The 54326-nt window shown below is 66.6% G+C and carries 66 protein-coding genes and 1 pseudogene (1 of these 67 running past the window's edge); 22 read left to right on the top strand and 45 right to left on the bottom strand.

All coding sequences use genetic code 11. The features are described from left to right. On the bottom strand, positions 1-190 hold the 5' end (the start) of the coding sequence (locus ACH49N_RS17300) for an o-succinylbenzoate synthase (protein WP_358273476.1). 812 nt of this gene lie to the left of the window's left edge; 190 of the gene's 1002 nt are visible here — the first part of the coding sequence; the start codon lies at positions 188-190; the stop codon falls past the left edge of the window. A 4-nt stretch (positions 191-194) separates the two neighbouring features. Further along, the gene (locus ACH49N_RS17295; RefSeq protein WP_109327924.1) at positions 195-848 is read right to left on the bottom strand and encodes a PaaI family thioesterase; all 654 of its coding nucleotides are present in this window, start codon (positions 846-848) and stop codon (positions 195-197) included. 72 nt (positions 849-920) lie between these two features. On the opposite strand from ACH49N_RS17295, the gene ACH49N_RS17290 reads away from it, so the two are divergent. The 9 genes from ACH49N_RS17290 (at position 921) to ACH49N_RS17250 (ending at position 6806) form a co-directional block, all read left to right on the top strand. Continuing rightward, positions 921-1814: a 1,4-dihydroxy-2-naphthoyl-CoA synthase gene (locus ACH49N_RS17290; RefSeq protein WP_159920353.1), complete on the top strand. Its 894-nt coding sequence runs from the start codon at positions 921-923 to the stop codon at positions 1812-1814. 75 nt (positions 1815-1889) lie between these two features. Continuing rightward, a complete protein-coding gene (locus ACH49N_RS17285) occupies positions 1890-2339 on the top strand; it encodes a hypothetical protein (RefSeq protein WP_358273478.1) in 450 nt (149 codons plus the stop codon). Positions 2340-2342: 3 nt separating this feature from the next. Then, complete coding sequence (locus ACH49N_RS17280) at positions 2343-2738, top strand: VOC family protein (RefSeq protein WP_159920349.1); 396 nt, start codon at positions 2343-2345, stop codon at positions 2736-2738. Positions 2739-2817: 79 nt separating this feature from the next. Continuing rightward, positions 2818-4032 carry an inorganic phosphate transporter gene (locus ACH49N_RS17275; RefSeq protein ID WP_358273479.1) on the top strand — a complete coding sequence of 405 codons (1215 nt, stop codon included), beginning with the start codon at positions 2818-2820 and terminating at the stop codon, positions 4030-4032. Positions 4033-4044: 12 nt separating this feature from the next. Next, a complete protein-coding gene (locus tag ACH49N_RS17270; protein WP_250772667.1) occupies positions 4045-4314 on the top strand; it encodes a hypothetical protein in 270 nt (89 codons plus the stop codon). A gap of 47 nt (positions 4315-4361) precedes the next feature. Next, positions 4362-4739 carry a DUF3349 domain-containing protein gene (locus ACH49N_RS17265; protein ID WP_358273480.1) on the top strand — a complete coding sequence of 126 codons (378 nt, stop codon included), beginning with the start codon at positions 4362-4364 and terminating at the stop codon, positions 4737-4739. A gap of 3 nt (positions 4740-4742) precedes the next feature. After that, a complete protein-coding gene (locus tag ACH49N_RS17260; RefSeq protein ID WP_208962346.1) occupies positions 4743-5042 on the top strand; it encodes a DUF3349 domain-containing protein in 300 nt (99 codons plus the stop codon). Then, positions 5015-6184, top strand: a complete 1170-nt coding sequence (gene menE / locus ACH49N_RS17255; protein WP_397504734.1) for an o-succinylbenzoate--CoA ligase — start codon at positions 5015-5017, stop codon at positions 6182-6184. Before ACH49N_RS17260 ends, menE begins: the two co-directional genes overlap by 28 nt. A gap of 169 nt (positions 6185-6353) precedes the next feature. Then, the gene (locus ACH49N_RS17250; RefSeq protein ID WP_358273484.1) at positions 6354-6806 is read left to right on the top strand and encodes a hypothetical protein; all 453 of its coding nucleotides are present in this window, start codon (positions 6354-6356) and stop codon (positions 6804-6806) included. 175 nt (positions 6807-6981) lie between these two features. On the opposite strand, the gene ACH49N_RS17245 is transcribed toward ACH49N_RS17250, so the two are convergent. From ACH49N_RS17245 to ACH49N_RS17230, 4 genes are all read right to left on the bottom strand, one after another. Further along, entirely contained in the window at positions 6982-7131 is a 150-nt protein-coding gene (locus tag ACH49N_RS17245) for a hypothetical protein (RefSeq protein ID WP_397504733.1), read from the bottom strand. 144 nt (positions 7132-7275) lie between these two features. After that, positions 7276-7443, bottom strand: coding sequence for a Sec-independent protein translocase subunit TatA (tatA, locus tag ACH49N_RS17240; RefSeq protein WP_109327910.1), 168 nt, complete (start codon positions 7441-7443; stop codon positions 7276-7278). Continuing rightward, the gene (locus tag ACH49N_RS17235) at positions 7443-8117 is read right to left on the bottom strand and encodes a Rid family hydrolase (protein WP_358273487.1); all 675 of its coding nucleotides are present in this window, start codon (positions 8115-8117) and stop codon (positions 7443-7445) included. The genes tatA and ACH49N_RS17235 overlap by 1 nt, the downstream gene beginning before the upstream one ends. Positions 8118-8143: 26 nt before the next feature. Beyond that, on the bottom strand, positions 8144-9724 hold the full coding sequence (locus ACH49N_RS17230) for an FAD-dependent oxidoreductase (RefSeq protein ID WP_358273489.1): 1581 nt from the start codon (positions 9722-9724) through the stop codon (positions 8144-8146). 226 nt (positions 9725-9950) lie between these two features. Here ACH49N_RS17230 and ACH49N_RS17225 point away from each other — a divergent pair, with 226 nt between their 5' ends. The 3 genes from ACH49N_RS17225 (at position 9951) to ACH49N_RS17215 (ending at position 13172) form a co-directional block, all read left to right on the top strand. Next, entirely contained in the window at positions 9951-11468 is a 1518-nt protein-coding gene (locus tag ACH49N_RS17225; protein WP_358273491.1) for an APC family permease, read from the top strand. Further along, entirely contained in the window at positions 11468-12208 is a 741-nt protein-coding gene (locus tag ACH49N_RS17220; protein WP_358273492.1) for an IclR family transcriptional regulator C-terminal domain-containing protein, read from the top strand. The genes ACH49N_RS17225 and ACH49N_RS17220 overlap by 1 nt, the downstream gene beginning before the upstream one ends. Positions 12209-12302: 94 nt before the next feature. Next, positions 12303-13172: a 1,4-dihydroxy-2-naphthoate polyprenyltransferase gene (locus ACH49N_RS17215; RefSeq protein WP_358273493.1), complete on the top strand. Its 870-nt coding sequence runs from the start codon at positions 12303-12305 to the stop codon at positions 13170-13172. Between the two features lie 6 nt (positions 13173-13178). On the opposite strand, the gene ACH49N_RS17210 is transcribed toward ACH49N_RS17215, so the two are convergent. From ACH49N_RS17210 to ACH49N_RS17195, 4 genes are all read right to left on the bottom strand, one after another. Continuing rightward, entirely contained in the window at positions 13179-13559 is a 381-nt protein-coding gene (locus ACH49N_RS17210) for a phage holin family protein (RefSeq protein ID WP_109334935.1), read from the bottom strand. Between the two features lie 62 nt (positions 13560-13621). Next, positions 13622-14185, bottom strand: coding sequence for a Clp protease N-terminal domain-containing protein (locus ACH49N_RS17205; protein ID WP_159920329.1), 564 nt, complete (start codon positions 14183-14185; stop codon positions 13622-13624). A gap of 6 nt (positions 14186-14191) precedes the next feature. Then, on the bottom strand, positions 14192-14407 hold the full coding sequence (locus ACH49N_RS17200; protein WP_109327895.1) for a helix-turn-helix domain-containing protein: 216 nt from the start codon (positions 14405-14407) through the stop codon (positions 14192-14194). Positions 14408-14469: 62 nt separating this feature from the next. After that, positions 14470-15222 carry a 1-acyl-sn-glycerol-3-phosphate acyltransferase gene (locus ACH49N_RS17195; protein ID WP_358273495.1) on the bottom strand — a complete coding sequence of 251 codons (753 nt, stop codon included), beginning with the start codon at positions 15220-15222 and terminating at the stop codon, positions 14470-14472. A gap of 129 nt (positions 15223-15351) precedes the next feature. On the opposite strand from ACH49N_RS17195, the gene ACH49N_RS17190 reads away from it, so the two are divergent. Further along, positions 15352-15897, top strand: a complete 546-nt coding sequence (locus ACH49N_RS17190; protein ID WP_159920325.1) for a GNAT family N-acetyltransferase — start codon at positions 15352-15354, stop codon at positions 15895-15897. A gap of 31 nt (positions 15898-15928) precedes the next feature. Here ACH49N_RS17190 and ACH49N_RS17185 read toward each other — a convergent pair whose 3' ends face one another. Together ACH49N_RS17185 and ACH49N_RS17180 are read right to left on the bottom strand one after the other, a co-directional pair. Next, positions 15929-17038, bottom strand: coding sequence for a PLP-dependent cysteine synthase family protein (locus ACH49N_RS17185; protein ID WP_358273497.1), 1110 nt, complete (start codon positions 17036-17038; stop codon positions 15929-15931). Next, positions 17035-17418, bottom strand: coding sequence for a DUF4229 domain-containing protein (locus ACH49N_RS17180; protein ID WP_358273498.1), 384 nt, complete (start codon positions 17416-17418; stop codon positions 17035-17037). The genes ACH49N_RS17185 and ACH49N_RS17180 overlap by 4 nt, the downstream gene beginning before the upstream one ends. A 187-nt stretch (positions 17419-17605) precedes the next feature. Between ACH49N_RS17180 and ACH49N_RS17175 the strand changes: the two genes are divergently transcribed. Both ACH49N_RS17175 and ACH49N_RS17170 read left to right on the top strand, forming a co-directional pair. Beyond that, positions 17606-17833, top strand: a complete 228-nt coding sequence (locus ACH49N_RS17175) for a BldC family transcriptional regulator (protein WP_358273499.1) — start codon at positions 17606-17608, stop codon at positions 17831-17833. A 170-nt stretch (positions 17834-18003) separates the two neighbouring features. After that, positions 18004-18207, top strand: coding sequence for a hypothetical protein (locus ACH49N_RS17170; protein ID WP_358273501.1), 204 nt, complete (start codon positions 18004-18006; stop codon positions 18205-18207). 25 nt (positions 18208-18232) lie between these two features. Here the strand turns inward: ACH49N_RS17170 and ACH49N_RS17165 are convergent, their stop codons facing one another. The 9 genes from ACH49N_RS17165 to hppD form a co-directional block, all read right to left on the bottom strand. Then, complete coding sequence (locus tag ACH49N_RS17165) at positions 18233-19576, bottom strand: AAA family ATPase (protein WP_159920317.1); 1344 nt, start codon at positions 19574-19576, stop codon at positions 18233-18235. Positions 19577-19672: 96 nt separating this feature from the next. Next, positions 19673-20644, bottom strand: a complete 972-nt coding sequence (gene ccsB, locus ACH49N_RS17160; protein ID WP_358273503.1) for a c-type cytochrome biogenesis protein CcsB — start codon at positions 20642-20644, stop codon at positions 19673-19675. After that, on the bottom strand, positions 20641-22305 hold the full coding sequence (locus ACH49N_RS17155) for a cytochrome c biogenesis protein ResB (protein WP_358273505.1): 1665 nt from the start codon (positions 22303-22305) through the stop codon (positions 20641-20643). Before ACH49N_RS17155 ends, ccsB begins: the two co-directional genes overlap by 4 nt. Beyond that, positions 22302-23132, bottom strand: coding sequence for a cytochrome c biogenesis CcdA family protein (locus tag ACH49N_RS17150; protein WP_159920311.1), 831 nt, complete (start codon positions 23130-23132; stop codon positions 22302-22304). Before ACH49N_RS17150 ends, ACH49N_RS17155 begins: the two co-directional genes overlap by 4 nt. Continuing rightward, positions 23129-23728: a TlpA disulfide reductase family protein gene (locus ACH49N_RS17145; RefSeq protein WP_159920309.1), complete on the bottom strand. Its 600-nt coding sequence runs from the start codon at positions 23726-23728 to the stop codon at positions 23129-23131. The genes ACH49N_RS17150 and ACH49N_RS17145 overlap by 4 nt, the downstream gene beginning before the upstream one ends. Next, the gene (locus ACH49N_RS17140; protein ID WP_109327872.1) at positions 23725-24384 is read right to left on the bottom strand and encodes a histidine phosphatase family protein; all 660 of its coding nucleotides are present in this window, start codon (positions 24382-24384) and stop codon (positions 23725-23727) included. Before ACH49N_RS17140 ends, ACH49N_RS17145 begins: the two co-directional genes overlap by 4 nt. Positions 24385-24457: 73 nt before the next feature. Next, on the bottom strand, positions 24458-25783 hold the full coding sequence (hemL, locus tag ACH49N_RS17135; RefSeq protein ID WP_159920307.1) for a glutamate-1-semialdehyde 2,1-aminomutase: 1326 nt from the start codon (positions 25781-25783) through the stop codon (positions 24458-24460). A gap of 75 nt (positions 25784-25858) precedes the next feature. Then, positions 25859-26344 carry a VOC family protein gene (locus ACH49N_RS17130; RefSeq protein WP_250772706.1) on the bottom strand — a complete coding sequence of 162 codons (486 nt, stop codon included), beginning with the start codon at positions 26342-26344 and terminating at the stop codon, positions 25859-25861. 80 nt (positions 26345-26424) lie between these two features. Further along, the gene (hppD, locus tag ACH49N_RS17125) at positions 26425-27633 is read right to left on the bottom strand and encodes a 4-hydroxyphenylpyruvate dioxygenase (RefSeq protein ID WP_358273507.1); all 1209 of its coding nucleotides are present in this window, start codon (positions 27631-27633) and stop codon (positions 26425-26427) included. A gap of 118 nt (positions 27634-27751) precedes the next feature. Here hppD and ACH49N_RS17120 point away from each other — a divergent pair. After that, positions 27752-28283 (top strand): annotated as a pseudogene (locus ACH49N_RS17120) (Lrp/AsnC family transcriptional regulator). Here ACH49N_RS17120 and ACH49N_RS17115 read toward each other — a convergent pair. Next, positions 28243-28512, bottom strand: a complete 270-nt coding sequence (locus ACH49N_RS17115; RefSeq protein WP_397504739.1) for a hypothetical protein — start codon at positions 28510-28512, stop codon at positions 28243-28245. The pseudogene ACH49N_RS17120 and the gene ACH49N_RS17115 sit on opposite strands and share 41 nt — an antisense overlap. Between ACH49N_RS17115 and ACH49N_RS17110 the strand changes: the two genes are divergently transcribed. The 3 genes from ACH49N_RS17110 (at position 28454) to ACH49N_RS17100 (ending at position 31708) form a co-directional block, all read left to right on the top strand. Next, entirely contained in the window at positions 28454-28942 is a 489-nt protein-coding gene (locus ACH49N_RS17110) for an alpha/beta fold hydrolase (protein WP_358273509.1), read from the top strand. The two genes, ACH49N_RS17115 and ACH49N_RS17110, sit on opposite strands and share 59 nt — an antisense overlap. Before the next feature lie 251 nt (positions 28943-29193). Next, positions 29194-29697, top strand: a complete 504-nt coding sequence (locus ACH49N_RS17105) for a DUF427 domain-containing protein (protein ID WP_358273510.1) — start codon at positions 29194-29196, stop codon at positions 29695-29697. Between the two features lie 64 nt (positions 29698-29761). Then, the gene (locus ACH49N_RS17100; RefSeq protein ID WP_358273512.1) at positions 29762-31708 is read left to right on the top strand and encodes an acyl-CoA dehydrogenase; all 1947 of its coding nucleotides are present in this window, start codon (positions 29762-29764) and stop codon (positions 31706-31708) included. Here the strand turns inward: ACH49N_RS17100 and ACH49N_RS17095 are convergent. The 9 genes from ACH49N_RS17095 to ACH49N_RS17055 form a co-directional block, all read right to left on the bottom strand. After that, positions 31640-31975 (bottom strand): hypothetical protein, encoded by a 336-nt coding sequence (locus ACH49N_RS17095; RefSeq protein WP_358273513.1) that lies wholly within the window; start codon positions 31973-31975, stop codon positions 31640-31642. The two genes, ACH49N_RS17100 and ACH49N_RS17095, sit on opposite strands and share 69 nt — an antisense overlap. Continuing rightward, positions 31972-32451 carry a hypothetical protein gene (locus tag ACH49N_RS17090; protein ID WP_358273515.1) on the bottom strand — a complete coding sequence of 160 codons (480 nt, stop codon included), beginning with the start codon at positions 32449-32451 and terminating at the stop codon, positions 31972-31974. The genes ACH49N_RS17095 and ACH49N_RS17090 overlap by 4 nt, the downstream gene beginning before the upstream one ends. Positions 32452-32710: 259 nt before the next feature. Then, complete coding sequence (locus ACH49N_RS17085; RefSeq protein WP_358273517.1) at positions 32711-33334, bottom strand: hypothetical protein; 624 nt, start codon at positions 33332-33334, stop codon at positions 32711-32713. 37 nt (positions 33335-33371) lie between these two features. Then, entirely contained in the window at positions 33372-34349 is a 978-nt protein-coding gene (gene hemB, locus ACH49N_RS17080) for a porphobilinogen synthase (RefSeq protein ID WP_358273519.1), read from the bottom strand. Positions 34350-34427: 78 nt separating this feature from the next. Next, positions 34428-35993, bottom strand: coding sequence for a bifunctional uroporphyrinogen-III C-methyltransferase/uroporphyrinogen-III synthase (locus ACH49N_RS17075; RefSeq protein ID WP_109327853.1), 1566 nt, complete (start codon positions 35991-35993; stop codon positions 34428-34430). Positions 35994-36068: 75 nt separating this feature from the next. Further along, positions 36069-37034, bottom strand: a complete 966-nt coding sequence (gene hemC / locus ACH49N_RS17070; protein WP_109327851.1) for a hydroxymethylbilane synthase — start codon at positions 37032-37034, stop codon at positions 36069-36071. After that, complete coding sequence (locus ACH49N_RS17065) at positions 37031-38452, bottom strand: glutamyl-tRNA reductase (protein ID WP_213573108.1); 1422 nt, start codon at positions 38450-38452, stop codon at positions 37031-37033. Before ACH49N_RS17065 ends, hemC begins: the two co-directional genes overlap by 4 nt. Continuing rightward, positions 38449-39318: a redox-sensing transcriptional repressor Rex gene (locus tag ACH49N_RS17060; protein ID WP_358273595.1), complete on the bottom strand. Its 870-nt coding sequence runs from the start codon at positions 39316-39318 to the stop codon at positions 38449-38451. Before ACH49N_RS17060 ends, ACH49N_RS17065 begins: the two co-directional genes overlap by 4 nt. A gap of 140 nt (positions 39319-39458) precedes the next feature. Then, positions 39459-39719, bottom strand: a complete 261-nt coding sequence (locus tag ACH49N_RS17055; RefSeq protein ID WP_159920287.1) for a glutaredoxin family protein — start codon at positions 39717-39719, stop codon at positions 39459-39461. Between the two features lie 179 nt (positions 39720-39898). Between ACH49N_RS17055 and ACH49N_RS17050 the strand changes: the two genes are divergently transcribed. After that, positions 39899-40876, top strand: a complete 978-nt coding sequence (locus ACH49N_RS17050) for an HAD family phosphatase (RefSeq protein WP_159920285.1) — start codon at positions 39899-39901, stop codon at positions 40874-40876. 45 nt (positions 40877-40921) lie between these two features. Here the strand turns inward: ACH49N_RS17050 and ACH49N_RS17045 are convergent, their stop codons facing one another. The 10 genes from ACH49N_RS17045 to ACH49N_RS17000 form a co-directional block, all read right to left on the bottom strand. Further along, on the bottom strand, positions 40922-41947 hold the full coding sequence (locus ACH49N_RS17045; RefSeq protein ID WP_159920283.1) for a lysophospholipid acyltransferase family protein: 1026 nt from the start codon (positions 41945-41947) through the stop codon (positions 40922-40924). Next, positions 41944-43020, bottom strand: coding sequence for an NAD-dependent epimerase/dehydratase family protein (locus ACH49N_RS17040; protein WP_201453527.1), 1077 nt, complete (start codon positions 43018-43020; stop codon positions 41944-41946). Before ACH49N_RS17040 ends, ACH49N_RS17045 begins: the two co-directional genes overlap by 4 nt. Positions 43021-43182: 162 nt before the next feature. Further along, positions 43183-43284: a 30S ribosomal protein bS22 gene (locus tag ACH49N_RS17035; RefSeq protein ID WP_003402602.1), complete on the bottom strand. Its 102-nt coding sequence runs from the start codon at positions 43282-43284 to the stop codon at positions 43183-43185. Positions 43285-43478: 194 nt separating this feature from the next. Beyond that, positions 43479-43715: a helix-turn-helix domain-containing protein gene (locus ACH49N_RS17030; protein ID WP_109327837.1), complete on the bottom strand. Its 237-nt coding sequence runs from the start codon at positions 43713-43715 to the stop codon at positions 43479-43481. Positions 43716-43839: 124 nt separating this feature from the next. After that, positions 43840-44655 carry a pyrroline-5-carboxylate reductase gene (proC, locus tag ACH49N_RS17025; protein ID WP_159920281.1) on the bottom strand — a complete coding sequence of 272 codons (816 nt, stop codon included), beginning with the start codon at positions 44653-44655 and terminating at the stop codon, positions 43840-43842. A 36-nt stretch (positions 44656-44691) separates the two neighbouring features. Beyond that, positions 44692-45534, bottom strand: coding sequence for a thioesterase family protein (locus tag ACH49N_RS17020; protein ID WP_358273581.1), 843 nt, complete (start codon positions 45532-45534; stop codon positions 44692-44694). Then, complete coding sequence (locus tag ACH49N_RS17015) at positions 45531-46163, bottom strand: MerR family transcriptional regulator (protein ID WP_159920277.1); 633 nt, start codon at positions 46161-46163, stop codon at positions 45531-45533. The genes ACH49N_RS17020 and ACH49N_RS17015 overlap by 4 nt, the downstream gene beginning before the upstream one ends. A 113-nt stretch (positions 46164-46276) precedes the next feature. After that, on the bottom strand, positions 46277-47218 hold the full coding sequence (locus ACH49N_RS17010; protein WP_159920275.1) for a sugar phosphate isomerase/epimerase: 942 nt from the start codon (positions 47216-47218) through the stop codon (positions 46277-46279). A gap of 7 nt (positions 47219-47225) precedes the next feature. Continuing rightward, positions 47226-48578, bottom strand: coding sequence for a hypothetical protein (locus ACH49N_RS17005; protein WP_358273582.1), 1353 nt, complete (start codon positions 48576-48578; stop codon positions 47226-47228). Then, positions 48575-49528, bottom strand: a complete 954-nt coding sequence (locus ACH49N_RS17000; protein ID WP_159920271.1) for a Ppx/GppA phosphatase family protein — start codon at positions 49526-49528, stop codon at positions 48575-48577. Before ACH49N_RS17000 ends, ACH49N_RS17005 begins: the two co-directional genes overlap by 4 nt. A 66-nt stretch (positions 49529-49594) precedes the next feature. On the opposite strand from ACH49N_RS17000, the gene ACH49N_RS16995 reads away from it, so the two are divergent. Then, positions 49595-50380, top strand: a complete 786-nt coding sequence (locus ACH49N_RS16995; RefSeq protein ID WP_109327823.1) for a hypothetical protein — start codon at positions 49595-49597, stop codon at positions 50378-50380. 97 nt (positions 50381-50477) lie between these two features. Next, positions 50478-50822 (top strand): hypothetical protein, encoded by a 345-nt coding sequence (locus ACH49N_RS16990; protein WP_109327821.1) that lies wholly within the window; start codon positions 50478-50480, stop codon positions 50820-50822. Positions 50823-50829: 7 nt separating this feature from the next. On the opposite strand, the gene ACH49N_RS16985 is transcribed toward ACH49N_RS16990, so the two are convergent. The 4 genes from ACH49N_RS16985 to ACH49N_RS16970 all read right to left on the bottom strand — a co-directional run. Continuing rightward, a complete protein-coding gene (locus tag ACH49N_RS16985) occupies positions 50830-51519 on the bottom strand; it encodes a response regulator transcription factor (protein WP_358273583.1) in 690 nt (229 codons plus the stop codon). Then, complete coding sequence (locus ACH49N_RS16980; protein WP_213573119.1) at positions 51516-52724, bottom strand: cell wall metabolism sensor histidine kinase WalK; 1209 nt, start codon at positions 52722-52724, stop codon at positions 51516-51518. The genes ACH49N_RS16985 and ACH49N_RS16980 overlap by 4 nt, the downstream gene beginning before the upstream one ends. 151 nt (positions 52725-52875) lie before the next feature. Beyond that, positions 52876-53631 carry a phosphoglyceromutase gene (locus ACH49N_RS16975; RefSeq protein WP_213573120.1) on the bottom strand — a complete coding sequence of 252 codons (756 nt, stop codon included), beginning with the start codon at positions 53629-53631 and terminating at the stop codon, positions 52876-52878. A gap of 71 nt (positions 53632-53702) precedes the next feature. Next, on the bottom strand, positions 53703-54326 hold a 624-nt coding region (locus ACH49N_RS16970; protein WP_358273585.1), incomplete at its 5' end, for an AMP-binding protein.

Below are 54326 nucleotides of genomic sequence, written 5' to 3'. Positions count from 1 at the left end.
TCGCCGACTGCAGCCAGTGCGAGGCTTCGTCGTCCGCGTATTCGGGGAAGGGCGCGAACTCCCCCCACCCCGCGGGACCACGCACGAGCATGGCTTCTCGGGTGGTGATGCCGCGGAAGCGCACCCGCATGGGCAGACTCACCGCGACCGCGTCGGCCAGGACCTCGTCGAGGGTCGGCAGAGAGGACACGAGGTCAGGGCTGTCCGGGCAGAAGCTCGAGCATGAGGGCCTCACAGTCGGCGAGCAACGTGTCGCCCTTCTTCAGCTGCGCGGTGATGAACGTCTTGCGCCCCTCGACCCGGTCGACGCTGCCCTCGACGGTGAGCGGTGTGTTGAGCGGTGTGATCGCCCGATAGTTCACATGGAGGTATGCCGTGCGACTGATGGGCCGTCCGTACGCGTGGACGATCATTCCCATCAGGTCGTCGAACAGCAGCGGCAGCGTGCCGCCGTGCGCGGCGCCGTTGCCACCGAGGTGGTAGCGACGGAACTCGCCCGCGCTGCGCACCCCGTCAGGTCCGAACTTCTCGATGTGCCACGGCGGCATCAGCAGGCTCCCCCGGCCCGGCAGCTCGATCGTCCGTCCGGCGGGCGACCGTCCCTCGGGAACCACGTACGGTGTGAGCACTGCGGCCAGCTTCTCCACCTGGTCAGCCGCCTGCGCGACAACGTCGTCGGGGGCGTCCACCGACACCGCCAGATCCTGCAGGGTGCGCATTCCTTCCACGAACCGCGCCCAATCCGGGCCGGGGGTCACCGCCTCGTACTTGGGGAACCCGCCGTGGTGCTCGTAGTCGTCGTCGCGCTTCCCGTCGACACCGGTGACGTCCGCAGCCTGTTCGCTCATACCTGCACGGTAAACCCGGGCCGAACTCCCGCGCGCGGACACCCAACGGCGGCACCCGATAATCTCGGAGCCGTGACCTTCAACCCGCAGCACTGGCGACCCGTACCCGGCTTCGAGAACCTCACGGACATCACCTATCACCGGCATGTCAGCGAGGGCATCGTCCGGGTGGCGTTCGACCGTCCCGAGGTGCGCAATGCCTTCCGTCCGCACACCGTCGACGAGCTCTACCAGGCACTCGACCATGCCCGGATGACCTCCGACGTGGGCGCCGTCCTCCTCACCGGCAACGGGCCGAGCCCGAAGGATCAGGGCTGGGCGTTCTGCTCGGGCGGAGATCAGCGCATCCGCGGCCGCAGCGGATACCAGTACGCGGAAGGGGAAACCGCGGACACCGTCGATCGGGCCCGCGCCGGGCGCCTGCACATCCTCGAGGTTCAGCGATTGATCCGGTTCATGCCGAAGGTCGTCATCTGTCTCGTCAACGGCTGGGCCGCAGGCGGCGGCCACAGCCTGCACGTGGTGTGCGATTTGACACTCGCCAGCCGCGAGCACGCCCGCTTCAAGCAGACCGACGCCGACGTCGGCAGCTTCGACGGCGGCTACGGCAGCGCCTACCTCGCCAAGATGGTCGGGCAGAAGTTCGCCCGCGAGATCTTCTTCCTCGGCGAGACGTACACCGCCGAGGAGATGCACCGGATGGGCGCCGTCAACAAGGTCGTCGACCATGCCGAACTCGAGGACGTCGGAATCGAGTGGGGCGCCAGGATCAACGGAAAGTCCCCGCAGGCGCAGCGCATGCTGAAGTACGCGTTCAACCTGCAGGACGACGGACTCGTCGGACAGCAGTTGTTCGCGGGAGAGGCAACCCGCATGGCGTACATGACGGATGAGGCCGTCGAAGGTCGCGACTCCTTCCTCGAAAAGCGCGAACCCGACTGGAAGCCGTATCCCTGGTACTTCTGAGCCGCTCCCCTTCCCGGGCATCGTGGAATTGGCCACGTGCCAGCGCGGATTCACCGATTCCGGCACACTGACCACATGAGCACCGACCGCGAGCTCCCGGCCCCGGAACACCGCCGTCCGCCCGGAACCGGTGACGACACCGTCGCCGCGCTCGGGAAGTTGTCCGAATCCCTCGAAACCGTCGAGCGGGCCCGCGGACTGCTGTACTCGTTCCACCAGCTGATCGGGCACGCCGACCTTCAGCTCGGTGACGCCGTCGACGCGTTGCGGTCGGCCGGTCACGGCCCGACAGCGGACCGCCTGGAGACCGAACTGGTCGGCCTCAACGTGCTCGACGGACGGTGGACCTTCCAGGTCGTGGAAGAGTTCGACGACGGGTACTGGTCCACCTTCCGTGAACTCGAGCGCGCCGCCCGTGACGAACTGCTGGACGGTCGTCGCCACCTGTTCGAGGCGGAGATGAAGGAAGCGCGACGCACACACGGCCGGGCAGGTCACGAAGCCCGCCCGAGCAAAGGAGAGTGACGGGTGGAAATCCTCAGCAGCAGGACGATCCTGCGGCCACGGGACTACGCGACGACGCTGAGTTTTTACCGCGACATCCTCGGACTCGCCACCGCCCGCGAATATCCCGGAGGCACGGTGTTCTTCGCGGGGCAGGGACTCATCGAGGTGGCCGCCCACGGCGCCGCGGACACTCCGTCGACGTTCGACGGTGCCCTGTGGCTGCAGGTCCGTGACCTCACCGCAGCGCAGACCGAACTGGTACTCGCCGGGGTCAAGATCAACCGCGAAGCCCGGCAGGAACCGTGGGGACTGCACGAAATGTGGATCGCGGACCCCGACGGAATACCGATCGTGCTGGTGCAGATTCCGGAGGATCACCCCCTCCGGCGCGACACCAGGCCGGTGAACGACGGGTGACACGGGGCCAAACTCCAGGCCGCCTCGAGGTGTCCGACCTCAGCTGTACTTTTCGAACTTCGATCCGCACAATCTGGGTGTGACCGCAGAGCTCGTAGTTCTTCTGGTGGTGGTCGTCACCGCCCTCGCTTTCGACTTCACCAACGGCTTCCACGACACCGGAAACGCAATGGCCACCTCGATCGCAACGGGAGCTCTGCGACCCAAGACCGCGGTCGTGCTCTCCGCGTCGCTGAATCTGGTCGGCGCATTCCTGTCGGTCGAGGTCGCCGCGACCGTGGCCAAAGGTGTCGTGAACCTGGGAACGGTGGGCGGTGAAGATCTCCTGCTCATCGTGTTCGCGGGACTTGTCGGCGGCATCATCTGGAACCTCGCGACTTGGCTGCTCGGTCTGCCGTCGAGCTCCTCGCACGCGCTGTTCGGTGGCTTGATCGGTGCGGCCATCGCGTCCATCGGCATGAGTGGTGTCGAGTGGGGCGGGGTCCTCGGCAAGGTCGTCATTCCCGCTCTTCTCGCCCCTGTCGTCGCAGCACTGGTCGCCACGGCAGGTACTAAACTCGTGTACCGCATCACCTCCACCGTGCCGGAGGGAACGAAGGAGCACGGGTTCCGCGTCGGTCAGATCGGTTCCGCCTCGCTGGTGTCGCTGGCGCACGGAACCAACGACGCCCAGAAGACGATGGGTGTGATCTTCCTCGCACTGGTCGCGCACGGCAGCATCACCGCCGACGACGAGATGCCTTTCTGGGTCAAGCTCAGCTGCGCCGTCGCCATTGCCCTCGGCACCTATCTCGGCGGCTGGCGGATCATCCGCACCCTCGGCAAGGGCCTCGTCGAGATCGCCGCCCCGCAAGGCATGGCCGCCGAATCCTCGTCGGCCGCGATCATCCTGACGTCGAGCCACCTCGGGCTTCCGTTGTCCACCACACACGTCGCCACCGGTTCCATCCTCGGCACGGGGCTCGGCCGCAGGGGCGCCGAGGTTCGCTGGGGCATCGCCGGACGTATGGCGGTCGCGTGGCTCATCACTCTCCCCTCGGCCGCGTTCGTGGGCGCCGTGTGCTGGTTCCTCGCGCACATCATCGGCGGCCTCGCCGGCGTGCTGGTGGTGTTCGCGGCACTCATCCTCCTCGCCGGGTTCATGTACCTACGGTCCCGCAAGCAGCCGGTGCACTCCGGCAATGTCAACGCCGAGTGGGAGCCGGGTGCAGAGCATCCCGCGACCACGGCTGTACCACCCCCGGCCGGCTCGGAGATCTCCGAGTCGCCCAGACCCACCACCACCAACCACTGACGGGAGCTGCTCATGACCCTCTTGACCACCACCGTCAACTCGCTCTGGCAAGTGATCCTCGTCGGACTGCTGTTCGGTGCGGGACTGCCCGCCATCTTCGCTCTCGGACTGAAGTCGCTCAGCGCAGGAGCCGAAGGTGAGACCTCGGCGCCGCAGCCGTCCGTCGCAGGCCGGATCGGTGCCGTGGCCTGCTTCGCCGTCGTGCTGATCGCGATCATCACTGGGATACTGCTGTTGATGAGCGACTTCCTGGCCAGCACGTTCGGTATCCACATCTTCTGAGCGGCGACCGCGAGGTTCCCACTCCATCGACGAAAGAGGCCGAACGCGTGCCCAAATACTCACTTCGTTCCGTACTCGATTGGCTCCGCGCCGGATACCCCGAAGGGATTCCGGCGAAGGACCATTTCGCGTTGCTGGCCGTGTTGCGTCGTCGACTCACCGATGAGGAAATCGAGCAAGTGGTGGCGCTGTCGATCGAAACGGCCCACGAACACCCGAATCGCCACGTCGATTACGACAGCATCCGGCGCCTCATCAGTGAGATCACCCACGAAGAGCCGTCGGAGGAGGACGTTGCGCGGGTCACCGCGAACCTCACCGCGGGAGGGTGGCCGGTCGCTGGTGACACTGCGGGAGGGTGGCCGGTCGCCGGCAACACCGACGAGGGTGCGGGCGATCCGAAAGAAACACGCGACGCGGGATAACCGATGAGCCTTCCACCGTTCCTCACTTCCATCGTCGGGTGGCTGCGAGCCGGCTATCCCAATGGTGTGCCCGAGCAGGACTACATCCCGTTGTTCGCCTTGCTCACTCGCCGCCTGTCCGAGGACGAGGTGGATGCCGTCGCCGACGCTCTCGTCGAGGAAGGTGACCTCCCCATCGAGAAGACGGACATCCAGGTCCTGATCACCAAGGTCACCGACGAGTTGCCACTCGAATCGGATGTCGACCGGGTTCGCAGCAACCTTGCCGCGGGCGGATGGCCGTTGGCCGGGCCCGCCCAGTGAGCGAACTCCAGATCCTTCCCGTCCCGTCGGGCGTCAGGGTTGTCGGTATCCTGCCGCAGCTGTCGGAGATGCTCGACGGAACCGCCCCCGCCGCGCTGCCCGTCCCCGCCGCGGACGAGCGGGAGATCCGGCGACTGACCGACGCCTTGCGTCCTGGGGAGCCGATCGACGACGGCGTCGCACTCGTCGTGGCGACTTCGGGTACGACGGGCGTGCCCAAAGGTGCGATGCTCACGGCGGCTGCGCTGCGCGCGAGCGGTGAGGCGACACACGCAAGACTCGGCGGGCCCGGCTCCTGGCTCCTGGCGCTGCCCGCCCACCACATCGCGGGGATGCAGGTGCTCCTGCGCAGTGTGCTGGCGGGCACCGAACCGGTCGTGGTCGATGTGACGGGAGGTTTCGATCCCGCAGCGCTGCCCGCCGCGGTCGAGACCATGACCTCGCGTCGCCGCTACACGTCTCTGGTTCCGACGCAGCTCGTCAAGGCCCTCGACCACCCCGGCGCGGTGGCGGCACTCGCCTCCCTCGACGCCGTCCTGCTCGGCGGCGCAGCGACACCGGCCCCGGTGCTGCAACGTGCCCAGGAGGCTGGGATTACCGTCGTCCGCACCTACGGCATGAGCGAAACGTGCGGGGGATGCGTGTACGACGGGATCCCTCTCGACGGCGCACGGGTCCGGATCGACGACGACGGCCGCGTCCTGCTCGGCGGACCCATGCTGGCGACCGGTTACCGCGGCATTCCCGACCACCCCGCGTTCGCCGAACCCGGCTGGTTCCGCACCGACGACTCCGGGTCGCTCACCGACGGAATCCTCAGCATCACCGGCCGACTGGACGAGGCCATCTCCACCGGCGGCCTCACCGTCGTACCGCAAGTCGTCGAGCGCGCACTCAACGAGCACCCGGCCGTGCGTGAATGCGCCGTCTTCGGCCTCCCCGACGAACGACTCGGCCGGCGTGTCACCGCCGCCGTCGTCGCCGAATCCGGAACCCTCCCCACGCTCGACGAACTGCGGCAGTTCGTCGAACGCACCCTCGACCCCACCGCTGCGCCCCGCGAACTGCACCTCGTCGACGCCCTCCCCCTCCGCGGTCCCGGCAAGGTCGACCGCCGCGCCCTGGAGTCCAGGTTCGGGTAGGGCGCGCCTGTTTGCGATGATTTTTGCCAGCCGCGGTCGCAATGGTCGCGCGTCTGGCCAATGTCTCCGCGGATGGAGTTGTCCACAGGCTGCGCTCTATCCACAGGGTCGCTCTGAAGTCCTGGTGAGCACACCAGCCCTGTCTGCCGCGTGCTGCACGATGTCCGCCATGACCGACGATCTGATCTTTCGACGCCGAGCCTTGGCTGACGGCATCACCGACTCCGAGATCCGACGCGCGCGAAGGTCCGGACAACTTGTGCGGATCGCCGCGGGCGCGGACGTCTCCGACGCGCACTTCGCCGGACTCGACGCGTGTGCACTGCACCGAATACGCATCGCTGCGGCCCTGCAGTCGCGGCCACCCGGTGTCGTGGTGAGCCACGCCTCCGCGGCGCTGCTGCACGATATGGATGTCGGTGACATTCCGCTCCAGCGGGTACATCTGACTCGCAATCACACGTCCGGCGGCGGCCGAACTGCTGAAGTACACCTCCACGCCGCACCATTCGACGCGTCCGACGTCGTCGTGGTGGGCGGGCTGCCGGTCACCACGACCGCGCGAACAGTGGTGGACACCGGCGCGCATCTCGACGTTCGACCAGGCCGTCGTGGTCGGTGACTCGGCGCTGCACCGCCGGCTTGGCACACTCGACCACATCGGGGACGTGATCGATCGGTCCGGACCACGAAAAGGTATCGCGACGGCGCGACGCGCAGCGGGATTCCTCGACGGTCGCAGCGAAAGCCCGGGAGAATCGCTGAGCCGCACTCGGATACGCCGGCACGGACTACCCTCACCTCAACTGCAACGAGTTCTCCACGACAGCAGTGGCGCGTTCCTCGGCCGCGTCGACTTCTTCTGGGAAGCTGACGGCGTGGTCGGAGAGTTCGATGGCCTGGGGAAATACGGCGTCGACGGTGGGCAGGCGGCCGTGGCCGTGCACCGGGAGAAACTCCGCGAGGACGCAATTCGTGACTCCGGGTTCGAAGTGAAGGACACTTGCAAAGACATTGGCTACCTTCCGACGCAATTGCTGCGCATCCGACCAATGTCCCTGCAAGTGCAGGTTCACCTCCCGCCCGGGCGCCTACTTCTCCAGTTCGGGGGCGTCCGCTTGCAACTCCCCCACCTCGGTTTTGAGGATTCGCATGGATCGGCCGAGACCGCGCGCAGCGTCGGGCAATTTCTTCGATCCGAAGAGCACCACCAGAACCACCGCGACAATCGCCCAGTGTGACGGGCTCATCGCTCCCATTACTGCGGCTCCTCACCGTCGGGGTACACGGCGTCCACCTCGACCTCGACGAGCCATCCCGCTGCCGGCAGGCTCGCCACCTCGAGCGCGAATCGGCTGGGACGCGCGGAGTTCCGTTCCATCGGCGCGGCCGGTTCCGCGGTGCCGAGGGGAACCAGTTCGGTGTCGCCAGTGTCGAGGTTGGTGTTCGCGAAGAACTGCCGGTAGGCGCGATTCCAGCCGGCGTAATCGGCGCGGTCCGTTCCGGGGGCATTGTCGAGGAACACCCGCATGGTCACGACGTCCTCGAGCGTCAGCCCCTGCGCCTCGAGATTGTCGCGAATTCGCTTCAGCGCGTTGATGCCCTGCGCTTCGGTGATCGTGACCCCAGCGGGAAGCATGCCGGCTGCGAACACGTCGGTGTCGATGTACGACTCCGGGGTTCCCTCGGGCGCAGCTTTGTTGGACGCACCCGGTCCGATTCCGCTCGACTTGTAGACGGCGGTGCCACCGCCGATCGCCACCCCCTGCGCGATCATCGGATTCGCCTCGCCCGCTTCAAGAATGGATTTCGAGACGAAGGTGCTGCCTGGCGCCTCTGCTGCGGCCTCGTCGGAGGAGCATGAGGTGGCGCCTGCGAGAACAGCGGACGCCGCGAGGGCAGTGGTAATTGCCTTGATACGGAACGACTTCATGAAGAACTCCTTGTTAGAGGGGAAGGTCAGGCTTCCTGGGCCACGCGCTCGTGGATGTGAGTGACGACGTCGCGAGCGGACGTCAGAGCGCCGTGCTGCCAGGCGATCGCATTGGACAGGTGGTCGCCTGCGAAGTAGATCTTCTCGACCGGGTCGAGCAACTTCTCGTACTCGGGGGTGGCCGCCCCGCCGTGGGAGCCACCGCTTCCCGCCCAATTGACCCACGCGCTCTCGGAGTACTTGGTGCGACGCCAGCTGCCGGAGAACGACGAGGAGATGTCGCGGGTGTACTTCTCACCGTGGATTTCGGAGCCCTCGGCGATCGCCTTGGCGAGCCGCTGCCGGTGGGTGAGCGACTCGAACGCCTCCTGCCTCTTGCCGCTGCTGTAGTAGGCGACGACCACGCCTCGATCGGAGTTGTAGTGGTCGTACGGGAACATGATCTGCGAGATGTCCTTGTCGGTGTTGGACGCGCCGCCGTAGATGCGGTCCTCCGTCTCCCACCACCGGCGCGAGTACTCGATGCCGAGCTTGCCGGACGACGACGGCTTGGCCGCCTTCAGCGCGGTGAGCACGTCGGCGGGCAGGTTGTTCTGCAGACGTCCGATCAGGTGTGGCGGAATCGTGCAGATCGCGTAGTCGGCGGTGATCGACTTCTTCGAGCCGCCGGCGGTGTATTCGACAGTGACGCCCTCGGACACGTTCTTCATCGACGTCACCTCGGCGCCGAAGACGATGTTGTCGGTGCCGATCCTGTCCTGAAAGGCGTAATAGATGCGGTCCATGCCGCCGACCGGGGTGAACATCATCATCGCCTGGTCGTAGCCGAAGTCGAAGCTGAAGTTTCGGCCGATGCCGCTGCGGATCACTTCCTGCATCGCAAACGGCTTCTTCTCGCTGCCGAAGTTCAACCCGGCACCGGGCTCGGAATCGTAACCGCGACGCGAGGATCCGAGGTATCGGCCGTCGTCGGACAGGTCACCGAAGTCACTGAGGAACTCCGACAACGCGTCTTTGTCCTCGTGGGTCAGCACCTGGTCCAGCGCGCCCTGATCGGTTGCCTTCTTCAACAGTTCCGACATGTAACCGAACGTGTCGGCCTTCGCGGCCCGGTACGTCACGGACTGGCCCGACAACGACGTGTCGCTCTGGTAGTTCACATACGTATTCGCGTTTTGGTTCCCGAAGCCCTGGATCTCGACGCCGAGTTCCCGGCAGTAGTCGAGGGTGATGTGGCTCTGCGGGATGCGGGTGGCGCCGACGTTGTAGAAGTGCCCCTCCGAGAACGTGCATTTCTGCGTCTCGCCGTTCAGGTCGGTCTCCTCGGTACCGCCCCGGGCGGTCCAGACGCGGCCACCGGGCCGAGTGCGGGCTTCGAGGACCGTCACCGTGTATCCGGCCTTCTGCAGTTCGAACGCCGAACACAGGCCGGCGGGGCCGCCGCCGAGCACGACCACGGAGTGGCTGCCCTTCACCTTCCCGATCAGGTCGCCGGCCGCGAGCGGCTGGAACGCGCGGGCGGGAGCGGCGGTCGACGGTGCGAGCCCGAGCGTCGACATCGCACCGTACGCGAGTCCCGCGCCCCCGGTGGCCCCGAGGCCCTTCATGAAAAATCTACGTGTGAATGCCAATTCGCGCTCCCATTCTTGCGCCCGGCGACCCGGGTAACTTGTCCGGATTCATCCTGGGAGGAACGCGAGTCGGGAAGTTGTCGGCGGCGAAACAGTCTGAGGCCGGCGAGCGAGAACGGTCGCGGGCCGTTCTCACTCCCGAAGCGGAGTTCGACCCGAAACCGAAACTTTTCGGCAACACGACCCGGCTAGTTTCACGCGCATGTCAGCCCTTTCCGACGCCATCGCGCGTTCGTTCGCCACCGGCGAGCCCGAACGTCAGGCCGTGTCGCCGCTGCGTGCGCTGGGCCGGCGGCAGTTGTCGGGCTTCGAGGTTCTCGCCCAGTCGGTGGCCACGACGGCTCCGGCGGTGTCGATGGTGGTCCTGCCCGTCACCATGTTCACCCATCAGATGCTTCTGAGCGGTGTGGTCACCATCGCCGTCGCTACGGTCGTGATCACGCTGATTGCGGTGTGCGTCTCCCAGTTCACGCGGCGGATGGCAGCGGCAGGCGGCATCTACAGCTTCGTATTCCAGGGACTCGGTACCCGGGCCGCCCTCACCGCCGGCGTGGCCATGCTCACCAAGTACGTAGGTAGTGCCGTCATGACCCTGTACCACGGCGGTCAGGCCGTGATCACGACACTCGGTTTCCTCGGACTGGAGATGCGTGGTCCCGCCGACCGGGTACTGATTTACGCCGGCATCGCACTCGTCATTCTCGGATGTCTGGTGCGGGGCGTGCGGTTCGCAGCCCTCGCCATTCTCGCCATCGAAACATGTTCGCTGCTCTTCATCGTCGGCCTGATGGTGGTGACAGGCGCGGGCGGGCAACACGCCGTGGTGCCGCCCGAAGACTCGTCGTCGCACGGTCTCCTGACCATGGCGCTCGTTGCCGTGTTCGCTCTCGCCGGTTTCGAGAGCGCCACTTTTTTCGGACCCGAGGCCAAGCGGCCCCTCGCGACGGTGACCCGGACCGTCCTCCTCACCCCGATGATCTGCGGTGCGTTGTTCATCTTCGCCGGCTGGGCCGCGTGGTCCGGCCGCGCCGACACCCTCGTCAACGCCTACCTCCACGGCACGTCGACCGGTGTCGCCCCAGCGGTCGTCATCGCGCTGAATATCGGGCTCGGGACGTCGTGGCTTGCCTCGGCGATGGCGTCGTCCAACGCCGCCTCACGCCTCGTGTATTCGATGGGCGTCGAATCAGTGGTTCCGCGGCTGTTCGCGCGCGTGCAGCGCGGCTACCGCACTCCCTATGCCGCTCTGGCCCTGATTGTCTGCACCGTATGCGTGGGCGCAGCGACCTTCGGAATCGTCGGCAAGTCGACCGCCTTCGGTCACGTTCAACTGGCAGCACGCACGGCGGTGATCGCCGCCTATGTGCTGGTCGCGGTGGCGTCGGTGCAATTCCTCCGCCGAATTCAGGAGCACACCGCATTGACCTTGTGCGCCGGGGTCGCGGGCAGCGCAGCCGGTGGAACCGTCCTCACCTACCTGTTGTTCACCACTGCCTCACACGGCCTCGTCATGGTTCCCGCGGTGATGCTCACGCTGCTGCTGTCCGGTTCTGCCTGGCACCTTTTCCTCCAGTGGCACCATCCCGCGAGTCTGATGTCGATCGGCGTGTTCGACAGCGCGGAAACGGAGGACGTACTGCCGGGTGCGGGCGTGTTCGCCACCGACGCGACGGGCAACCTGGCATTGACCGCAAGTGCGCGAACCCATGAGATGCGCTGATGGCGAGGAGGACCGGGGAGCTCGCGGGCCACGAACCCCGCGCCGTGCAGAAAGCACTCGCACTACTCGAGGCCGTCGCCCAACTGGGCTCGGGAGCAACTGCCAAGGACGTCGCCGCCCATGCGGGTATCCCCCAGGCGACGGCCTATCGGCTTCTGAATCTGCTCACCGCCGACGGCTATCTGGTGCGAATCTCCGACCTCTCCGGATTCGCACTCGGTCGCCGCACCCGGCAACTCGCGGGCGCCGACACGCCGGACCCAGTCGATCAGCACACGATCGTCGAGGGACTGCGGTCTCAGGTGCGGTTCGGTGTCTATCTCGCATCGTTCACGGGGGGCGCGGTCCGGCTCGTCGACAAGGACCCCGACCACGAACTCAGCGGTGAAGGCACCATCACGGCGCATCCGCATGCGTCCGCCATCGGGAAGATCCTCCTCGCGGCGCACCCCGAACTCGTACAGCAGCAACTACGCCGGGTCACGTCCCGCACGATCACCGACATCTCGATGCTGAACGCCGAGCTGGAGACCATTCGGCACACCGGTTCGGCCCGGGAAGTGGACGAGATTCGTATCGGCCGCAGTTCCGTCGCCGTCCCCGTGCTCGACTCCCGACACGGCGTGGTCGGCTGCCTCGCCGCGATCGGGAAGACTGGACGGCTGGCCGTCGGCGATCCGGAGTTGACCGACCTCCTACACGCCTGCGCCCACCGCCTCGGCGCCGGTGTGTCGGCCTGAACAGATCGCAGCCGTTACCGGTTCGCCCCGCCCGGTAACACTCAGGTACTGGTCCACCGCATTCGGCGGTGGTGCGGAGTGCAAAGATCGACACATGGCAACGGCTGCTCAATGGATCGAAGGCGCTCGTCCGCGCACCCTCCCGAACGCGATCGCCCCAGTGCTGGCGGGCACAGGCGCAGCGGCGTCGCTCGGCGGCGCAGTGTGGTGGAAGGCGTTACTGGCGCTCGTCGTCTCTCTCGCGTTGATCGTCGGGGTCAACTTCGCCAACGACTACTCCGACGGCATTCGCGGCACCGACGACGAACGGGTCGGACCGCTGCGGCTCGTCGGTTCCAAGTTGGCGAAGCCGTCGGCGGTGAAAGCTGCTGCCATCGCCTGCTTCGCCGTCGCCGCTGCCGCCGGACTCGTACTCGCCGTCACCACTGCATGGTGGTTGGTTCTGATCGGCGCGCTGTGCATCGTAGGCGCCTGGTTCTACACAGGCGGCAAAAAACCCTACGGGTACAGCGGTTTCGGCGAGGTTGCCGTCTTCGTATTCTTCGGTCTCGTCGCCGTCCTCGGCACCCAATACGTGCAGGCGGAGACGGTGGACTGGGCGGGACTCGTGACGGCCGTTGCCGTCGGATCGTTCTCCAGCGCGGTGCTCGTGGCGAACAACCTCCGGGACATCCCCACGGACACCGAATCGGGCAAACGCACACTCGCTGTCCGTCTCGGCGATGCCCGCACCCGCATCCTGCACCTCGTCACCTTGACCGTCCCGTTCATCGCGACTCTCGTCCTCCTTGCGCGCACCCCCTGGGCGCTTCTCGGACTATTGGCCGTGCCCCTTGCGATCCGGGCGAACTCGCCGGTTCGTTCCGGCGCCACAGGCCTGGCCTTGATACCGGCATTGCGGGATTCGGGCCTGGCCATGCTCATCTGGGGCGCAGCGACGGCCGTGGCGTTGTCGCTGGCCTGACCGAGCTCAGTCGCGGTCCGGAACGACGATGTTGACCAGGAAATTGACCACCGAGATGATCAGGCCGCCCCAGAGAGCCGTCCAGAAGCCGTCGACCGTCATGCCGTAGTCGGTCTGTGAACTCAGCCAAGCGGTGAGCATCAACATCAGCGCGTTGATCACCAGGGTGAAAAGTCCGAGCGTGAGAATCAGCAGCGGCAACGACAACAGCTTCACCAGCGGTTTGACGAAGATGTTGACCACCGTGAATACCAGCGCGATACCGAGCAGCACCACGATGTCCCACGCAGTGCCGTTGCCCGAACTCGAGATGTCTATGCCCGACACCCAGGCGGCCGCGAGCCAGATCGCGAACGCGTTGACGACGAGACGTACCAAGAAGGTCATCTGTGCATGCTGGCACATCACTGCGACACACGGGCATCGCCCCCATTCGCGGAGAGCCCGGTTCAGGCTGCCCGGTCGAGCGCGGCGTGCACCCGGCGCCGGAGTTCGTCCACAGTCACCGAAACCTCGAGTATCTCGCGGGCCGTGCCGTCCGCGGCTCGGAGCACTCCCAGCAGCACGTGCTCGGGTCCGATGTGATTGTCCTTGCGGGCCAGGGCTTCCCGTAGGGACAGTTCGAGCGCTTTCTTGGCGTCCTTCGTGAACGGGATGTGGCCCGACTTGCGCCCGAACCAGCCGCGCGGCCCCTTGGGCGGCTCGGGATCGAGGACGCCCTTCCCGAAGGTCTGTTCGAGACTGCGGCGGACGGCGTCGAGATCGATGCCGATCGATCCGAGTGCATCCGCGTCCGCATCGCTGAGCGCTATACCCCGTTCCGCGACAGTGCGTCTCGCGGCCGCGAGGACGATGCCGGAATCGGCGAGGATGCCCTGGACGGGTTCGGTCGGCACGGACAGAAGCCCGAGAACGAGGTGTTCGGGACCGATCCGCGGCGACTTCAGAGCGCGAGCCTCCTTCTGGGCATCGATCACCACAGCACGGGCATCCGTCGAAAATCGTTCGAACATGGGGAGCTACCTCCCTTTCCGATTGTGCTTCTGATGGACCGCTTGCCTGCTCACCTCGAGCGAGTCGGCAATCGCCTGCCAGGACCAGCCCTGAGCGCGAGCGTTGTCGACCTGAATAGCTTCGAGCCGCTCCAGAAGACGTCGCAGGGCACGCACGGCCCGTAACCCCTCGGCGGGGTCCGGGCTTCCCGCTGCAGCTGCGAGTGTCGTTGCCTCCGTCATACATGTCAATCTAGGTTGACACCGGGTCGGGTGTCAACCTTTCTTGACGCCTTGTCGACGGCTCAGTACGCGGCGACCGCCCCGTCGACCGCCTTCTGTAGCTCGCACTGCGCGATGTGGGCAATGTCCATCGGCTTGACGGGGAGAGCAGTGAGCGGTTGAGCGACATACACACTCGCACCCTTCACCAGCTCGGTATCGGCGCCGTGCGCGTCCGGGCCGTAGCTGATGCCGATCGAGAGCAGCGCGGGAGTGACACCTCGATCGACAGCGCGCTTGGCGATGTGACCGATGCCGCTGTTGATGTGCTGGAGCCGGGTCGGGTCGCCCTCATTGCAGGTGCCCTCCGGGAAGATCGCGAGGTTGTCTCCCCGGCATAACCTTTCGGCCGCCACGTCCATCATCAGACGCCCCGCATCCGCCACGGCGCGCAAGCCGTAGTTCTTACTGCGGAACACCGGGATGCCGCCCATCATGTCGACCTTCTTGCGGAGATCGGGGTCGGTGAACAACTCGTCCTTGGCCAGTACACGGGTCGTGCCGATCACTCGGCGCAGAGGCGTCTTCCACGCGGTCGCGGCAAGCGTGTACTGATCGCTGTGCGTCACATGATTGGCGGCCACGAGCAGTACCGCTCCGGACTTGACGAGCTCGGTCAGCTGCTCCTCGGCGCCGTCGGCATACCGGACCCGCGGCCGGTACTTCATGCTCAACATCGCGTACGCCAGCTTGGCCAGCACCCGGTTCTGCTGATGATCGCGGTAATAGTCGTACACCGCACGGTAGTTCTCGAGGGTTACCTCGGGCCTGTCCATACCTAGTCCCCGATCGCATCGTCCTGACCTCAGGCTACCAACCTACGGTTGCGTAGCCTGCGGAGGCGTAGGTACTGGGATCATGCTGCAAAGGTGTGTGAATTGACTGGTTTCGGGTAAAACAGACCTGTGATCCGCTCGGCCATCGTCACCGACCTGCCCACTCTCCAACAGATCGAAGTTGCCGCAGGAGCTCCGTTCCGCGACATCGGAATGGACGCGATCGCGGAGGATCCGCCGCCCTCACTCGACGAGTTGAGGGAATTTCTGGATGCGGGGAGGATTTGGGTCGCCGCGGACGCAGACGGCGACCCGGTCGCATATGCCCTGGTTGCGCTCGTGGACGGCGCCGCGCACATCGAACAGGTCTCGGTCCATCCCAGCGCCGCCCGGCAGGGACTCGGGGCGCTCCTTCTCGACGAGATCTCGTCCTGGGCGGCGGAACGCGGCTTTCCGGCCCTCACACTGACCACCTTCGTCGACGTTCCCTGGAATGCGCCGTACTACGAGCGGCTGGGCTTTCGGCCCCTGCAGGATTGCGAACTCACCCCCGGGCTGTCACAGATCCGCGCGGACGAGGCACGCAACGGACTGGCAGCGTGGCCGCGCGTCACCATGACGCGACCGGTGGCCACGCCCGCACGCCGGGCGCAGCCGACGAGTCAGCCGGCCTGACTCAGGCACTCCCGGTCCGACTCAGCCACTCTCAGGCGGTGTGACCTGGCAAGACTCCGGTATGCGCGAAGTCGTCCAGCAATGCAGTCGGCCCGGTGAGGTCGATGCCCTCAGCGCTGACCCACCGGTCGTCGTAATAGGTGTCCGCGTAGCGCTCACCGCCGTCGCAGAGGACGGTCACGACGCTGCCGGAGCGGCCGGCCGCGATCATCTCTGCCACCACCGAGAACGCGCCCCACAGGTTCGTGCCGGTGGAACCACCCACACGCCGGCCCAGTGCCGAACTGGCATGGCGCATGGTGGCAATGGAAGCGGCGTCGGGTACGCGCATCATCCGATCGATGACCTGTCCGACGAACGAAGGTTCCACGCGAGGCCTGCCGATGCCCTCGATACGGGACGGCAGCCCGGTCGCGTAGTCACAGGAATTGGTGTCGTACCCGTCGAAGAACGCCGAGTTCTCGGGATCGACCACGAGGAGTCGGGTGGCGTGCCTGCGGTACCGGATATAACGCCCCAGCGTCGCGCTGGTGCCTCCGGTACCGGCACTCATCACGATCCACTCCGGCACCGGGTGTTCCTCACGCGCCATCTGCTGATAGATCGACTCGGCGATGTTGTTGTTGCCCCGCCAGTCGGTGGCCCGCTCGGCGTGGGTGAACTGATCCATGAAGTGGCCGTTCGACTCCGCCGCGAGCCTGCGGGCCTCGCTGTAGATCTCGGGCGGGCGGTCGATGAAGTGACAGCGCCCACCTTGCGCCTCGATCAGCGCGACCTTGGCGCCGCTCGTGCTGCGCGGCATCACCGCCACGAAGTCGAGGCCCAGCATCTTGGCGAAGTAGGCCTCACTGACCGCTGTCGAACCGGACGACGCCTCGATGACCGTGGTTCCCTCGGTGATCCACCCGTTGCAGATCGCGTACAGAAAAAGTGAACGGGCCAACCGGTGCTTCAGGCTTCCCGTGATGTGCGTCGACTCGTCCTTCAGGTACAGCTGCACGCCCCACGCCGGGGGAAGCGGGTAACGGAGGAGATGCGTGTCGGCGCTGCGCTGCGCGTCGGCCTCGATCAGACGAACCGCATTGTCCACCCAGTCTCGGGACCGGCTCCGATCGATGACGACGCAGTCGGCGTCCGTCACCGGTCCTCGCCGCGGAGTTTCGCGCGCAGGTCAGCCTGGTCCGCGCGGCGCTGCGCGTCGAACGCAGCGATCCCCTCGTTCACCCTGCGCCGAAGTGTCGCGAACAGCAGCAGAGACAGCGGAAGGGCGATCAGGACCGCGAAAATGGCGGCGACGAGCAGCGGAATCGTCACCCCGACCAGCGCGGCGACTCCGAGGATGATGCCCGCGATGACGACGACGAGGAGCAGTCGAGCGAAGGAGTAGAGCGCGACGTCGCGAGCCAGACGACCCTTGGTGACCCGTTCGGCCGGCTGCGGGGCCGCCGACCCTGCGGTCACGGGGGGCTTGGCCTGATCGGCTGGCTTCGGGCTCTTCGGCTTCTCACTGGGCTCGCTCACGACCCCCAGATTACCCACCCACCGGGGCGCGCTCGAACGTCCGACTTATCCGATTTGTCTATTACCTCCCCTTTACCAACATTAGATCGTTCGAGTACCTGAGGGTTGTGATGCCACGATGACCGTATTCGGTCGCGATTGCGACCAGCTGCAGCACTGGCAGAACGAAAACAGCGGAGGACCGTCGATGAGCGCACCCACCTACAACGGATCCGGTTTCAGCGGACCGAACGAAATCCTCATGACCCCGGGCCAGGTGGCCGCTCTGTTCCACGTCGACCCGAAAACCGTCACCCGGTGGGCGCACGCGGGCAGGCTCGGCTCGCTCCGGACACCCGGTGGCCACCGCCGGTTCCGTGAGGCCGAAGTGATGCAACTGCTTCGCTCGCTCACCACGGAGGCTTCCCGACCCTGAACACCTTGGCTACCCGACCCTGAACACGGAGGCTCCCGACCCTGAACACGGAGGCTGCGCGACCCTGAACAGGTGGACGGGCTCGCCCCTGAGGGGGTAGGTGCCGTCGGCTTCTTACACGGCTACGCTCGAGGGATACCGGCTACCCGAGCGGTGTAAGGAGGTGCGCGGTGCTGTATTTGTTGGCGCTCATCGGGCTCGTGGTCGTGGCGTTTCTACTTTGGAAAGCGTTCGGCCCGAATACGAAGCCAGTTCTCGACGACAGGGTTCTCGGACCCGACGACGATCCGGATTTTCTGTGGCGCATGAGTCGGGACGCCCGACGGAAGAAGTCGGACGAGCCCGACACGGGTTCGCCGGATACCACTGGGTGATTTCCCCCGCGGTTCGGTTACTGCGTCAGCGATGATCCTGGAGCGCGAAGGTGGAGGCTGGAAAGTCGGACGCCACCGCTGCAGCGAGTTCGAGTAGGGCATTGCGCGTCTTGGGCCGCAGGCGATCGAGTTCGATCTCGGCGCCTTCTTCGAGGTGTGGATCGAACGGGATGAGCCGGACCAGTCGGCACCGCTGTTCGAAGTGTTCGACCACTTTCGGCAGATCAACTTTGCCGGAGCGCGGGCGGACGGCGTTGACGACGGCCACGGACTTCGCGACGAGTTCGCGGTAGCCGTGCGCATCGAGCCAGTCGAGCGTCGCCGAGGCGCTGCGGGCACCGTCGACCGACCCCGAGCTGACCACCACGAGTGCGTCGGCCTCTTCGAGAATCGTCTGCATCGCGGAGTGCATCAGCCCGGTGCCGCAGTCGGTGAGGACGATGCTGTAGAACTTCTCGAGCATTGCGACCGTGCGCGCATAGTCGTCCGCGCTGAACGCCTCCGACACTGCCGGGTCGCTGTCCGATGCGAGTACCTCGAGCCGATGCCGACTCTGTGACGTGTAACTGCGGACGTCACTGTACTTTTCGATGCTGTGTTCGTCGCGGAGCAGATTCCGCACGGTGGCGGGGGTTTCCAGGGGGATCTTCTGGCTGAGCGTGCCGCGGTCCGGGTTGGCGTCGACCGCGATCACTCGATCACCGCGCAACGATGCGAACGTCGATCCCAGTGTGGCCGTGGTGGTGGTCTTGCCGACTCCACCCTTGAGGCTCAGCAGAGCGATCTTGTAGCAGCCCTGTAACGGCTGGTTGACCTGCTTGGTGAGCTCGATGCGGCGCTGTTCCTTGGCGCTGTTCCCCAGGTTGATGTAGCGACCGGACACCTGGTACAGCATTCTGCGCCACCCCGTGGTGGGGGCAGGCTTGACCTGCTTGAGTAGAAGTGACGTGGACAGGTCTCGCGCGGATACCGCGTACTGCTGCTGCTCGGGACGCACGGTCTGCGGACGGCTCGCCGGATGCTGCTGGGGAGCCGACGTGTACGCGGCGGGAGCAGGTTGCTGCGTGTGCGACGGCAGCTGCTGCGCGGGGGCCGTGAACGTCGGAGCCGGGGCGGGCTGCGGAGATGCGGGAGCCAGTGTGGGCGCCGGTGCCTGAGTAGGAGCCGCGGCCGGGGGCTGCGTCTGAGGACGCGCCGGCGTCGCGGCGGGGGCCTGGTGCCCCGGCTGCGCGAAGGGGTTGGGACCCTGCGGCTGAACGTACGGCGCCTGCCGCGCGGCGTTGTGCGGTGTGGATCCCACGGTGGTGTCGGCGGGCGGGTTCGATGCCGGCCGCACCGGCTCCCACCCGCCAGCGTTGTTTTCGGACATGGCCGAACATCCCCCCTAGATGAAGTCTCCGTAGTCCCCACCGCTTCACACCGCTGGGAGACGTCGCGGCGGAAGAATATCAGTCGGTGGTGACCGTCAGGTCAGGCCCGCATACGAATGCAGTCCCGACACCACCATGTTGATGATGAACAGATTGAACAGCATCGCGACGAAGCCGGCGATGTTGATCCACGCGGCTTTGGTATCGCGCCATCCGGAGGTCGCTCGGGCGTGGAGATATGCCGCATAGATGACCCAGGCGATGAACGACATCGTCTCCTTGGGATCCCATCCCCAGAACCGCCCCCAGGCGGCTTCGGCCCAGATCGCCCCCAGGATGACACCGGCGCCGAACAGCGGGAACCCGATGATCGTGGTCTTGTACGCCAATCGGTCCAAGGTCTGCGCGTCGGGCAGGCGCTCCGCCACCCGCGCGAAGATGCCCGTTCCTTCCTCGCCGCGCGGGTAACGCATCCGCAGCAGGAACAACAGGCTGGCGATGCCCGACACCAGGAAGACGCCCGAACCCACGCTGACGATGGTGACGTGAATGGGAAGCCAGTACGACCGCAGCGCCGGCACCACCGGTGCCGCATCCGCGTAGAGCACCGTGGCGGCGAGGAACATCAGGATGAGAATGGGGACGAGCAGGAAAACCCACATCGGCCGGTATGCCGGCTTCGACAGGAGCGCCAGCCCCACGACGAGCGCCGCCCCGCAGGCCATGGTGACGAACTCGTACATATTGCCGAGCGGGAAACGGTCGGTGGCGAATCCGCGGAGCACGATCGACGCGAAGATGAGAACAGTGCCTACCACGAGTACCGCAGACCCCATGCCGCCGAAGCGCTCGGCCATCGGCTTCTTCGGCTGCTCGACCACGCGTCCGGGAACCGCCGCGGAGCCGGCGGGCCTGGCACCCGCCGCAACGAGCTCCTTGTCCTGCACGGCGCGCGCCCTCGTCGACGCGTACTGCACGATCAGCAGTACGAGCGCGAGCGCGAGCACCGTGAACGCTGATCGGAAAGCCCAGTCGCTGTACTGCGCCAGTGTCTCGTTGGTCGTCATCGTCGGTTCTCCTGCGCGTCAGGCTTCGTGTCGTCCGTCAGCAGACGGGCGCAGAGCCGGTCGAACTCGTCACCCCAGCCGGCCTGATCGGTCCGGGCGAGTCCGCCAAGCTCTACTACAGTACGTCGTGGGTCAAGGTCGGCGGGGTCCGCGGGATAGATGCGGGCCCAGATGCGGCGCCGCTTGATCAGCAGCGACACCAGCAGTCCCGCCATCATCGTCAGAGCCGACACCAGCACCCACTGTTGCGCCGGATCGTGCGACACCTGCACATTGACGAAGTCCACGGCGCCGTCGAACCGCACCTGGGTGCCGTCGGCGAGCGTCGCGCTCTCCCCCGGCATGAGGTTGACCCGGTCCTGCTTCACCAGCCGGCCCTGGTTGATCAGTTCGGTATTGAGGGAGAACAGCGACTGCGGGTTGCCGGTGTCGAGGCCGGTGTCGCCCTTGTAGATGTCGATGGCCACCGCAGGGTCCTTCATCGCCGGATGACTCGACGCGAGCAGGTTGCCGTGGAACAGCGCGGTGGGGGCGAACAAGCCCTCGATCGCGATCTGATTCTTGCGGCGTTCGTCCGTGTCGGGGTACATGCCGCCAGGCGGATCGAATCGCATGGCCCCGCTGCTGAGGAAGGTCGTCGCATCGTCGGGTCGCCATTGCAGCGTTTCGGTCCGCGTCTCGCCGCCAGGGAACGTGACGGTGAATGTCGGCGCGTATCCGTGTCCCTGCAGGTAGACACGGTCTCCCTCGACACGGAGAGGATGATTGACCTGCAACTGATCGTCGCGCCAGGTACCGGTTTCGAGGTCGTCACCGGCCTGGTACGAAATGTTCGACGTGAACATCTCCGCCTGACCGTTGTCGAGGTAGTCGGCGGTGAAATCCTTGACCTTGAGACACAGCGGGGTCATTCCCGTGCCGTCCTGCGTGTTCCCTGCCTTGAACGAATCGAACACGGCGGGGGACGTGGTGCAGAAGCCGGGACCGTTGTTGGCGACCACGATCACGTTGCCCTCGTACCCGAACAGTTTGCCGACGGCGATGGCCACCAGCAGACCGACGAGCGAGAGGTGGAAGACGAGGTTGCCGAGTTCGCGCGTGTAACCCTTCTCCGCGGAGAGGGTGATCTCACCGTCGCGGACCGGGCGTGCGCCGCCGGTGCGGGTCTCCACCCGCCACCCTTTCAGCGAAGTACGGATGCGGGCGGCGAGTGCCTCGGGCGTCTCGTCGACCCGGCGCTCGACGTGGTGGGGCAGACGCGCGAGGTTGCGGGGCGCCGCCACCGGACGCGTGCGCAGTGCTTTCGCGTGATCGACGCAACGCGGAAGGATGCAGCCGACCAGCGAGATGAAGAGCAGGACGTAGACCGCGGTGAACCAGAAACTGCCGAATACGTCGAAGAGTTCGAGCCGGTCCATCCAGGGACCGAGAGTCGGCCGATTCGCGATGTACTCGTCGACCTTGCCCGCATTGAGGCTGCGCTGTGGAAGCAAGGCCCCGGGTATCGCCGCGAGCGCCAGCAGGAACAGCAACACCAGCGCCGTCCGCATCGACGTGAGCCCACGCCAGGTGTTGCGGACCAGCGCGAAAGCGCGGCCCGGCAGCGATTGGCGGGGTACCGGTGCGGCTTCCGGGGCTTCGGGGGTCTGGGTGTCGCTCATATGGGCAGGGTCACTTCCGAGATGAAGGCGTCGCGAATCCAGCCGACGAATTGATCCCACGCGCCGGTGACGAGGGCGATGCCCACCGCCACGAGCATGATGCCGCCGAAGATTTGAATGGTTCGCGCGTTGCGGCGTAGCCAGCCCACACCCCGCAGCGCGCGGGAGGAGCCGAGGGCCAGGATCACGAAGGGCAGGCCCAGGCCGAGGCAGTAGGCGACGATCAGGGCTACGCCGCGGGCCGCGGTGGCGCCGTCGGTGCCGGCAGCAAGGGAGATGACACCGGCCAGTGTCGGACCGAGGCAGGGCGTCCACCCCAGTGCGAATACCGCACCCAGCAGCGGGGCTCCCGCCAGGCTGGAGATGCGCCGCGGCTCGAGCCGGGTGTCACGCTGCAACGCCGGGATCAGGCCGATGAACACCAATCCCATGGCGATCGTCACGACACCTCCGACCCGCATCAATACTTCGCGGTTGACGGAGAGGACCGAGATGGCGCCGAAGACCGACGCCGTGGCCAGGACGAACACGACCGTGAAACCGGCCACGAACAGAGTTGCGGCCCCGGCGACGCGCAGGCGTCCGTCTGTCACCGTCTTCGTGCGCGTCGCGGCTTCTTCGGCGGTGACGGCCGGAGCGTCGGCGCCCACGACACCGGCCAGGTAGGACAGGTAACCGGGGACGAGCGGAACTACGCACGGCGAGGCGAACGAGACCAGACCGGCGAGAACGCAGGCTCCGAGCGCAAGGAACAGAGGTCCCGACGAGGCGGTGGACTGGAAGGCGTCGCCGACGCCGGCGGCGAGAAGGGTGGTACCGGTAGTCACGATTCCTGCGCCACCCGTTCGACTACCGGCTGCAGGTCGTCCGCCAGCAATTCCTTCAGGAACACCGCGGCGACACGGTGTTCACGATCGAGCACGACCGTGGTGGGAATGACGCTCGTCGGGTAGTTCGCCCCCAGGGCGATCATCGTCCGCATGGCGGGGTCGTAGATCGACGGATACGACACGTTGTTGTTGATCACGAAGTCCTGCGCCTTGTCTTGCTGATTGTCCCGGACATTGATCCCGAGAAACGCGACACCTTGGTCTTTGGTCGCCTCGTAGACCTGCTCGAGGTCGTTCGCTTCGCCGCGGCACGGCCCGCACCACTGCCCCCAGACGTTGAGGACCACTACCTGGCCCTCGTAGTCGTCGAGGGAGATGGTCTTGCCCTCCGTCATGAGGTCGGGTCCGGACACGGTGCCGATGGTGCCTCGATCGGCCGGTGGATCGTAGAAGATTTCCGTCTGACCGCCCGGGGACACGAAGTCGAACGTGCCTCCCTGGGCCACGGCGTCGTCGCCGGACGCACACGCCGACAGCGACACCGCGGCCATGCAGATCACCGCGAGAAGCCCGGCGAAGCGCCCCCGAATCATGCCCCGCTCACCCTCGGATCCGATGCGCCCGCGGGCTCCGAGTACACGATGTCGATGAGTGTGTCGCCCTCGTAGACGAGCGACGTCAGCGACGCCAGCGAGCACTGGCGGTGGCGCGGGTCGTGCCACAACCGCTCGCCCTGCAGGAATCGGCGCAGCGTCCAGACGGGAAGTTGGTGGCTGACGACCACGGCCTCGTGACCCACGGCGGCCACGCGCGCGCTGTTGACGGCGGCAAGCATTCGGTGCGCGATCTGCAGGTACGGCTCACCCCAGGACGGAGTGAACGGATCTCGCAGCTTCCACCAGTGTCGGGGGCGTGCGAGCGCGCCGTCGCCCACCGACACCTTGAGTCCCTCGAACTCGTTACCCGCCTCGATGAGGTTCTCGTCGGTTGCGATCTCGAGTCCGTGCTTCTCGGCGATCGGCGCCGCCGTTTCCTGCGCCCGCTGTAGCGGCGATGCGACCACGTGGGTGATGTCGTGGGTCGCCAGGACCGACGCTACGGCGCGGGCCTGTGCCTCGCCCGTCACCGACAGGCGGAAACCGGGAAGCCTGCCGTAGAGAATTCCTCGCGGGTTGTGCACTTCGCCGTGCCGGAGCACGTGCACGATCGTGCGGGTCTGGGTGTGGTCGGGGTGAGCGGCATCGGTCACGGTGCGGTTCCTCGGGTCGGGGCGGGGAGTCGGGTGGCTGAATCGACGCGGCGCGTCAGGACTGGACAGACGGTCAGGGCTGGGTGGCCGCCGCGGCGGCCTTCGCTGCATGCGGCAGGGCGTCGGCGATGATGGAAAAGGCATTGTCGTCCATGGCCGCCGAGACGAACCAGGCCTCGAACGCGCTGGGCGGTGGGTACACCCCGCGCGAGAGCAGTCCATGGAAGAAGGCCGGGAACCGCCACGTCTGCGCCGCTTTCGCCTCGGCGTAGTTGGTGACCGGTTCTTCGGTGAAGAAGACGCTGAGCATCGTTCCGGCGGTCTGCACTCGATGGGGCACACCTGCCGCGGTCAGCGATTCGGACAGCAGGTTCTGCAGGGTGACGCTGTTGCGCTCGAGGGCTTCGTAGACACTCGCATCGGCTGCGCGCAGGCTCGCGAGACCGGCGGCGACGGCGACGGGGTTTCCCGACAGCGTGCCCGCCTGGTAGACGGGACCGGCGGGCGCCAGATGAGCCATGACGTCGGCGCGGCCACCGAAGGCGGCAGCGGGCAGGCCGCCGCTCATCACCTTGCCGAACGTGTAGAGGTCGCCTGCGACACCCTCCAGTCCGTACCAGCCGGCCGAGCTGACGCGGAATCCCGTCATCACCTCGTCCATGATCAGCAACGCGCCGTGCTCGCGGGTGAGCGTGCGCAGTCCCTCGTTGAATCCGGGCTGGGGTGCGATGGCACCCATGTTTCCTGCGGCAGCCTCGGTGATGACGCATGCGATCTGGCCCTCGTTGGCGGCGAACGCCTGCGCGACGGCCTCGAGATCGTTGTAGGGCACGACGATGGTGTCCTCCGCCTGGGCGCCGGTCACGCCGGGCGACGTCGGCAGGCCGAACGTGGCCAGGCCGGAACCGGCGTCGGCGAGCAGGGCGTCGACGTGGCCGTGGTAGCAACCCGAAAACTTCACGATCTTGGTCCGGCCGGTGAATCCCCTGGCAAGTCGGACCGCGCTCATGGTGGCCTCGGTGCCGGAATTCACCAGCCGCACCTTGTCCACCGGCGCGACGCGGGCGACGATCTCCTCGGCCAGTTCGATCTCACCCTCGGTGGGCGCTCCGAAGGACAGCCCCGTGGCGGCCGCCTTCTGGACTGCCTCGACGACAGCGGGATGGGCGTGACCGAGAATCATCGGTCCCCAGGAACAGATGAGGTCGACGTAGTCGTTGCCGTCGACGTCGGTGAGTGTGTAACCGGCAGCCTTCTCGATGAAACGCGGGGTTCCGCCGACCGAGCCGAAGGCCCGCACCGGCGAGTTGACGCCGCCGGGAATGACCACGTCGGCCCGGTCGAAGAGCTGAGCGGAACGGGAAGCGTGCACGTCGGGGCCACCGGAGGAAACAGTCACGGCCTCCAGTGTCCCAGTTCTGTCGAATTTGCCAACGACAGGGTGTAGTGGGTGGCCAGTATCACTTCCGTGCGGTCACTCGGGGACGAGGGAGTCGAACATCGCCCGCATCACCTCGGACAGCTTCATCAGCTCGACGTAGCCGCCGAGGGGGCCGCCGTCGAGGTAGGCGAATTCCATCCCGACTCCCTCGAACCGCCCCTGCTGGACGATGGGCAGCCCGCGGCTCGCCGCCTCCGCCAGCGTGGCCTCGAAGTCGTCGGGAACCCACGCCACGTGGTGCACTCCGGGACCGCTCCTCTCCAACTGCTCGACATAGAGGTTGCGGCCCGACACCGGTTCGATGAGTTCGAGCTGCTGCCCTCCGGCGTACCCGAGCGACACGTGGACGACGTAGTCGGCGGGCTCCCCGCGGTACGTGCAGTGATCGGGACCGAAATGCACATTCGGCAGTCGCAACCATTTCGCGACTCCGAACTGGTCGGTGAAATGGCGCTCCGCCGCGTCGAGGTCCTCGACCACCCAGCAGATCTGAAATATCGGTCCGGTGACGAGACTCATGCCCCGGGCTCCGTCAGGCCGCGCGGAGATTCGGCTTTCCTGTCCATTCCTGGATGATGCCCTGTTCGCCATTCGGGGACTCACAGATTGCCGCGCGCCGCCTGCTCCCGCTCGATGGACTCGAACAGCGCCCGGAAGTTTCCCGCGCCGAAACCGAGGGATCCGTGCCGCTCGATCAGTTCGAAGAACATGGTGGGCCGGTCGCCCAGCGGCCTGGTGAAAATCTGGAGCAGATAGCCGTCCTCGTCCCGGTCGACGAGGATTCCGCGTTTGTGCAATTCCTCCACCGGCACTCGGACCTTGCCGATCCGGGAGCGAAGCTCTGGATCCTCGTAGTACGCACCGGGGGTGCTCAGAAATTCGACGCCCTCCGCTCGCAGCGCGTCGACGGCCGCGAGGATGTCGCCGGTCGCCAGTGCGAGGTGCTGGCATCCCGGTCCACCGTAGAACTCGAGATACTCGTCGATCTGCGACTTCTTCTTGCCGACGGCGGGCTCGTTGAGCGGGAATTTCACACGATGATTCCCATTGGTGACCACTTTCGACATGAGCGCCGAGTACTCCGTGGCGATGTCGTCACCGACGAATTCGGCCATGTTCGTGAATCCCATGACCCGGTTGTAGAAGCGGACCCAATGGTCCATCCGGCCCATCTCGACGTTGCCCACCGCATGATCGAGCGCCTCGAACAACCGCCTCGGCCTTCCCGGCCTCGGTACGAAAGTGCCACTGCGCGAGACGTATCCCGGTAGGTACGGGCCGTCGTACCGGCTGCGGTCGACGATGGTGTGTCGAGTGTCGCCGTAGGTGGCGATCGCCGCCAGCCGGACGGTACCGAACTCGTCGGTGACGTCGTGCGGCTCTTCCAGGATCGTGGCGCCCTGCGAGCGCGCGTGGGCGATGCACCGGTCGACGTCGAGCACCTCCATCGCGAGATCCGTGACGCCGTCGCCGTGCGTCCGGTGATGATCAGCGAGAGGGCTTTTCGGGTCCACCGCACCGTGGAGCACGAATCGCGCCGAACCCGACTCGAGCACGAACGACTTGTGCGTGCGCTGACCGGTCTCGGGTCCGGCGTACGCGACGAGTGTCATCCCCCAGGTCGACACGTAGTACTGCATGCTCTGCGTCGCATTGCCGCACACGAACACCACGGCGTCCAAGGCGACCACGGGAAAGGGATCCGAGGCGTCGTCGTGTTCGACGAGGCCGACCAGTTGCCGGAGCCCGGCGGTGTCGAGCCGGGCGGCCACTTCACGCGGAGTCAGTCGAATGTCGGCAGTAGTCATGCAAAAACTGTGATTCAGATCACTGCCATGCGCAACTGTGCGATTTTAGGATGTTCAATGTGTACACAATGCTGGACAGTATCCGCATTCCATCGTACAAGATGACCAGGGAATGACGATGGCTCTCGACCGGCTCGACGCCGCACTCCTCGATCTTCTCCATGACGAACCAAAGGTCGGGGTCCTCGAGGCCTCACGCCGACTCGGGGTGGCGCGTGGCACAGTCCAGGCGCGGCTCGACCGCCTCGAACGCTCCGGGGTAATCACCGGCTCGGCGCCGACCCTCGATCCCGAGGCCCTGGGTTTTCCGGTCATCGCATTCGCCACCCTCGAGATCGCCCAGGGCACCGGACACGCCGCCGTGGTCGAGCATCTGACCGCCATCCCCGAAGTGTTGGAAGCGCATACGATCACGGGCGCCGGTGACGTCCTGGTGCGGGTAGTGGCGCGCACGAATGCCGATCTGCAACGTGTGATCAATTCGATCGTCGACGGCCGCAACGTCTTACGCTCGTCCACCGTGATCGCCACGCAGACCCAGATCGCACTACGCCATCAGCAACTCGTCCGCGCCGCGGCCCCGGGCCGGTCGAACGACCACCGGACGGGTCAGCGGTCCTCGGGGGTCAACTCCTCCAGCAGCGAACTGAGTACGTAACAGGCGTCGTCGAAGCGGTCGTGACCGACGATCGTGCCCCAGCGGTGCTCGATCTCGGCGACCCGCACCGCGGCATCCTGGAGAGCCTGCCGGCCCCGCTCGGTCGGAACGACAAGTTTCGCCCGCCGGTCCCGGGCGTCCGGAACCTCTCCGCACCGGCAGATGATCTCGATCGACGGGCCCGGCCACGGGGCCAGCACCGCAGTGCGGCGGAGATTCACGATGGAAGAGTGTGCGGAAGCGGCGACAGCCGTACTCGACGCACTCGGCGTGACCGAACCGGTCGACTGGGTGGGCAACGCCTGGGGTGGGCACGTCGGACTCGTCGCGGCCGCCCACGATCCCGACCGGTGCCGCAGCGTTGTCACCGTCGGCACACCGACCCAAGCCCTCAGCCGGACGGAACGCGCCAAGATCGTGCCCATGGTGTGGGCCTACCGCGTCGCCGGACCGATCCCGCCGCTCACGACTGCTGTGATGAACGTCCTTCTCGGTAAGGAGCTTCGCGAACGCACCCGCAACAGTTCGAAGCCGTGTCACGCATCTTCCGGCAGGCACCTCGTCGTGGCATGCACCAGGCGATGCAGTCGATCATGCTGCACCGCCAGGGGCTGGACCCTTTCCTACCCCGGATCGGGGCACAGACGCTGATGGTCGTCCCCCGCGAAGACACGATGATCTCTGTCGAGCAGGCACGGGCCGCTGCGGCGACGATGCGCTTGCCGCGGCCACCACGATGGAAGGCGGCGGCCACATCACACGACTGATCGCGAACCCGGACGCACTCGCCGACCTGATTACCGCCTTCTGGCGGGATCCGGTGGGATACCTCGCCACGCTGTGATCCCCGACCGCGCCGGTCGTGCAAAGGTGGGAAGCATGACGAAGTCGGCGGACATACCGTGACGGGTGGTCACCCGGCGCCGGATCCCGCCGGCCCGGGGGAGGAGTCGGTGTGGGACTACCCGCGGCCGCCAGTGGTCCAGCCGAGCGACGAGCTGGTGGAGGTGTGGTTCGGCGGGCAACTCGTCGCACGGACGGGGACCCCGTTGCGGCTACTCGAGACGAGTCACCCACCGACCTACTATCTGCGGCGCTCCTGCTTCGCGGACGGCGTCCTGCGGCCGGTTTCCGGGAGCACGGTCTGCGAGTGGAAGGGGCGGGCCGACTACTTCGACGTCGTGGCAGGCGGACAGGTCGCCGAGCGTGCGGCGTGGCACTATCCGCGGCCGGTTGCCGGATACGAATCACTTGTCGGGCACGTAGCAGTCATGCCGGGGTCGATGGACGGCTGTGTCGTCGACGGCGAGCGGGTCCGACCCCAGGCAGGGGGCTTCTACGGCGGTTGGATCACCGATCGGGTGGTCGGGCCGTTCAAGGGCGGGCCCGGTAGTCGATTCTGGTGAACACCTCCCGGCGCCGTTGCTCGCGTGACAACCCAATCGACACGGCGGCGGCTAATGTCGACTCATGGCCACCACAGCTGACCACCTGAGAAGCACACTCGACGGGCGCTGGAGGGAAGTACGCGAGCGCGTGCGGGCGGAACTGTCCGCGACGCCCGATTTCGCTCCGCACTACACCCCCGATCTGGAAGAGGCGCGAGCCAAGACGCTCGAGCAGATGCGTCTACTCGCGGGCAACGGCTATGCAGCCGACGGGTTCAAGAAGGACCACGGCGGAACCGGGGACGCAGGGGCCGCGGTGACGAGCATCGAGATGCTGGCGATGTCCGACCTGTCGCTGATGGTCAAGGCGGGCGTGCAGTGGGGACTTTTCGGCGGAGCCATCGAAAATCTGGGCACCGCTCGCCACCACGAGGCATACGTCAAGCCTCTCATCGACCTGGACCTGCTCGGTTGCTTCGCGATGACGGAGACCGGCCACGGCAGTGACGTCCAGGCACTCGAGACCACCGCCACCTACGACGCGGCCACCGGTCAATTCGTCGTCCACTCCCCCACCCCGTCGTCCCGCAAGGACTACATCGGCGGGGCCGCACAACACGCGACGATGGCGGCCGTCTTCGCGCAATTGGTGACGCAGGGTGAACACCACGGCGTGCACTGTTTCCTCGTCCCCATTCGCGACGAGAACGGCAACGACCTTCCGGGCGTTCACACCTCCGACTGCGGCTACAAAGGTGGGCTCCCCGGAGTCGACAACGGCCGCATCACCTTTGATCAGGTGCGCATTCCGCGGGTGAACCTGCTCAACAGGTACGCCGATGTCGCGGAGGACGGCACCTATTCCTCGCCGATCGACAACGCCAACCGCCGCTTCTTCACGATGGTGGGAACCCTCGTGCGGGGACGCGTCACCGTCGGCGGATCAGCCGGCGCCGCCGCCCGCGTCGCACTGTCGATCGCCACCCGATACGCGTTGCAGCGCCGCCAGTTCAGTGCGCCGCAGAGCGAAGACGAAGTTCTGCTCATGGACTACCTCGTGCACCAGCGACGGCTCTTCCCGTTGATCGCACGGTCCTACGCGCTGCAGTTCGCGCAGAACGAGCTGGTATCGAAGATGCACGACATCCAGAGCATCGAGGATGCCGATCCGCAGGAGCAGCGCGAACTCGAGGGTCGGGCGGCCGGCCTCAAGGCAGCGAACACCTGGCACGCGACCCGCGCCATCCAGGAAGCCCGGGAAGCGTGCGGCGGCGCCGGGTACATGGCGGAGAACCGGCTGACGGCTCTCAAGGCGGACACCGACGTGTTCACCACTTTCGAGGGCGACAACCACGTGCTCACCCAGCTGGTTGCCAAGGAACTGCTCACGTCCTACGCCGACGAGGTCCGCGGGATGAGTCCCGTCGAGTGGATGCGTTTCGCTGCCACGACCGTGTCGGACGTTGTCAAGACCCGCACAGCGGCGCAGCAGATCATTCAGACCATCCTGGACACGCGTCAGGACAACGAAGAGGACGGCAGCCTCTTCAACCGCGGGACACAGCTCACCATGTTCGAGGACCGCGAGCAGTACCTGCTCTCGACCGCGGCTCGCCGGCTCCAGGGTGCACAGAAGCGTGAGGAAAACCCGTTCGACGCGTTCAACTTCGTCCAGGATCACGTAATGCACGCCGCGCAGGCGCACATCGACCGGGTGGTTCTCGAAGCATTCATCGCTGGTATCGACGAGTGTCAGGAGGAGGAAGCACGCAACCTTCTGAGCGACGTCTGCGACCTTTACGCGCTCAGCATCATCGAGGAAGACAAGGCGTGGTTCATGGAACACCGCCACCTGTCGGTCGAGCGGTCCAAAGCGGTGCAGCGGGGAATCAACGACCGTTGCCGCAAGCTGCGCCCCCACGCGGCGACGCTCGTCGAGGGACTGGGAGTGCCGGAGGCGCTACTCGGCTCCGCGATGATCGACGGGCCGGGAACCGACACCATCCGCAAGACTCAGATCTTCCGGTGACGTCGACGGCTCGGCGGGGTGACCCGCCGGGCCGGCAACCCACCTGCGGACGGCGTCGATCACCAGCAGGCCCGCAACGGTGACGAGGGCGGCGGCGCCGGCGATCCACGAACCCGAGTACTCGGTTCCCTGGTAGGACGGCGCGCCCGGTGCGACCGGGCCGAAATCGGAGGTAACTCGTGCCGACGTCCAGCACCACACCGCCAGAATTGATAGGACGACGGCAGAGGCGATCTCCCCCGCCGACCCCATGGCGCGTCGATTCACTGTTCCGCCCCTCCGTCGGCCTTTGCGAGCAGCGACTCGAGCTGTGCCCGCAACCCCTCGTCGTCCTTCGCCCAAGCCTGCACCAGTGCGCCGCCCCGCAGTCGAAGCCCGATACCTGATCGTCGCCGGGGCACCGCGGACAGCTCACCGAGCGTCCGGGCCGTCTCCCAGGGCTGGGGTGCGTACGACTCGGTGTCCGGCGGAGGCAGGATCTTCACGATCTCGCTGATCGGTAGTTCCTCGGTGCCCTGCCGCAGCAGGGTAGGTGTGAGTTCCACGCTCGCGTGCCGGCGGGCGGCAACTACCTGCACGTAGAGGAACCCGCTGAGGAGGGCGGCGAACAACGGCAGGGCGAACCAGTGCACCACCGGGCCCGTCAGGAGTTCGATTACCAGCGCGACAGTGCAGAACACCGGGCCGAATGCCACCAACCGCCAGCGCGCACCGGGCTCACTGAACAAAATTTCCTCAGCCACGGACCGCCCGGATTCTTGCGGTCGCGCGGTGGTCCACGCCCGGCGGGATCACCTCAGGAAACGGCACCGGGAATGACGACGAGCAGCAGGGTCAGCAGTACGAAGGCCACGATAATGGCGAACATCAGTGCTTCCCTGCGTGACCCGTGTGCCCGATCTTCAGCGCGCATGTAGAAAAGCCCTTCGGTAGAAGAAGTCTGCCGTGTGCTGTTGTGACGTACTTCACGGTACATCTTTATGTTTCGCGATCAAACTCGAGCTACGACGCGGGCAGCTTCGAGAAATAACTGTTCGAGTCTTTCCGGTGCATCAGCACGACGGCACCCACCGCCACCACAGCCTGCAGGATCTGCACACCTCCGACGGCGAGAGCGATACTACTGCCGTCCGATCCGATTCCGAACAGCACTGGCACCGTCCAGACCACCATCGTGACGCTCACGACCGTCAGCAGGGTTCTCGCCCAGCTCCTGCCCTTCCGCATGAAATGGACGAAAAGGACGAACAGGCCCGTCAGGAGCAGAATGACGACACCGGTGACGGCAATACCTACGTAGAAGAGCATCTCCACGTTCTCCCGCGTCATCGCGACCTCGCCGGATTTCACGCTGGGATTGGTCATCAGTTCGTCGACGAAGGTCGACTTCTCACGAACCACCAGGACCATCGCCGCCACCGCCTGGATCACACCGAGCACGGCCACCACCCACAGCAGTTGCGCCGCCGTGCCCACATCGACCGGGGCGGGGCGCTCGGGCTTCGGCTGCGGCACGGGCGGCGGATAGGCCCCGTACTGATTCGGGCCCTGCGGCGGTGCCTGTTGCGGCGGAATTTGGTGTTGCGGTGTCTGGTGTGGCGGGGTGTGCGGCCACTGCGAAGTCATGGCACCACCGTATCCGCCACCGGACGCCGCGCCGCATTCATCCCAGCCAGCCCGCCGCTTCGGTGGCCCAGTAGGTGAGAACGATGTCGGCGCCCGCCCGCCGGATGCTCGTCAACGATTCGAGAACCGCGGCGTCCCGATCGATCCAGCCGTTCTGCGCAGCCGCCGTGATCATCGAGTACTCACCCGAAATCTGGTATGCCGCAACGGGAACCGGCGACCTGTCCGCAACGTCGCGCAGAATATCCAGATACGACATCGCCGGCTTGACCATGACGAGGTCGGCACCTTCCTCGATATCGAGATCCACTTCGCGCAGCGACTCCCGCCGATTGGCCGAGTCCTGCTGATACGTTCTCCGGTCACCCTGCAGGGACGAGCCCACAGCCTCACGGAACGGCCCATAGAAAGCGGAGGCGTATTTCGCGGAGTACGCCAGCTGACCGACTTCGGTGTGACCCGCGGCGTCCAGCGCCTTCCGGATGGCGGCAACCTGACCGTCCATCATCCCGCTCGGACCGAGCAGGTGGGCACCGGCATCGGCCTGTGAAACGGCCATGTCCACATACCTGAGCAGCGTCCGATCGTTGTCGACCGCGCGGCTGTCGTCGAGCACCCCACAGTGACCGTGCTCCGTGAACTCGTCCAGGCACGTGTCCGCCATGATGACGGTCGCGTCACCGAGTTCCTCTGCAAGGGAGCGCAACCCACGGTTCAAGATGCCGTCCGGATCGCTGGCGCCGGAACCCTCGGCGTCCTTGTCGTCGGGACGCGGCACACCGAACAACATCAGCCCACCGACACCCGCCTCCACAGCCTCGATGGCCGCCGACCTCAGCGATGCCAGCGTGTGCTGGAAGACACCGGGCATCGACGAAATCTCGCGCGGCTCGTCGATGCCGTCCGCCACGAACATCGGCAGAACCAGATGTCGTGGCTCGAGCGAAGTCTCGGCGACGAGTCTGCGCAACGCCGGTGTGCGGCGCAATCGCCGCGGCCGGTGGGTCGGGAACACGGAAGGGCCCTCCTTCGTCGGGCCTGTGCGCCTTTTTGGTAGTGGGAACAACCAAAAAGGCGCACAGGCGCGTAGCGCCTATCGCCGGGCGCGGGACTTCTTGCGCGGCGGGGGCAGTGCGCCCTCGGCGCGCAGTCGCGCGGCGTGCTCGGCGAGAGCCTCCACCAACGGGCCGACCTGAGCGGTCTCCGGCTGTACGTCCACGCGAAGTCCGAACTCCACTGCGGTTTCCGCGGTCTTGGGACCGATGCAGGCCACGAGGGTCCGTGCATGCGGCTTTCCCGCGATACCGACGAGATTGCGGACCGTCGACGACGAGGTGAAGCAGACCGCGTCGAACCCACCGGTCTTGATCATCTCGCGGGTCTCGGCCGGCGGCGGCGCAGCCCGGACGGTGCGGTAGGCGGTGACATCGTCGATTTCCCAGCCGCGTTCACGCAAACCCTCGGCGAGTGTTTCGGTGGCAATGTCAGCGCGGGGCAACAGAACCCGGTTGACGGGATCGAACACGTCGTCGTACGGAGCGAACTCGGCCAGCAGACCCTCGCTCGACTGCTCACCGGACGGCACGAGTTCGGGGTTGATCCCGAACGACCGGACCTTGGCGGCCGTGGCCTCGCCGATGCAGGCGATTTTGACGCCGGAGAACGCGCGGGCGTCGAGCCCGAACTCCTCGAACTTCTCCCACACCGCACGCACCGCGTTGGTGGAGGTGAACACCACCCACTGGTACCGGCCGTCGACCAGGCCCTTGACGGAACGTTCCATCTGCGCGGGACTGCGGGGCGGCTCCACGGCGATGGTCGGCACCTCGATCGGGATGGCGCCGTGGGTGACCAGGCGGTCGCTCATCTCCCCGGCCTGATCCTTCGTGCGGGGCACGAGGACCTTCCAGCCGTACAGGGCACGCGATTCCCACCACGACATCTTGCTGCGCTGGGCCACCACCTTGCCGACCGTCACGACGAGCGAGCCGACCAGTTCGGAACCGGCCTCGTTGAGGGTGGCGAGGGTGGCCTCGACGGTGCGCTGCTGCCGGGTGGTGCCGCGAACGGTGATCGCGGCCGGGGTCTGCGGAGCAAGACCGTGTTCGACGAGCGCGCTCGCCGTCTCGGCGAGGTGCCCCGACGTGGCGTGCAGCACCAGCGGTCCGGGCGCCGCGGCCAGCGCCGCCCAGTCGACCTCACCGCGGACGTCGGCCTCGGTGTGTCCCGAGCCCAGCGCCATGCCGGCGTACGACGGCACAGCAGACGCGGCAGGGAGTCCGGGCAGGACCTCGAACTGCACCTGAGTGCGCGCCACTGCCGCGACCTCGGCGATCACCGAATCGGTGGTCAGCGGGTCACCGGACACGAGGCGGACGACGTCGTGGCCGTTGCGGGCCTCGTGCACGAGGGTCTTCGCGACCTCGGCCGGTTCACCGAGAGCCGGGCGGACCTCGGCGAGCGGCTCACCGGTTTCCGCGTCGACGCCCAGGTCGGTGCCGACCAGGACGGTGACGCCCTTGTCGACGTCGGGGTCGGTGAAGGCCAGCGTCGCTGCGGCAAGGACGTCCCGTGCGTGCACAGTGAGCAGGGCCGGATCGCCCGGTCCGGATCCCACGAACAGGATCCGTCCGGGGGTGTTCTTTCGGACTCGGCTCATCGGTAATTCTCCAGTGCGATCATGTGTCGAGATGGGTACAGGGGGCGGGCCGGCCGATTGGTCGGCCTTCGCACATCAAACATCGGCATCACCGGCCTCGGTGACGTTCATCAGCTCGCGCGCCCCGAGTTCGAGGAGTTCCCGTGCGACCGAGCGGCCGAGTTCTTCGGCGTTGTCCGGGGAGCCCACTGCCCCCGTGCGTATGACGTCCGAACCGTCGATGGCTGCTGCGCAACCCCGGACGGAGAGTTCGTCGAAGCTGCGGCCGTCGTCGTCGAGTGATTCGACGACTTCCGCGATTGCCCCGACAGGTGCGGTGCATCCGGCCTCGAGCTCGGCGAGGAGAGCACGTTCCGCGGTGACGGCGGCGCGGCTGTTCGGGTCGTCGAGCTCGGCCAGGATCGACACGAGCGCGGTGTTGCCGGACAGGCATTCCACGGCCAACGCACCCTGGGCAGGTGCAGGCAGCATCTGGACGGGTTCGAGGGACTCGGTGATCAGGTCCAGTCGGCCGATACGCGCCAACCCCGCCCGCGCCAGGATGACGGCATCGAGCTCGCCCGACTCCACCTTGCCGAGCCGACGCTGCAGGTTGCCGCGCAGAGGGCGGATGTCGAGACCGAGGCCGAGTGCCCGCAGTTGCGAGGTGCGGCGCGGCGCCGACGTACCGACCTTCGAGCCGACCGGAAGTTCACCGAGAACGAGTCCGTCACGGGCGACCAGCGCATCGCGTGGGTCCTCGCGCGGCGGAATCGCGGCAATGGTGAACCGTTCGTCCCGGGCGGTCGGCAGATCTTTGTACGAGTGAACGGCCACGTCGACGCGGCCGTCGACCAGCGCTTCCCGAAGTTCCGCGGTGAAGACACCGACCCCGATCTTCTCCACCGACTCCATGGACTGATCGCCCTTGGTCTTGATGATGACGAGTTCGGCTTCGTGTCCGGCGGAGATCAGTGCGTCACGCACGGTGCCGGCCTGGGTGGTGGCGAGTTCGCTTCCGCGGGTACCGATCCGCAGGGTGCGGGTGCCGACGGCGCTCATGCCTGCGGTTCCTTCCCTTGGTTGTCGCCCGCGACGAAACGGCGCAGACGGGGGTCCTGACCCGCGATGAATCCGTCGGTGATGTCGATGGCACCGAGGTCGGTCGGTTTTGCCACCGCCTCCACGGATCCGGGGCTCAGCTCGAACAGTTCGCGTAGCGCGGCGGCGTACGAGTCGCCACCCGGCGCCGACGCGAGCTGTTTCACCCGCACGGTAGGAGCGTGCAGCAGCTTGTCGACCACTCGGCGGACGGTGCGGGCCACCTCGTCGCGCTCGGGATCGTCGAGCCCGGGGAGCCGGGAATCGAGTCTCAGCAACTCGGCTTCGACCACGTCCGCGGCGCGCTGACGCAGGGCGGTGACGGTCGGCGTCACCTCCGCCAGCCGCTGGCCGGCGAGATACTGGGCGAGCTCACTCGCCACGATGGCCCGAGCGGCATCGGCGTCCGACGCGGCGGCCCCTGCGGCGGGGTCGCGCTGGAGCGACTCCATGTCCAGCACGGTGACCCCGGGCAGTCCCGAGACCGCGTGCTCGACGTCGCGGGGCAGACCGAGGTCGCAGATGACGAGTGGACGTTCGGGGTCGCGGTCGGGCTGGGCCAGCGCACGGTGCGTATCCGCGAGCGTGACGACGGCACCGACCGCGCCGGTACAGGTCACGAGCACATCCGCCTGCGCCATCGCCGTGGGCAGGTGACCGAGCTCGAAAGCCTCCGCTTCGACACCGCCCGACCGGGCCGTGTCGGCCAGGTGCTCGGCCCGCTCAGCGGTGCGGTTGACGACGAGGATCCGGCCGATGCCCGCACGGGTGAGGTATGCGACCGAGAGCCCGCCCATCGAGCCGGCGCCGACGACCACCGCGGTCCGGCCGCTGAGCCCACCGGCGCCGATGACGCCGGCGGCGCGGTCGAGGGCCACCGAGACGACCGACGCGCCCGCCGAGTCGATTCCCGTCTCCGCGTGAACCCGCTTGCCGACGCGTAACGCCTGCTGGGCGAGCTCGTGCAACGTGCGTCCGGCGGCCTGCTGGGCGTCCGAGGACGCGTAGGCGGTCCGGATCTGACCGAGAATCTGCTGTTCGCCGATCACCATCGAATCGAGTCCGCTAGCCACCGCGAACAGATGCTCCGCGGCCGCCTCGCTGTACCGCACATAGGCGTGACGGTGCAGGTCGGTGAGGTCGAGCCCGGAATGATCCGCCAGAAGTTCACCGACCTCGGTGAGCGCACCGTGGAACGCGTCGACGACGGCGTAGATCTCCACCCGGTTGCAGGTCGAGACGATCATCGCTTCCGAGATGTGCGTCGACGCCAGAAGCTTGTCCGTCAGCTTCGGGCGATCGGTCTCGGTGACAGCAACCCGCTCGAGAACCGGCACGGGAGCCGTCCGGTGCGAGACCCCGACAAGCAGAACACTCACGGCGCGATCACTGATCCGTTTCTTGGTGCGGTGGACGGGACAGCCGAATGTCCGATGCGCACGCGCGGGGCCGTGGGTACGACCTCCGCGGCCCGAGCGCCAGGAGCCGACTCGGTGTTGCGTGCGCTGTTGAACGAGAGGACCTGCATCTCGACCGCAAGGTCGACGCGGCGCATCTCGACGTGGTCCGGGACGTCGAGTGCGGTCGGCGAGAAGCTGAGGATGCACCGCAGGCCGGCGCCGACGAGGCGGTCGCATACGTCCTGCGCGGCCTCGTCCGGAGTCGAGATGACGCCGATGGTGGCTTCGAGTTCGGCGCAGGCCTGTTCGAGTTCGTCGACGTGGCGCACCACGAGGTCGCCTACCGGGGTGCCGACACGGTCCGGGTCGCTGTCGAACAGACCCACCATCGAAAATCCGCGGCGTCCGAAACCGCCGTAACCGGCGAGGGCCTGGCCGAGGTTTCCGACACCGACGAGGACGACCTTGTGCCCGCGGTCCAGACCGAGTGCTCGTTCGATGCGTGCCCGCAGCCGCGTGACGTCGTAGCCGACCCCCCGCACTCCGTTGGGGCCGAGGAAAGACAGGTCCTTGCGGAGCTTGGCCGAACCCACACCGGAAGCGGCGGCGAGTTCCTCACTCGAGACGATGATCGTGCCGCGGTCCGCCAGCATTCCGAGGACCCGCAGGTACGTCGCCAGCCGCGTGACCGTAGCCTGGGGGATGTCCCGCGATTCGGGGAGCGGCGATCCGGGGGCTGGTGACTCGACGGCGGACGGACCGACTGCGCCCGTGACGCCATGGGCCACAGACCCATGCGTCTGGTGCGTTTCGGTCACGTCGTTGGCTCCTCGTCCGACCGGCATTCGCTGCCGTTCTCCACGATGCTCCGGGGAATTGTTCACACCACGGTAACTGCTTGTGAACCCATGCACAAAGTCGCTGCGACTGCGCGACATGCACTCCTACCTGCACAGCATCCGAAGTTCGCAGTTTTAGGGTCGCCTTACTTGCGTAAATCCGATCGGAGGCGCTCTTCATCGACCTCCCAGTAACTGTGCTCACGTCCGTCGAGCAGGACGACCGGCAATCGGTCACCGAATTCCGCCCGCAGTTCCGGGTCCGTGGAAGCCGCCTCGTCGACGTCTATGCACGTCAGTTCCAGCCCGAACTCCTCACACAGAATCAGCAACTGCTCGCGTGCCGGCGTGCACGCCCCGCAGCCCGCCCGCGTGAGGAGCGTCACCTCGTGTTCGCTGGTACTCATGTCGGATACTTTCCTTTCGCCACCTCTGCGGGACTCACTGTGCCGTTTCCGGGGCCGGTAACGCCACCCGGCTCGGAGATGAACGTCACACGATTCGGTGCACGCAGCCATCCGCCCGCCCAGGGTCGGAACCGAGGGATAGGCTGCGTCCAGAGGCTTCAGCGATAGGGGAGGTGCGAGTGCCTGCGCGATCACTACCGAACGGCTCGGGTTTCGGTTCAGGACTGGCGGGGATGATCCTTCCGGGCCGTCGGCAGTTCAGAAATCCGCTGGGCCCGAGCGAGGCCGAGGTACGTGCAAACGTTGCGGGCGAGGCCAGCGCCGACGCCGCGCTGGCCCTCCACGAAGCCGGACCAGAGACCGAAGAGCCCCAGGTTCCCCTGGACCTGACCGCCGCGGCCTTCTTCGACGTCGACAATACGATGGTCCAGGGTGCGTCGATCATCCACTTCGCCCGCGGACTCGCCGCCAGAAAGTACTTGAAGTCCGCCGACCTCCTGGATTTCGCGTGGAAGCAGATCAAGTTCCGCGTGACCGGCAAGGAGAGCAGCGTCGACGTCGCCTCCGGCCGGGAAAAGGCCCTCTCGTTCGTGGCCGGTCGGTCCACCGCCGAACTCGCCCGGCTCGGCGAGGAGATCTACGACGAGGTGATCGCCGACAAGATCTGGGCCGGTACCCGGGCACTCGCGCAGATGCATCTCGACGCCGGACAACAGGTGTGGCTGGTGACGGCCACTCCCGTGGAACTGGCCCAGGTGATCGCGAAGCGGCTGGGCCTGACCGGGGCCCTCGGCACCGTCGCCGAAAGCGAGGACGGCGTGTTCACCGGACGTCTGGTCGGCGACATCCTGCACGGCCTCGGCAAGGCCCACGCGGTGCGCGCGCTGGCCGTCCGCGAGGGCCTCAACCTCAAACGCTGCACCGCCTACTCGGACAGCCACAACGACGTGCCCATGCTCTCGCTCGTCGGCACGGCCGTCGCCATCAACCCGGACACCGACCTGCGCGAGCTGGCCAAGAACCGGGGGTGGGAGATTCGGGACTTCCGCACCGGCCGCAAGGCCGCCAAGATCGGGGTGCCCACCGCGTTGCTGCTCGGCGCGGCCGGCGGCGCGCTGGCGGCCGTGGTCGCCCGCCGCCGCGAGCACGCGATCTGACCCGGTCACTGCGTCGGTTTCGACGCCGGTTACGACGTGTCGGTGTCAGCCCAGGAAGACGTTGCGCCTCTTCGCGAGGAGTCGGTAGAGCGTCTGCTGGATGGTCTCGCGAACGTGGTCGGTGACCTCGAACAGCTCCATGGGGTCGTCGGCGGCCGACGCGTCATAGGTATCGGTGACGATGGGCTTGCCGAACTCGATGTACCACTTGGACGGCAGGGGAACCAGCCCGAGCGGCCCGAAATGCGGAAACAGTGGTGTCACCGGGAAGTAGGGCATGCCGAGTAGGCGGGCGAGCGTTCCGAGGTCACCGATCTTCGGGTAGATCTCTTCGGAACCGACGATCGAGCACGGAATGATCGGTGCCCCGGTCCGCATGGCGGCGGACACGAAACCACCACGACCGAACCTCTGCAGCTTGTAGCGCTCACTGAACGGTTTGCCGATCCCCTTGAAACCTTCGGGGAACACGGCCGCGACCTGACCGGTTTGTAGCAGGCGAACAGCGTCGGGGTTGCACGCCAGGGTATGCCCTGCCTTACGGGCGAGGTCACCGACCACCGGCATCTCGAACGCAATATCGGCCGCCAGCATGCGCAGCGGCCGATGAGCGGGGTGGTGGTCGTGCACGGCGACCGAGGTCATCAGGCCGTCGAGGGGAAGGACACCGGCATGATTGGCCACCACCAGGGCGCCACCGGTCGATGGAATGTTCTCCAGACCACTGACCTCGACGCGGAACCACTTGTCGAACAGGGGCCGCAGTATCGGCAACCACACGTTCTCGGCGAAGTGCGGGTCGTAACCGAAGTCGTCGACGTGATAGTCGCCCGACAGGCGTCGGCGCACGAACTCCGCGGTGTTGACGATCTGATCGGCAAGGACCCGTCGGACGGCGTCGACCGCCGACGATCCGGTGTCGGGCTGGGGCTCCGGCGGGCTGATCACGGCCGGTGGGGGCATCGCGGACGGATGTCGGCTCTCGCTCTGCTCGCGCCTCGAACGTCCCAGTGCAGCCCCGCGCGCGGTTGATGCACCGTGCAACGGAATGACCTTCGCCACTTCGTTCACCTCTCCCCTTTCGCCGTACCGGTCAGAGCGAGTAGTGCGTTCTCTGCTGCGTCGATCCATTCGTTTTTGATGATGGCGGTGACCCCCGCGGCGCGCGCGAAGTCGTCGAGCGCCTGCATCGTGGTCCACCGTGGCTCGAAGGATAGTTCGGTTCGCATGCGCGTGGTGTCCAGTCCGCAACCGAAGTGGAAGTACTCGAGCTGCTCGTTGGAATACGACCGCATGACCGGCCCCATCAGCGCACGGCCGACGTTGCGGAACAGACTGAACGGCATCGGCACCTCGACTCGTCCGGCCCGGCGGATCGCCTGCGACAACATCACGACACCGTCGCCTGCCACATTGAACGTTCCGGCAGGACCCGACACGGTTGCGCGTTCCAGAGCCGCGAGGGCGTCCTCTTCGTGCAGTACCTGCAGGCGTGCGTCGCGGCCCAGGATGGTCGGTACCAACGGCGACGTCAGGTACCGCGCGACCGTCGCGTTGAGGCGGGGACCGACCAGCGGGGCGAGCCGCAGGATGGACACCGCGATGTCCGGACGCCGGCGTCCCATGCCGCGCAGATAGCCCTCGATTTCGATGCAATCCCGTGCGTAGGCGCCGCCGGGACGGCGGCGCGCGCTCATCTCCTCGGTGAACTTCGCCGGGTCCTGCGCCGTGCTGCCGTAGACGACGGACGCCGAGCGCAGTACCACCTTCCGCACCGTGGGCGCCTTCTGGCAGACCGCGAACAATTGCATGGCGCCGATGACGTTCATGTCCTTCATCGCCGCCCGGCTGCCCGCTTTCGGCGGTCGAGCCAGAGTGGAGGCATGCACTACCGTGTCGACCCCGGCGTTGCGGATCACTTTTCCGATCAGCGGATTGCGGATGTCGGCGCGCACGAACTCGGCGCGGCCCATTCGCCGCAGCATGTCTTTGCTCGGCGACACCGCGTCTACCGCGATGACCCGCTCGATATCCGGGTTCTGTGCCAGCCTGGTGACGAGGTATCCCCCGAGGAACCGGCTCGCGCCGGTGACCAGCGCGACGCGCGGTGGCGCCGTACGCTCAGAGCTGCCATCGTCACTCACAACCACTAGAACCCCCGATCACGTAGCGAGTGAGGTCAACGATACGTGCAGCAGGCGGATAGCGCTTCGCACAACGACATTTGGTCGCTCGCCCAGAAGTCGACCCGTCCGAAACGACGAAATGCCCGCCACTCGAGGTGGCGGGCATCGCGTCGTGTCTCTTTACTTACCGAGTTTCCTGCGCTGCACTCGGGTGCGGCGAAGCAGCTTACGGTGCTTCTTCTTCGACATACGCTTACGTCGCTTCTTGATCACTGAACCCATAGCGGGTGTCCCTCACGTTCTTCTCTAGCGTTCCTGCGCACGCCGGTCACGTACGCCTGCGCCTCTCTGGCGCCTGGGCCTCGTTTTAACTAGCTCAGCGCCTTACGACACCAGCTGGCTGGTACGACAGTCGCTAATCGTACCGGTGAGGTTCGCCCGGGAGAAACCGAGGTCACCCTCTTCGTGCCGATCGGTCAACCGGCATCGAAGTACGAGGTTTCGAGGTAGTCGTGCACCGCTTTCGCATGCACTCTGAACGAACGGCCCACCCGGACGGCAGGCAGTTCGCCGCTGTGCACCAACCGATACACAGTCATCTTGGACACTCTCATCAGCGTCGCTACCTCGGCGACGGTGAGAAATTGCGTTCCGGCCAGGGCCGGTTGTCCGTCTTGGGCTGAGCCCTTCGACGGCTTTTTTCCAGACGTCATCAAACACTTACCTCCGGCACGTCTCGCGCCGCCGGCTTCCCCTCCGGCGGAACAGACACGCACGTGCTACTTCGAGCTTAGCGGGACGGATGGGGTTACTGCGACGGGTGTGGGCAATCGAATATCATTCGGTAGAAGTGCCGAGCTCGGCCGATCTCGATTTCGCCGCCTCCAGCGCGTCGTAGAACGCCGATCGGAGACCGTTCTTTTCCAGCTGACGGATCGCGGCAGCAGTGGTTCCACCGGGCGAGGTGACCGCCGCGCGGAGTTCCGTCGTGCTTTCCCCCGACTGGTCGAGCATGGCTGCGGCACCGACCATCGTCTGCACGACCAGCTCGGACGCCGTCGCGCGGGTCAGCCCGAGACCCACACCGGCGTCGATCATCGCCTCGGCGACGAGGAAGAAGTAGGCGGGCCCGGACCCGGAGACGGCAGTGACCGCGTCGATCTGCGACTCCGGCACCGTCACGACCTTGCCCACGGCAGACAACACCCCACGCACCAGGTCGAGGTGGTCCTTCTTCACATGGCGGCCGGGAGCGAGCACGCTGACGCCCTCCCCTACCAGCATCGGCGTGTTCGGCATGACCCGGACGACGGGGAACCCGGCAGGCAGGCGCTTCTCGTAGTACGAGGTGGGAATGCCCGCCGCCAGGGACACGAGAATCTGTTCACGCTCACCGTCGAGGTCGGCCTTCGACACCGCCGTGAGCGCGGACTCGACGTCACCGGGCTTGACGGCCACCACGATGACGTCGGCTCCCTCGGCGGCGTCCTGGGGGCTGCTCACACACACGGAGTACTCGGCTGCCAGTTCGGCGGCCCGCGGTGGATGCTGCTCGGCGACCACGAGATCCTTCACCGCGTGTCCTGATTGCAGGAGGCCCGAGATGAGCGCCTCGCCGATCCGGCCGCCTCCGATAACCGCAATTCTCGTCATGCCGGACAGCCTGCCACGACCCGTGGCGGCGTGTTTCTAGCGGGGGATCATGGCCAGCTGACGGCTTTGCACGACGATTGCACCGGTCGAGTCGAGGACCGTGTGGTCCTCCTCGAACCACGCACTGCCGAGCACTGTGCTGCTGGCCATCACACGGAGCCACCCCGGTGCGGGCTGCCTGCGCAGATAGGTGGTGAGCTGCACGGTGGGTGCCCACCCGAACATTCCGCGGTTCATCGTCACGGGTGCACTGATGTCGCCCGTCATGATGGCGAACAGTGCGGCGGTGTCGGGGTCGTTCTCGTCGTCGGCACGCGGTCGGACCCACATGCGCACCTCCGGCTCGCCCTGATTGCCGGCGAGGAAGTGAGCGGACGTCCCGTCGACGCGCATGTCGCATCCCTGAGCCACGTGCACGATTTGGCCCATCGGGTGGTCGGGCGTGAGTATCACCGCGTCGGCGGGCGGCTCTACCGGAAGCTGGGCCAGCGCATGATCGACGCTGTAGTGGGGTTCCCCCGCGTCGGGGACACCCAGCGTGACCGAGGCATGGACCGCGACTCGGTCGCCCTGCCGGAGCTCGACGTCGACGAAGGACACCTGCTTGCCTAGCTTGCGCACCGTGGTCGAGAGGGTGACCTCGCCGGGGTCGGGAGCGGCCAGGTAGTTGGCCCCGACTGCGAGTGGCTGAACCCGGGCGAGATCGCCTGCACCGCCGTCGTCGGCCAGGCGGGCGCGTGCGGCCGCCGCGCACAGCGACATCATGGAGCCGCCATGCACCTTCGGTCCGATGGTCCAGATGGGATCGATGTGCGCCTGGAACGTGCCGTCACCGCCGGGGGTGAGGGCGTTGAGGTCGCGGAAGGGTGCAGAGCTCACGAAACGTCCTGTTCATCGGTGTTCTGAAAGAAATTCTGGGCAATGTCCTGATGGGCGAGTCGGCGCATCGCGGCGATCACCGGTTCGTAGATCGCAGTCCCGAGCACCGCGCAGCGCACAGCATCCTCTGCCGAGCCGGTGGGCATGAGCCCGATGTCCACCTCGGCGATACCGCGAATGTGCCGCCCGTAGGCGTCTAGGCGCTCCTCGGTCATCGGGATACCCGCATCTTCCAAGGCCTCGAGCGCGCGTTCGAGTTGCGCGACCGCCACGTACCGGGGGTCGTAGATCTGCCCGAGTTTCTCGAGCACGACGCGCGCCCGCGGATAGTCAATGGGATCGGCCGGAATGTCGAGGTAGGGCGGTAGTTGACCGATCGCCTGGCCGAGCACTTCGAACAGCGAGCCGTCGGGGTGGTCGATGAGCTGGAGAACCTTCCGGATGCGCGGGATCGGGAGTCCGGCCCCGGCGAGTGCCTTCACCAGCCCGAGGCGCCGAACGTGTTCTTCGCCGTACCTGGCCTGAGTCGCGCTCGTCGCCTCGCCCGGCATCAGCAGACCCTCGCGCAGGTAGTACTTCACGGTTGCCAGAGGAACGCCGGTGCAGGCAACCAGTTCCGACACGCGCACGGTGCCTCCTACCGCGACTCGATCAGGGACTCCATCCCTTGGATACTCCAGCTATCCAATGGTGGTGTCAGCTTACCGCAGCAGGAATGGCCTCATCGCCCGCGGGGTTCAGGTCAGGTGTCGTCGTGATCGCCGCCGGGGCGGCTACGTGCCGAACCGGACGTGGCACGGCCCGTCCCGAGGTGTTCCCTGGCGAAGGCCAGCGCCTGACCGAGCATCGACGCCCGCTCGCGCCGGGTCCGCGCGTTCTGAGTGTTGATCTCGATCACAGCCTGTCCCTCGAATCCGGAGTCGACGAGGTGACGGCATACCTCGGCGCACGGCTGTCCGCCGTGCCCGGGTATGAGGTGTTCGTCCATCGAGGCTCCCCGGCCGTCGGCGAGGTGCAGATGCGCCAGCCCCGACCCCATCCGCTCCGCCAGCTTCATCGCGTCCATACCCGCAGTGGCGGTGTGCGAGAGATCGAGCGTGTAGTGGGCATGACCGGAATCGGTGGGGTCGTAGGAGGGACTGAACGCCGACAACGCTGCCCCGGGGCCGCCGCGACGACGAAGCCGCTCGGCCGAACGTTCCTTGCTTCCGAAGAAGCCGTCCGCCCGCATCGGGAACATGTTCTCGACTGCGACGATCACGTCGCTGCGCTCCTCGAGCGCGGCGACCTGGTCGCTGAACCCCTCCGCATACCGGCGTTGCCAGCGGAACGGTGGATGCACCACGACGCTCGTCGCGCCCAACGCCTCCGCGGTGCGCACCGAACGGTCGAGCTTCGCGACCGGGTCGGCGCCCCACACTCGCTGCGAGATCAGCAGACACGGGGTGTGAATCGCCTGAACCGGCATCGCATACTTGCGAACCAGCGCGGCCACGGCACCGATGTCCTGACTCACCGACTCGGCCCACACCATCAACTCGACGCCGTCGTACCCCAGCTCCGCCGCGTATCGGAAGGCGGCCTCAGTGTTCTCCGGATACACCGACGCCGTCGACAGCCCGACCAGAACCTTGCGCCCGCGCGGTGTCTGCCGCGCCTGCACGTACCCACTGTCCCCGACCATGAGCAACTCAGCCCGACGCAAGCATGAAGGCGAGCGGCCCCAGAGTGACGATCATTCCGACCACGACGGCGATCACGAAGCTGGTGATGTCGTCGGTGCGGCGCAGGATGCGCACCATCGCCACCAATCCGACGATGACGAGCAAGGCGAGGATCAGCGCGACCCACGGGAACACGTCCCACAGCTTCTCGAAGCCCTTGAACAACAGGGCGCCGGCGATCACCGCGATCACACCCTGGCCCGCCAGAACCGCCCACTCCCGGGCGGCACTACTTTCCTGCTCGGCGCCGTCGACGTCCTTCGCGGCCTTGGCAGCTCTGGCGGCTTCCGCTTTCGCCTCTTTACGCGAGCGACGGGGAGTGTCGGCCTGTTCGGCTTCCGCCTCCGGCGCCTCGTCGGTGGCGGCGGCGATCAACTCGGTGTCCTCACCGGCCTTCGCGGCGTCCGCGTCGCGCGACTGCCGCATCAGGTCGCCGGCAAGCGTCGAGCCAGACAGCAGCCCAGGCTCCTGCTGTGTTCCCGACTGCTTCGTTCCCGACTGCTTCGTTCCCGACTGCTCGGCCGCCTTGTTCCCGGGTGCGGTCTCGGGCTTCTTCGGTGTCTTGACGAGCATGCCGGCGGCGGCTGGCGCCGGCGTGCCGTTCGGGACGGCCTTGGTCTCCGCCTCCGGCTTCGCCGCCGGGGCCGGCTTGGCGGTAGCAGCCTGATTCGCGGCGGGGCCAGGCTTGCCGGCGGGGGCGGGCTTGGCGGCGGGGCCAGGCTTGGCGGGAGCCGGCTGCACGCGGGGTGCGGCGACGGTGGGCGCCGGTTCCGGCGTTTGCGACACCGAAGCGGGTTCGGCGGCCGCCGGCGCGACAGGTGGGGCGGCCGGCTTCGGGCGCTGCTGCGTGACGGACCGACTCACCCAGGCGCCCTGATGATCACGTGATGTTCCCGTGGCGGACGCGCCATTGCGACCGGCGGCGGGGCGACGGGCGGCAGGGCGACTGGCGATGGGCTCGTCTTCGTCGTCATCGTCGAACGGTGCCTTGAATGCGGCAGTGCGCTCATCGGCCGTCACCGACCGCGTGGTGGCCCGCGTGGGCGTCGCCGCAGGTTTGGGCTCGGGCTTACGTTCGGGCTCGGCCTTACGTTCGGGCTCGGGCTTACGTTCGGGCTCGGACGCGGATTCGGGCTCCGGCTCGGAATCGAGTGCCCTCGACTCGGATGAATCCCGGACGACCGGGATCTCGCCGGTCAGCTCGGCAACGGAGATTCCGCCCTTGACGCCGCGACGACGTCTTCCCCCACGGGACTCCACTTGCTGCCCATTGCGTTTGAGCAGTTCTGAAACAGAGATCTGCTGACTGTCCTCGGTCATCGAGCACCCACCATCAATTCACCGCCCATTTCCGTGTCGAGCTTTCGGAGGATCAGACCCTCCCGCAGAGCCCAGGGGCAAATCTCCAATTCTTCTACCCCGAGAGCTCTCATGCTGGCCTCCGCGACGAGTGCTCCGGCGACGATCTGCTGCGACCGGTCGGAGCTCACTCCCTCTAATTCTGCACGGTCCGCCGCCGTCATCCGCGAAATGAAAGCTATGAGTTGCCTGAGACCGCTCGAGGTGAGCGTGCGCTTCACACGGGGACCGGCACCGGACGGCGCGGCACCCGTGAGCCGGGCAAGGGAACGGAAGGTTTTCGACGTGCCGACGGCACGATCCCACTCCCCTGCCGCCCGCAGCTCCTTCGACGGGACCGTGAGTTCGGCGTCGAGCCAGTCGCGCAGCACCGCGACTCTGCGTTTCCCCGGCGGGTCGGCCTCGAGCCAGTCACGCGTGAGGCGGCCCGCCCCGAGCTGTAACGACAGCGCGACGTCCGGGTCCTCGTCGCCCCCGCTCGTCAGTTCGAGGGATCCGCCACCGATGTCGATGTTGAGGATGCGCCCCGCGCTCCATCCGTACCAGCGGCGCACGGCGAGGAAGGTCAGCCGCGCTTCGTCGACGCCGGACAGCACTTCGAGTCTCACCCCGGTCTCGACATGTACACGGCCGAGAACGGCATCCGAGTTTTTCGCGTCACGCACGGCCGAGGTGGCGAAGGCCATCAGCTCGCCGCAGCCCGAGGTCTTCGCGATCGCTGCGAAGTCGGCGACCGTCGCCACCAGGCGGTCTGCGCCCGCGGCTGTGATGTCACCGAGTTCGTCCGTGTTCTCCGCCAGCCGCAATGTCGACTTGGTGGAGCTCATCGGTGTGGGGTGGCCGCCCCTGTGGGCGTCCACTACGAGCAGATGGACGGTGTTGCTTCCGACGTCGAGTACCCCTAGTCGCACATTGACACGGTACTGGGTCTACCGTCGGGCTTTGTGACAGCAGGTAAAGCAGGGCGTTCCCACAAGATGACGCCCAGCCCCGAAGTTCCCCTCGATTTCGCTCGCGAGTGGGTCGAATTCCCCGATCCGGACAACGCCGAGCACATCATCGCTGCCGACATGACGTGGCTGCTCTCCCACTGGACCTGCGTGTTCGGCACGCCGGCGTGTCAGGGAATCCTCGAGGACCGGCCCGATGACGGTTGCTGTTCGCACGGGGCCTTCCTCTCCGACGATGAGGATCTCGAGAAGCTGAACGAGTCGGTGAAGCTGCTCACACCCGAGGATTGGCAGTTCATGGACAAGGGTCTGGGCAAGAAGGGCTACGTCGAGGAAGACGACCTCGAGGACGAGCCCGCCCTGCGCACCCGCCGATACAAAGGCGCGTGCATCTTCCTCAACCGCCCCGGATTCGCGGGCGGCGTCGGGTGTGCGTTGCACTCCATGGCGTTGAAGCGAGGGATCGAGCCCCTCGAAGTGAAGCCGGACGTGTGCTGGCAGCTCCCGATCCGCCGCACCCAGGAATGGGTCGAACGCCCGGACGGCGAGCAGATACTCAAGACGACGATCACCGAGTACGACCGGCGCGGCTGGGGCGAGGGCGGCGAGGACCTCGCCTGGTACTGCTCCGGCTCACCCGACGCCCATGTCGGCGCCAAGGCGGTGTGGCAGTCGTATGCGCCCGAACTGGCGGAACTGCTCGGTAAGGCCGCCTACGCCGAGTTGGCGAAGTTGTGTGCTCGCCGTGCAGGACTCGGTCTCATCGCCGTCCATCCCGCCACCTCTATCGCGCAACGGAACCCGGCCCGGTAACGGATCGGACCCAGCGGTCGATTTCCCAGGCACGGCCCGCTTGCGGGCACAGCCACGGCACGGCCCGTTCGCGGGCACAGCCACGATGGGAGAGAACATGCTTGCTCGAATTCTGTCCGCTGCCCTGTTGACCGCCGCCGCCGCGCTGACTCTCGCCCCGGTCGCCGCCGCGAATCCTGCCGACGACCCGTACGGCTGGAACACCTATCACGACAAGACCGCGAACTTCGTCGCGCCGCTCGACCCCGGCGCATTCGGCGACCGGGGCGACAAGGCAATCGTGTTGAGCCCCTTCGGCACGTCCCGCGTCATCGAGTGCAAGGGCGACGGACACTATGTCGCCGTGTCGTGCCGCCAGTTCGACGACCAGGCACGCGAGCACGCCATCACGCAGGTGATGTTCGCCCCGTTCCGGCCCGTCTACGTCTACAACCCGTTCTGAGGTCGGCTCAGGCCTCGAGCTTGTAGCCGAGGCCGCGGACGGTCACCAGGTGCTCGGGCTTGGCCGGGTCAGTTTCGATCTTCGAGCGGAGACGCTTGACGTGGACGTCCAGGGTTTTGGTGTCGCCGACGTAATCGGCACCCCACACGCGGTCGATCAGCTGACCCCGCGTGAGCACCCGGCCCGAGTTCCGCAACAGGTACTCGAGCAGGTCGAATTCCTTGAGCGGCAGGGTGACCGCCTCGCCGTTGACCTGCACCACGTGACGTTCGACGTCCATGCGGACCGGGCCGGCCTCGAGGACCGCCGAGTCCTGCGCCACGTCGAGGTCGTTGTCGACGCCGCGGCGCAGCACCGCGCGGATCCGGGCGATCAGTTCCCGCGCGGAGTACGGCTTGGTCACGTAGTCGTCGGCTCCGAGTTCGAGTCCGACCACCTTGTCGATTTCGCTGTCGCGCGCCGTCACCATGATGACGGGAACACCGGATCGGCTGCGTAACTGCTTGCACACGTCCGTTCCGCTCATACCCGGGAGCATGAGGTCGAGGAGGACGATGTCCGCGCCGGAACGATTGAACTCGGCCAGGGCCGAGGGGCCGTCGCCGACGACGGTCGTCTCGAACCCTTCCTTGCGTAACAGGAATGCCAACGGGTCGGCCAGGGATTCCTCGTCTTCCACGATCAGCACACTTGTCATCGCTTGGCCTCCATACCGATTTCTCTCTTTCCGACGTTTCCGCCGTCGGCGTCCCCGCCGTTCGGATCTACTGTCTCGATGTGTGCAGGTATTTGCAGGGTAAACGTCGAACCTGTTCCGGGCTTGCTCCACAATTCGATGGATCCGTTGTGGTTGGCGGCGACGTGCTTGACGATGGCGAGTCCGAGTCCCGTGCCGCCGGTCGCCCGCGCCCGGGCCTTGTCGACTCGGAAGAACCGCTCGAACACCCGCTCCTGGTCGGCTTTGGCGATCCCTTCGCCGCGGTCGGTGACCGAGATCGCAACGTTGGCGCCCCGCATCGAGCGGCTCACCGACACCGGTGTCCGCTTCGGTGAGTAGGCGATGGCGTTCTGCACCAGGTTGGTGAGGGCGGTGACCAGCAGTGCGCGGTCACCGAGCACTTCGAAGCCGCTGGGATGGTCGGTGGTGACGGAGATACCGGCCGCCTCCGCAGAGATCTTGCACCGTTGCAGGGCCTCGTCCACCACCTCGTCGACCGACACTGCCTCGAGGTCGGGGAGCTTCTCGGCGCCCTGCAGCCGGGACAGCGCGATCAGTTCGGTGACCATTTTGCCGAGGCGGACCGATTCGTGGAGCACCCGCTCCCCGAAATGTCGCACCGACTCCGGGTCGTCCGCCGACTCGAGAAGTGCCTCGGCGAGCAGTCCCATGGCCCCGACCGGGGTTTTCAGTTCGTGGCTGACGTTCGCGACGAAATCGCGGCGGGTCGCCTCCATCCGCACCTGTTCGGAATCGTCGTCGGCGAACAGGACCACGAATTTGTGGTCTTCCTTGCTGAGCAGCCGTGCGGTACCCCGGACAGCGATCCGGTCACGTCCGCGCTGGGGGGTCTTCGTGCTGAGATCGACTTCTACGGGCTCACCGGTCTCGAGGACGCGCAGAGCCGCCACCCAGGCGCGGTCGTCGACGAGCCGGTTGCGGACCAGGCCGAGTTCCTCGGCGCGGGGGTTGAACAGAACCACGTCGTGGAACTGGTCGACCACGGCGATGCCGCTTTCCGACGCCAGCACGATCAGGTCGAGCACTTGCGACATGGTCAGACCGGATTGCTCCGCCATCCGCTGCGAGTGCCGTGTCGACAGCATGGGAATCAGCACACCACCGATCAGGTAACCGACGAAGCCGCCCATGACGGCAAGCAGTACGCCTTGAACAACGCTCACGCCTGAATCGTACGTTCGCGGGAACCGCTGATGATGCAGGGTTCAGCCATTTCCGTGCACGTCACACGTCGGAACCGCACTCTTCGCCCGTCGTTCACCCGTTGTTGGCCGGGCGCCCCCGCGCACGGGGCACCCGGCCGGCCCACACGGACTACTTACCGCCCTGATTCGCCACCGCGGCAGCGCCCGCGGCCGCCGCTTCGGGATCGAGGTAGGTACCACCCGGGTTGAGGGGTGTCAGGTTCTCGTCCAGGTCGTAACGCAGCGGGATCCCCGTCGGAATGTTGAGACCGGCGATGGCGTCGTCGGAGATGCCGTCGAGGTGCTTGACCAGGGCTCGGAGCGAGTTGCCGTGGGCGGTGACGAGGACGGTCTTGCCCGCCAGCAGGTCGGCGGAGATCGTGTCTTCCCAGTACGGGATGAGGCGCTTGACGACGTCGAGGAGGCACTCGGTGAGGGGTACCTCGTCGAGTCCCGCGTACCGGGCGTCGGTGTCCTGGCTGTATTCGCTGCCCGCGTCGATCGGCGGCGGCGGGGTGTCGTAGCTGCGGCGCCACAGCATGAACTGCTCGTCGCCGTACTTGTCCTTCACCTGAGCCTTGTTGCGCCCTTGAAGGGCGCCGTAGTGGCGTTCGTTGAGACGCCAGTCGCGCACCACCGGAATCCAGTGCCGATCGGCTGCGTCGAGCGCGATGTTGGCCGTGCTGATCGCCCGGCGCAGCAGCGACGTGTACGACACGTCGGGAAGCAGGTCGTGCTCGCGGAGCAGTTCGCCGGCGCGCTTGCCCTCGGCGATGCCCTTATCGGTCAGGTGAACGTCCACCCAGCCGGTGAACAAGTTGAGTGCATTCCATTCGCTCTCGCCGTGACGGAGCAGCACAAGGGTTCCGGTACTCATGCCGTTCATCCTGGCATGCGTCCCGGAACCCTTGCGTCCTGAACCCCTCTACCGCCCGCCCCCAGGCCGGCCGGGAGTGCTTACTTTGCGGCCTCGGCGGCGCGTAGGTCCTTGCGGAGGATCTTGCCGGCGGCCGATTTCGGCACCAGGTCGATGAACTCGACCTTGCGGACCTTCTTGTGCGGGGAGACCTTCTCGGCGACGAACGCGATCACCGCGTCCTCGTCCAGGTCGGCGCCGGGCTGCCGGACCACGAACGCCTTGGGCACCTCCTCACCCTCCTCGTCGAGCACCCCGATCACGGCGGCGTCGGCGATCTGCGGATGCGTCAACAGCAACGCCTCCAACTCCGCGGGCGGCACCTGATAACCCTTGTACTTGATCAACTCCTTCATCCGGTCCACGATCGTCACCACCCCCTCCGAATCCACCGTCGCGATGTCCCCGGTATGCAGATACCCATCCGCATCCAGGGTTTCCGCGGTCGCCTCCTCGTTACCGAGATACCCGGCCATGATGTTCGGGCCCTTGCACCACAACTCCCCCGCCGCACTGACCCCCTCGGCCGGCTGCTCGATCTCCGCACCGGTCCCGGGATCGACCAGCTTGCATTCCATGTTCGCGATGGTCGGACCCACCGAGTCCAGCGCAATATCGTCCCGGTCGAACGGAATCGCATGCGAGACCGGGCTCATCTCCGACAT

The sequence above is a fragment of the Rhodococcus sp. NPDC019647 genome (genome assembly GCF_044389235.1).
Lineage (GTDB): Bacteria > Actinomycetota > Actinomycetes > Mycobacteriales > Mycobacteriaceae > Rhodococcus_F > Rhodococcus_F oxybenzonivorans.
Note: the sequence above shows the minus strand (reverse complement) of the source record. Positions and strands in the feature narration are given on the sequence as shown.

Excerpts from the sequence above, each read along its gene's own strand:
- ACH49N_RS17005 (WP_358273582.1), bottom strand. The coding sequence starts at position 48,578 with ATGACCGAGGACAGTCAGCAGATCTCTGTTTCAGAACTGCTCAAACGC.
- ACH49N_RS17200 (WP_109327895.1), bottom strand. The coding sequence starts at position 14,407 with ATGACGGAGGCAACGACACTCGCAGCTGCAGCGGGAAGCCCGGACCCC.
- ACH49N_RS17075 (WP_109327853.1), bottom strand. The coding sequence starts at position 35,993 with ATGAGCCGAGTCCGAAAGAACACCCCCGGACGGATCCTGTTCGTGGGA.
- ACH49N_RS17295 (WP_109327924.1), bottom strand. The coding sequence starts at position 848 with ATGAGCGAACAGGCTGCGGACGTCACCGGTGTCGACGGGAAGCGCGAC.
- ACH49N_RS17085 (WP_358273517.1), bottom strand. The coding sequence starts at position 33,334 with ATGACTTCGCAGTGGCCGCACACCCCGCCACACCAGACACCGCAACAC.
- ACH49N_RS17210 (WP_109334935.1), bottom strand. The coding sequence starts at position 13,559 with ATGACCTTCTTGGTACGTCTCGTCGTCAACGCGTTCGCGATCTGGCTC.
- ACH49N_RS17230 (WP_358273489.1), bottom strand. The coding sequence starts at position 9,724 with ATGAAGGGCCTCGGGGCCACCGGGGGCGCGGGACTCGCGTACGGTGCG.
- ACH49N_RS17220 (WP_358273492.1), top strand. The coding sequence starts at position 11,468 with ATGGCGAGGAGGACCGGGGAGCTCGCGGGCCACGAACCCCGCGCCGTG.
- ACH49N_RS17250 (WP_358273484.1), top strand. The coding sequence starts at position 6,354 with ATGACCGACGATCTGATCTTTCGACGCCGAGCCTTGGCTGACGGCATC.
- ACH49N_RS17205 (WP_159920329.1), bottom strand. The coding sequence starts at position 14,185 with ATGTTCGAACGATTTTCGACGGATGCCCGTGCTGTGGTGATCGATGCC.
- menE (WP_397504734.1), top strand. The coding sequence starts at position 5,015 with ATGGCCGTTGGCCGGGCCCGCCCAGTGAGCGAACTCCAGATCCTTCCC.
- hemC (WP_109327851.1), bottom strand. The coding sequence starts at position 37,034 with ATGAGCGCCGTCGGCACCCGCACCCTGCGGATCGGTACCCGCGGAAGC.
- ACH49N_RS17260 (WP_208962346.1), top strand. The coding sequence starts at position 4,743 with ATGAGCCTTCCACCGTTCCTCACTTCCATCGTCGGGTGGCTGCGAGCC.
- ACH49N_RS17110 (WP_358273509.1), top strand. The coding sequence starts at position 28,454 with ATGATCTCGATCGACGGGCCCGGCCACGGGGCCAGCACCGCAGTGCGG.
- ACH49N_RS17035 (WP_003402602.1), bottom strand. The coding sequence starts at position 43,284 with ATGGGTTCAGTGATCAAGAAGCGACGTAAGCGTATGTCGAAGAAGAAG.
- ACH49N_RS17130 (WP_250772706.1), bottom strand. The coding sequence starts at position 26,344 with ATGAGTCTCGTCACCGGACCGATATTTCAGATCTGCTGGGTGGTCGAG.
- hppD (WP_358273507.1), bottom strand. The coding sequence starts at position 27,633 with ATGACTACTGCCGACATTCGACTGACTCCGCGTGAAGTGGCCGCCCGG.
- ACH49N_RS17030 (WP_109327837.1), bottom strand. The coding sequence starts at position 43,715 with ATGACGTCTGGAAAAAAGCCGTCGAAGGGCTCAGCCCAAGACGGACAA.
- ACH49N_RS16990 (WP_109327821.1), top strand. The coding sequence starts at position 50,478 with ATGCTTGCTCGAATTCTGTCCGCTGCCCTGTTGACCGCCGCCGCCGCG.
- ccsB (WP_358273503.1), bottom strand. The coding sequence starts at position 20,644 with ATGACGACCAACGAGACACTGGCGCAGTACAGCGACTGGGCTTTCCGA.
- ACH49N_RS17155 (WP_358273505.1), bottom strand. The coding sequence starts at position 22,305 with ATGAGCGACACCCAGACCCCCGAAGCCCCGGAAGCCGCACCGGTACCC.
- ACH49N_RS17215 (WP_358273493.1), top strand. The coding sequence starts at position 12,303 with ATGGCAACGGCTGCTCAATGGATCGAAGGCGCTCGTCCGCGCACCCTC.
- ACH49N_RS17010 (WP_159920275.1), bottom strand. The coding sequence starts at position 47,218 with ATGGTCGGGGACAGTGGGTACGTGCAGGCGCGGCAGACACCGCGCGGG.
- ACH49N_RS17270 (WP_250772667.1), top strand. The coding sequence starts at position 4,045 with ATGACCCTCTTGACCACCACCGTCAACTCGCTCTGGCAAGTGATCCTC.
- ACH49N_RS17225 (WP_358273491.1), top strand. The coding sequence starts at position 9,951 with ATGTCAGCCCTTTCCGACGCCATCGCGCGTTCGTTCGCCACCGGCGAG.
- ACH49N_RS17175 (WP_358273499.1), top strand. The coding sequence starts at position 17,606 with ATGAGCGCACCCACCTACAACGGATCCGGTTTCAGCGGACCGAACGAA.
- proC (WP_159920281.1), bottom strand. The coding sequence starts at position 44,655 with ATGACGAGAATTGCGGTTATCGGAGGCGGCCGGATCGGCGAGGCGCTC.
- ACH49N_RS17165 (WP_159920317.1), bottom strand. The coding sequence starts at position 19,576 with ATGTCCGAAAACAACGCTGGCGGGTGGGAGCCGGTGCGGCCGGCATCG.
- ACH49N_RS17285 (WP_358273478.1), top strand. The coding sequence starts at position 1,890 with ATGAGCACCGACCGCGAGCTCCCGGCCCCGGAACACCGCCGTCCGCCC.
- ACH49N_RS17060 (WP_358273595.1), bottom strand. The coding sequence starts at position 39,318 with ATGCCGGTCGGACGAGGAGCCAACGACGTGACCGAAACGCACCAGACG.
- ACH49N_RS16985 (WP_358273583.1), bottom strand. The coding sequence starts at position 51,519 with ATGACAAGTGTGCTGATCGTGGAAGACGAGGAATCCCTGGCCGACCCG.
- tatA (WP_109327910.1), bottom strand. The coding sequence starts at position 7,443 with ATGGGAGCGATGAGCCCGTCACACTGGGCGATTGTCGCGGTGGTTCTG.
- ACH49N_RS17235 (WP_358273487.1), bottom strand. The coding sequence starts at position 8,117 with ATGAAGTCGTTCCGTATCAAGGCAATTACCACTGCCCTCGCGGCGTCC.
- ACH49N_RS17055 (WP_159920287.1), bottom strand. The coding sequence starts at position 39,719 with ATGAGTACCAGCGAACACGAGGTGACGCTCCTCACGCGGGCGGGCTGC.
- ACH49N_RS16975 (WP_213573120.1), bottom strand. The coding sequence starts at position 53,631 with ATGAACGGCATGAGTACCGGAACCCTTGTGCTGCTCCGTCACGGCGAG.
- ACH49N_RS16995 (WP_109327823.1), top strand. The coding sequence starts at position 49,595 with ATGACGCCCAGCCCCGAAGTTCCCCTCGATTTCGCTCGCGAGTGGGTC.
- ACH49N_RS17195 (WP_358273495.1), bottom strand. The coding sequence starts at position 15,222 with ATGGACAGGCCCGAGGTAACCCTCGAGAACTACCGTGCGGTGTACGAC.
- ACH49N_RS17100 (WP_358273512.1), top strand. The coding sequence starts at position 29,762 with ATGGCCACCACAGCTGACCACCTGAGAAGCACACTCGACGGGCGCTGG.
- ACH49N_RS17145 (WP_159920309.1), bottom strand. The coding sequence starts at position 23,728 with ATGATTCGGGGGCGCTTCGCCGGGCTTCTCGCGGTGATCTGCATGGCC.